General features: G+C 54.2%; 54 protein-coding genes and 7 tRNA genes (2 of these 61 only partly in view). 41 read left to right on the top strand and 20 right to left on the bottom strand.

The window, feature by feature from the left end:
- Positions 1–358: the end of an SDR family oxidoreductase gene (locus tag E2F51_RS13690; RefSeq protein WP_013201310.1), read on the top strand. It extends 536 nt beyond the left edge of the window; 358 of the gene's 894 nt are visible here — the last part of the coding sequence; its start codon lies off the left edge, out of view; its stop codon occupies positions 356–358.
- Between the two features lie 104 nt (positions 359–462).
- On the opposite strand, the gene phrB is transcribed toward E2F51_RS13690, so the two are convergent.
- From phrB to E2F51_RS13675, 3 genes are all read right to left on the bottom strand, one after another.
- Positions 463–1,890, bottom strand: coding sequence for a deoxyribodipyrimidine photo-lyase (gene phrB / locus E2F51_RS13685; RefSeq protein ID WP_053146089.1), 1,428 nt, complete (start codon positions 1,888–1,890; stop codon positions 463–465).
- Positions 1,891–1,908: 18 nt separating this feature from the next.
- Positions 1,909–2,865, bottom strand: coding sequence for a 2-thiouracil desulfurase family protein (locus E2F51_RS13680; protein ID WP_013201308.1), 957 nt, complete (start codon positions 2,863–2,865; stop codon positions 1,909–1,911).
- 111 nt (positions 2,866–2,976) lie between these two features.
- Entirely contained in the window at positions 2,977–3,183 is a 207-nt protein-coding gene (locus E2F51_RS13675; protein ID WP_013201307.1) for a YbfA family protein, read from the bottom strand.
- Between the two features lie 316 nt (positions 3,184–3,499).
- Between E2F51_RS13675 and kdpE the strand changes: the two genes are divergently transcribed.
- The gene (gene kdpE, locus E2F51_RS13670; RefSeq protein ID WP_105759483.1) at positions 3,500–4,183 is read left to right on the top strand and encodes a two-component system response regulator KdpE; all 684 of its coding nucleotides are present in this window, start codon (positions 3,500–3,502) and stop codon (positions 4,181–4,183) included.
- 68 nt (positions 4,184–4,251) lie between these two features.
- Here kdpE and pgm read toward each other — a convergent pair whose 3' ends face one another.
- A complete protein-coding gene (gene pgm, locus E2F51_RS13665) occupies positions 4,252–5,892 on the bottom strand; it encodes a phosphoglucomutase (alpha-D-glucose-1,6-bisphosphate-dependent) (RefSeq protein ID WP_053146095.1) in 1,641 nt (546 codons plus the stop codon).
- A 30-nt stretch (positions 5,893–5,922) separates the two neighbouring features.
- Complete coding sequence (gene seqA / locus E2F51_RS13660) at positions 5,923–6,477, bottom strand: replication initiation negative regulator SeqA (RefSeq protein WP_013201304.1); 555 nt, start codon at positions 6,475–6,477, stop codon at positions 5,923–5,925.
- Between the two features lie 250 nt (positions 6,478–6,727).
- Between seqA and ybfF the strand changes: the two genes are divergently transcribed.
- From ybfF to fur, 4 genes are all read left to right on the top strand, one after another.
- Positions 6,728–7,492, top strand: coding sequence for an esterase (gene ybfF / locus E2F51_RS13655; RefSeq protein WP_134823711.1), 765 nt, complete (start codon positions 6,728–6,730; stop codon positions 7,490–7,492).
- Between the two features lie 147 nt (positions 7,493–7,639).
- Complete coding sequence (gene ybfE / locus E2F51_RS13650) at positions 7,640–7,921, top strand: LexA regulated protein (protein ID WP_013201302.1); 282 nt, start codon at positions 7,640–7,642, stop codon at positions 7,919–7,921.
- Between the two features lie 150 nt (positions 7,922–8,071).
- Positions 8,072–8,602, top strand: a complete 531-nt coding sequence (fldA, locus tag E2F51_RS13645; RefSeq protein WP_013201301.1) for a flavodoxin FldA — start codon at positions 8,072–8,074, stop codon at positions 8,600–8,602.
- A gap of 361 nt (positions 8,603–8,963) precedes the next feature.
- A complete protein-coding gene (gene fur, locus E2F51_RS13640; RefSeq protein WP_013201300.1) occupies positions 8,964–9,407 on the top strand; it encodes a ferric iron uptake transcriptional regulator in 444 nt (147 codons plus the stop codon).
- Positions 9,408–9,467: 60 nt separating this feature from the next.
- Here the strand turns inward: fur and E2F51_RS13635 are convergent, their stop codons facing one another.
- The 4 genes from E2F51_RS13635 to nagE form a co-directional block, all read right to left on the bottom strand.
- Complete coding sequence (locus tag E2F51_RS13635) at positions 9,468–12,122, bottom strand: beta-N-acetylhexosaminidase (protein ID WP_134823710.1); 2,655 nt, start codon at positions 12,120–12,122, stop codon at positions 9,468–9,470.
- A 57-nt stretch (positions 12,123–12,179) separates the two neighbouring features.
- Entirely contained in the window at positions 12,180–13,583 is a 1,404-nt protein-coding gene (locus E2F51_RS13630; RefSeq protein WP_134823709.1) for an OprD family outer membrane porin, read from the bottom strand.
- Between the two features lie 413 nt (positions 13,584–13,996).
- Positions 13,997–15,664, bottom strand: a complete 1,668-nt coding sequence (gene glnS, locus E2F51_RS13625; protein ID WP_134823708.1) for a glutamine--tRNA ligase — start codon at positions 15,662–15,664, stop codon at positions 13,997–13,999.
- Between the two features lie 154 nt (positions 15,665–15,818).
- On the bottom strand, positions 15,819–17,771 hold the full coding sequence (gene nagE, locus E2F51_RS13620; RefSeq protein WP_041691945.1) for a PTS N-acetyl glucosamine transporter subunit IIABC: 1,953 nt from the start codon (positions 17,769–17,771) through the stop codon (positions 15,819–15,821).
- Positions 17,772–18,107: 336 nt separating this feature from the next.
- On the opposite strand from nagE, the gene nagB reads away from it, so the two are divergent.
- The 12 genes from nagB (at position 18,108) to E2F51_RS13560 (ending at position 24,962) form a co-directional block, all read left to right on the top strand.
- Positions 18,108–18,908, top strand: coding sequence for a glucosamine-6-phosphate deaminase (gene nagB / locus E2F51_RS13615; protein WP_013201295.1), 801 nt, complete (start codon positions 18,108–18,110; stop codon positions 18,906–18,908).
- Positions 18,909–18,937: 29 nt separating this feature from the next.
- Positions 18,938–20,086, top strand: coding sequence for an N-acetylglucosamine-6-phosphate deacetylase (gene nagA, locus E2F51_RS13610; RefSeq protein WP_013201294.1), 1,149 nt, complete (start codon positions 18,938–18,940; stop codon positions 20,084–20,086).
- 7 nt (positions 20,087–20,093) lie between these two features.
- Positions 20,094–21,314: an N-acetylglucosamine repressor gene (locus E2F51_RS13605; protein ID WP_013201293.1), complete on the top strand. Its 1,221-nt coding sequence runs from the start codon at positions 20,094–20,096 to the stop codon at positions 21,312–21,314.
- The gene (locus E2F51_RS13600; RefSeq protein ID WP_013201292.1) at positions 21,314–22,099 is read left to right on the top strand and encodes an HAD-IIA family hydrolase; all 786 of its coding nucleotides are present in this window, start codon (positions 21,314–21,316) and stop codon (positions 22,097–22,099) included. The genes E2F51_RS13605 and E2F51_RS13600 overlap by 1 nt, the downstream gene beginning before the upstream one ends.
- A 282-nt stretch (positions 22,100–22,381) precedes the next feature.
- Positions 22,382–24,049 carry an asparagine synthase B gene (gene asnB / locus E2F51_RS13595; protein ID WP_134823707.1) on the top strand — a complete coding sequence of 556 codons (1,668 nt, stop codon included), beginning with the start codon at positions 22,382–22,384 and terminating at the stop codon, positions 24,047–24,049.
- A gap of 219 nt (positions 24,050–24,268) precedes the next feature.
- Positions 24,269–24,345: transfer RNA gene (locus tag E2F51_RS13590), tRNA-Met, on the top strand.
- 8 nt (positions 24,346–24,353) lie between these two features.
- A tRNA-Leu gene (locus E2F51_RS13585) sits at positions 24,354–24,438 on the top strand.
- A gap of 23 nt (positions 24,439–24,461) precedes the next feature.
- Positions 24,462–24,536, top strand: a tRNA-Gln gene (locus E2F51_RS13580).
- A gap of 37 nt (positions 24,537–24,573) precedes the next feature.
- A tRNA-Gln gene (locus tag E2F51_RS13575) sits at positions 24,574–24,648 on the top strand.
- 41 nt (positions 24,649–24,689) lie between these two features.
- Positions 24,690–24,766, top strand: a tRNA-Met gene (locus E2F51_RS13570).
- Positions 24,767–24,773: 7 nt separating this feature from the next.
- Positions 24,774–24,848 (top strand) — tRNA-Gln (locus E2F51_RS13565).
- A gap of 39 nt (positions 24,849–24,887) precedes the next feature.
- Positions 24,888–24,962, top strand: a tRNA-Gln gene (locus E2F51_RS13560).
- 122 nt (positions 24,963–25,084) lie between these two features.
- Here E2F51_RS13560 and ubiF read toward each other — a convergent pair.
- Entirely contained in the window at positions 25,085–26,263 is a 1,179-nt protein-coding gene (gene ubiF / locus E2F51_RS13555; RefSeq protein WP_134823706.1) for a 3-demethoxyubiquinol 3-hydroxylase, read from the bottom strand.
- Positions 26,264–26,375: 112 nt separating this feature from the next.
- On the opposite strand from ubiF, the gene miaB reads away from it, so the two are divergent.
- The 9 genes from miaB (at position 26,376) to E2F51_RS13510 (ending at position 35,724) form a co-directional block, all read left to right on the top strand.
- On the top strand, positions 26,376–27,800 hold the full coding sequence (gene miaB, locus E2F51_RS13550) for a tRNA (N6-isopentenyl adenosine(37)-C2)-methylthiotransferase MiaB (RefSeq protein WP_013201289.1): 1,425 nt from the start codon (positions 26,376–26,378) through the stop codon (positions 27,798–27,800).
- A gap of 210 nt (positions 27,801–28,010) precedes the next feature.
- A complete protein-coding gene (locus tag E2F51_RS13545; RefSeq protein WP_134823705.1) occupies positions 28,011–29,072 on the top strand; it encodes a PhoH family protein in 1,062 nt (353 codons plus the stop codon).
- The gene (gene ybeY, locus E2F51_RS13540; protein WP_013201287.1) at positions 29,069–29,542 is read left to right on the top strand and encodes an rRNA maturation RNase YbeY; all 474 of its coding nucleotides are present in this window, start codon (positions 29,069–29,071) and stop codon (positions 29,540–29,542) included. The genes E2F51_RS13545 and ybeY overlap by 4 nt, the downstream gene beginning before the upstream one ends.
- A gap of 90 nt (positions 29,543–29,632) precedes the next feature.
- Complete coding sequence (corC, locus tag E2F51_RS13535; RefSeq protein WP_013201286.1) at positions 29,633–30,511, top strand: CNNM family magnesium/cobalt transport protein CorC; 879 nt, start codon at positions 29,633–29,635, stop codon at positions 30,509–30,511.
- Positions 30,512–30,518: 7 nt separating this feature from the next.
- Positions 30,519–32,051, top strand: coding sequence for an apolipoprotein N-acyltransferase (gene lnt / locus E2F51_RS13530; RefSeq protein WP_134823704.1), 1,533 nt, complete (start codon positions 30,519–30,521; stop codon positions 32,049–32,051).
- 427 nt (positions 32,052–32,478) lie between these two features.
- Positions 32,479–33,381: an amino acid ABC transporter substrate-binding protein gene (locus E2F51_RS13525; protein ID WP_013201284.1), complete on the top strand. Its 903-nt coding sequence runs from the start codon at positions 32,479–32,481 to the stop codon at positions 33,379–33,381.
- 199 nt (positions 33,382–33,580) lie between these two features.
- Positions 33,581–34,321 carry an amino acid ABC transporter permease gene (locus tag E2F51_RS13520; RefSeq protein ID WP_134823703.1) on the top strand — a complete coding sequence of 247 codons (741 nt, stop codon included), beginning with the start codon at positions 33,581–33,583 and terminating at the stop codon, positions 34,319–34,321.
- Positions 34,321–34,998, top strand: a complete 678-nt coding sequence (gene gltK / locus E2F51_RS13515; RefSeq protein ID WP_013201282.1) for a glutamate/aspartate ABC transporter permease GltK — start codon at positions 34,321–34,323, stop codon at positions 34,996–34,998. Before E2F51_RS13520 ends, gltK begins: the two co-directional genes overlap by 1 nt.
- Entirely contained in the window at positions 34,999–35,724 is a 726-nt protein-coding gene (locus E2F51_RS13510) for an amino acid ABC transporter ATP-binding protein (protein ID WP_134823702.1), read from the top strand.
- Positions 35,725–35,759: 35 nt separating this feature from the next.
- Here E2F51_RS13510 and E2F51_RS13505 read toward each other — a convergent pair whose 3' ends face one another.
- A complete protein-coding gene (locus tag E2F51_RS13505; RefSeq protein WP_013201280.1) occupies positions 35,760–36,242 on the bottom strand; it encodes a zinc ribbon-containing protein in 483 nt (160 codons plus the stop codon).
- A gap of 212 nt (positions 36,243–36,454) precedes the next feature.
- Between E2F51_RS13505 and leuS the strand changes: the two genes are divergently transcribed.
- The 13 genes from leuS (at position 36,455) to lipA (ending at position 50,085) form a co-directional block, all read left to right on the top strand.
- Entirely contained in the window at positions 36,455–39,037 is a 2,583-nt protein-coding gene (gene leuS / locus E2F51_RS13500) for a leucine--tRNA ligase (protein WP_105759490.1), read from the top strand.
- Positions 39,038–39,051: 14 nt separating this feature from the next.
- Positions 39,052–39,672, top strand: a complete 621-nt coding sequence (gene lptE, locus E2F51_RS13495) for an LPS assembly lipoprotein LptE (RefSeq protein WP_134823701.1) — start codon at positions 39,052–39,054, stop codon at positions 39,670–39,672.
- Positions 39,669–40,700: a DNA polymerase III subunit delta gene (gene holA, locus E2F51_RS13490; protein ID WP_013201277.1), complete on the top strand. Its 1,032-nt coding sequence runs from the start codon at positions 39,669–39,671 to the stop codon at positions 40,698–40,700. Before lptE ends, holA begins: the two co-directional genes overlap by 4 nt.
- Positions 40,693–41,349 (top strand): nicotinate-nucleotide adenylyltransferase, encoded by a 657-nt coding sequence (gene nadD / locus E2F51_RS13485; protein WP_134823700.1) that lies wholly within the window; start codon positions 40,693–40,695, stop codon positions 41,347–41,349. Before holA ends, nadD begins: the two co-directional genes overlap by 8 nt.
- Before the next feature lie 116 nt (positions 41,350–41,465).
- Positions 41,466–41,783, top strand: a complete 318-nt coding sequence (rsfS, locus tag E2F51_RS13480; protein ID WP_041691943.1) for a ribosome silencing factor — start codon at positions 41,466–41,468, stop codon at positions 41,781–41,783.
- A gap of 3 nt (positions 41,784–41,786) precedes the next feature.
- Entirely contained in the window at positions 41,787–42,257 is a 471-nt protein-coding gene (gene rlmH, locus E2F51_RS13475) for a 23S rRNA (pseudouridine(1915)-N(3))-methyltransferase RlmH (RefSeq protein ID WP_013201274.1), read from the top strand.
- A gap of 34 nt (positions 42,258–42,291) precedes the next feature.
- Positions 42,292–44,196 (top strand): peptidoglycan DD-transpeptidase MrdA, encoded by a 1,905-nt coding sequence (gene mrdA, locus E2F51_RS13470; RefSeq protein WP_013201273.1) that lies wholly within the window; start codon positions 42,292–42,294, stop codon positions 44,194–44,196.
- Positions 44,197–44,198: 2 nt separating this feature from the next.
- Complete coding sequence (mrdB, locus tag E2F51_RS13465) at positions 44,199–45,311, top strand: peptidoglycan glycosyltransferase MrdB (RefSeq protein WP_013201272.1); 1,113 nt, start codon at positions 44,199–44,201, stop codon at positions 45,309–45,311.
- An 11-nt stretch (positions 45,312–45,322) separates the two neighbouring features.
- Positions 45,323–46,456 carry an endolytic peptidoglycan transglycosylase RlpA gene (rlpA, locus tag E2F51_RS13460; RefSeq protein WP_013201271.1) on the top strand — a complete coding sequence of 378 codons (1,134 nt, stop codon included), beginning with the start codon at positions 45,323–45,325 and terminating at the stop codon, positions 46,454–46,456.
- Positions 46,457–46,605: 149 nt separating this feature from the next.
- Positions 46,606–47,817: a D-alanyl-D-alanine carboxypeptidase DacA gene (dacA, locus tag E2F51_RS13455; protein WP_013201270.1), complete on the top strand. Its 1,212-nt coding sequence runs from the start codon at positions 46,606–46,608 to the stop codon at positions 47,815–47,817.
- Positions 47,818–47,950: 133 nt separating this feature from the next.
- Positions 47,951–48,214 carry a DUF493 family protein YbeD gene (gene ybeD, locus E2F51_RS13450; protein WP_013201269.1) on the top strand — a complete coding sequence of 88 codons (264 nt, stop codon included), beginning with the start codon at positions 47,951–47,953 and terminating at the stop codon, positions 48,212–48,214.
- Positions 48,215–48,239: 25 nt separating this feature from the next.
- The gene (gene lipB / locus E2F51_RS13445; protein WP_371732131.1) at positions 48,240–48,953 is read left to right on the top strand and encodes a lipoyl(octanoyl) transferase LipB; all 714 of its coding nucleotides are present in this window, start codon (positions 48,240–48,242) and stop codon (positions 48,951–48,953) included.
- A gap of 166 nt (positions 48,954–49,119) precedes the next feature.
- The gene (gene lipA, locus E2F51_RS13440; protein WP_134823698.1) at positions 49,120–50,085 is read left to right on the top strand and encodes a lipoyl synthase; all 966 of its coding nucleotides are present in this window, start codon (positions 49,120–49,122) and stop codon (positions 50,083–50,085) included.
- Positions 50,086–50,193: 108 nt separating this feature from the next.
- Here the strand turns inward: lipA and tatE are convergent, their stop codons facing one another.
- From tatE to E2F51_RS13410, 6 genes are all read right to left on the bottom strand, one after another.
- Positions 50,194–50,400 (bottom strand): twin-arginine translocase subunit TatE, encoded by a 207-nt coding sequence (gene tatE, locus E2F51_RS13435; protein WP_013201266.1) that lies wholly within the window; start codon positions 50,398–50,400, stop codon positions 50,194–50,196.
- A gap of 130 nt (positions 50,401–50,530) precedes the next feature.
- Positions 50,531–51,301 carry an amino acid ABC transporter ATP-binding protein gene (locus E2F51_RS13430; protein WP_013201265.1) on the bottom strand — a complete coding sequence of 257 codons (771 nt, stop codon included), beginning with the start codon at positions 51,299–51,301 and terminating at the stop codon, positions 50,531–50,533.
- Positions 51,298–52,272, bottom strand: a complete 975-nt coding sequence (locus tag E2F51_RS13425) for an amino acid ABC transporter permease (RefSeq protein WP_013201264.1) — start codon at positions 52,270–52,272, stop codon at positions 51,298–51,300. The genes E2F51_RS13430 and E2F51_RS13425 overlap by 4 nt, the downstream gene beginning before the upstream one ends.
- Complete coding sequence (locus E2F51_RS13420) at positions 52,269–53,156, bottom strand: ABC transporter substrate-binding protein (RefSeq protein WP_134823697.1); 888 nt, start codon at positions 53,154–53,156, stop codon at positions 52,269–52,271. The genes E2F51_RS13425 and E2F51_RS13420 overlap by 4 nt, the downstream gene beginning before the upstream one ends.
- Positions 53,157–53,175: 19 nt before the next feature.
- Positions 53,176–53,970, bottom strand: a complete 795-nt coding sequence (locus E2F51_RS13415) for a deaminated glutathione amidase (RefSeq protein ID WP_134823696.1) — start codon at positions 53,968–53,970, stop codon at positions 53,176–53,178.
- Positions 53,967–54,932, bottom strand: a complete 966-nt coding sequence (locus E2F51_RS13410; RefSeq protein ID WP_134823695.1) for a nitrate ABC transporter substrate-binding protein — start codon at positions 54,930–54,932, stop codon at positions 53,967–53,969. The genes E2F51_RS13415 and E2F51_RS13410 overlap by 4 nt, the downstream gene beginning before the upstream one ends.
- 134 nt (positions 54,933–55,066) lie before the next feature.
- On the opposite strand from E2F51_RS13410, the gene E2F51_RS13405 reads away from it, so the two are divergent.
- Positions 55,067–56,416: a PLP-dependent aminotransferase family protein gene (locus E2F51_RS13405; RefSeq protein ID WP_134823694.1), complete on the top strand. Its 1,350-nt coding sequence runs from the start codon at positions 55,067–55,069 to the stop codon at positions 56,414–56,416.
- Here the strand turns inward: E2F51_RS13405 and E2F51_RS13400 are convergent.
- The 3 genes from E2F51_RS13400 to pagP form a co-directional block, all read right to left on the bottom strand.
- Positions 56,406–56,834, bottom strand: a complete 429-nt coding sequence (locus tag E2F51_RS13400) for a GNAT family N-acetyltransferase (RefSeq protein ID WP_013201259.1) — start codon at positions 56,832–56,834, stop codon at positions 56,406–56,408. The two genes, E2F51_RS13405 and E2F51_RS13400, sit on opposite strands and share 11 nt — an antisense overlap.
- 423 nt (positions 56,835–57,257) lie before the next feature.
- Complete coding sequence (gene cspE, locus E2F51_RS13395; RefSeq protein ID WP_004156612.1) at positions 57,258–57,467, bottom strand: transcription antiterminator/RNA stability regulator CspE; 210 nt, start codon at positions 57,465–57,467, stop codon at positions 57,258–57,260.
- A gap of 151 nt (positions 57,468–57,618) precedes the next feature.
- Positions 57,619–57,671, bottom strand: partial view of a lipid IV(A) palmitoyltransferase PagP gene (gene pagP, locus E2F51_RS13390; RefSeq protein WP_256372208.1) — the 3' portion only. It continues 520 nt past the right edge of the window; the window shows 53 of its 573 coding nt (coding positions 521–573); its start codon lies beyond the right edge, outside the window; the stop codon is at positions 57,619–57,621.

Below are 57,671 nucleotides of genomic sequence, written 5' to 3'. Positions count from 1 at the left end.
GCGTGGCGCGTCGATTATTAATACCAGTTCGGTTCAGGCCTTTAAACCCAGCGAAATCCTGCTGGATTATGCCCAGACCAAAGCCAGCATTGTCGCCTTTACCAAATCACTGGCTAAGCAGCTGGGGAAAGAAGGCATTCGCGTCAATGCCGTCGCACCGGGACCTTACTGGACGCCACTTCAGTCAAGTGGCGGACAGCCGCAGGAAAAAGTGCAGCAGTTTGGCCAGGATTCGCCACTGGGTCGCCCGGGACAGCCAGCTGAAATTGCTCCGCTGTATGTCACCCTCGCCTCGACCGAAAGCAGCTATACCTCTGGTCAGGTCTGGTGCTCGGATGGTGGTACCGGCACGCTGTAACCCCCGTTCCTGCTATGTAAAAATAAAAAGAGATCGCCTGGCGATCTCTTTTTTTACTGGCAATTACGTAAAGCGCCCAGTGATAAATACTGGCGCCTTAACGGTTAACTCTGTTTACGCGCCGCCTCAAACGCCTCAAGCGTGCGCTTCCGCGCTTCCTTATGATCGACAACCGGCTGAGGGTAATCCAGCGCAACGCCCATATTGTCGGCCCAGATATGCGGTTGATGAATATGCTTAACCGGCACGTCCTTTAACTCCGGCAGCCACTTGCGGATAAACTCACCGTCTTTATCAAAGCGCTCGCCCTGAGTGGTGGGATTGAATATGCGGAAATAGGGTGCGGCATCGTTGCCACTGGACGCCGCCCACTGCCAGCCGCCATTGTTGGCCGCCAGATCGCCATCAATCAGCTGTGACATAAAGTAGCGTTCCCCTTCCCGCCAGTCGATCAGCAGGTCTTTGACCAGAAAGCTGGCGACGATCATCCGCAGACGGTTGTGCATCCAGCCCAACTGATTCATCTGTCGCATCGCCGCATCAACAATCGGGTAGCCGGTTTTACCCTGCTGCCACGCTTCCAGCTGCTTATCGGCCGGCTGCCACTTCACGTTGTCGGTCCAAGCGATAAACGGTTTATACCGACAGAGCTTCGGCCAGGCCACCAGCAGATGACGGTAAAACTCACGCCAGATCAGCTCATTCAGCCAGACAAAAACGTTTCCGTCGTCCAGACCGCGGGGATGCTCGGCCAGCAGCCGGTGCAGACACTGACGTGGCGAAAGCACGCCGGTGGCCAGATAGACAGAAAGCCGGCTGGTGCCATCAACCGCCGGAATATTGCGGGTGTCGGGGTAATCAGTGACCGGCTGCTGGCAGAAATGCCGTAACTGATGCAAGGCGGCTTTCTCTCCGGCGGCAAACAGCTCGCTGTCGAACGCTTCAGTCGGATAATCGAAGGGCTTTATCTCCGGCGTTTTGCTTAACGGCGCGCCCTGACGCGGTTTGGGTGCCGGCACGCACTCGGGCAATCCTTCGTGCAGGCGTTTAACAAACGCCCGGCTGAACGGCGTAAAGACTTTGTACATCTCACGGTTACCGGTCAGTACGCTACCCGGTGGCAGCAACAGGCTGTCGTCGAATCCCTGAGAAATGATATCGAGATCAAACAGCCTGCGCTCCGCCGCCGCATCGCGCTGGCGTTCGTTAACTTCATACTGATAGTTGTAGAACAGCCGGTCGACATGATGCTGCTGGCAGAAATCACTTAACGCCTCGACGGAAGCGGCAAAATCATCACACTGCAATGTGTGCAGTGCGATGCCCTTCTCAGCCAGCGATTGTTGAACATCCAGCAGGTTCTGGTAGATAAAGGCCGCCTGTTTCGGCGCCATCGAATGACTTTTCCACTGCGCTGGCGTGGCTATAAACAGTGCCAGCACGGTGGCATCGGCATCGCGGCAGGCAGCATGCAATGCGTAATTATCATGGACGCGCAGATCGTTGCGCAGCCAGATCAAATGGGTTGCCATAACACTCCCTGAGAAAAACTAATGTCCATAGCGCAGGCGTAGCGCTTCCGGGTAGGGTTCAAAATAGCGCTGCTGCGCCAGATACGCATCGGGGTACTCCGCCATGTAATGCTTTAACAGGGTGATCGGTGCCAGCAACGGCTGCATCCCCTGACGATAGTGTTCAATCAGCGAGGTCAGCTCCTGGCGCTGTTTTGAGGTCAGCTGAGGACGGAAATAACCCTGAACGTGCATCAGCACGTTGGTGTGATTTCCCCGGGTGGCCTGATTCTTCAGCAAGTCCATCAGACGCTGGCGATACTCAAAGGCATACTCTTCCAGTGACGACCAGTCGGCCATCGCCGCAACAAAACGCCCCATTTCGCGGTATTCCGGCTGGGAATGCGCCAGCAAAGAGAGCTTATAACGGCTGTGAAAGGCCATTAATTTGCCGCGCGTCAGCCCGCTGCGCCACAGCTCATTAAATTCATGCAGCGTATACACGCGTTCAACAAAGTTTTCCCGCAGTACGGGATCGTGCAGGCGACCATCTTCTTCAACCGGCAGCCACGGCATTTGCGCCATCAGCTCGCGAGTAAAGACCCCTACCCCTTCTTTGCGGTTATTGTTGTTATCGGCCTGATAGACCCGCACGCGTTCCATGCCGCAGCTGGGCGATTTAGCACAGACAATGTAGCCACACAGATGATGCAGGGCTGAAACGCGTTTTTCTGCGTAAGACTGCATGGCCTCGGTGACCGGATCGCCTTTGCCATTACTGAAGCAGAGCGCGGGCAGATCGTCACCATTTTCGGTTAAACGCAGCGCAGGTCGTGGCGTCGGCAATCCGATCGCCATTTCCGGGCAGGCCGGTTCATAACGGATAAACGGGGCGAGATCTTCGGTGGCGAAAGCGCAGCGCTTATGACCGCCATCAAAACGGACGTTGTCACCGAGCAAACAGGCGCTGATGCCGACGGGAATTTTTTCGCTCATAGTTGTACAACCTCCAGAATCTTGTAGAGGTTTAAGTGTAGCTGAAAGCCGCGCAATGATCGCGTGAAGGTTGAATAACGGGCAAAAAAAATCCCGCCGGAGCGGGAGAGATCAGTAGAAGTCGCAACCTGCGGCTTCAGACTGGGCCAGCCAGACCGGCTGGCTGCTGGTCTTGGACCAGACGCGGTGCAGATAACTGTAAAACCTGGCACGATCCTGGCGGAAAAGCATAACCGGTAAAGCCAAAGTGCCTGCGACGATCACCGCAATGCGACGCAGGACAATCCGGTGTAAAGAGTAGTGCTGATAAAGACCCATATGTCCTCCCGTTAGCCCAATGAAACGAATGTAATCTGCGCAAAATAATAGCGCCTTCTGTGTAATTTTACTACTCATCCGACCACTAAAAGCGAAAAAAACCGCTGATATTTTCATCGAACCGTAATCAAGTTACATAAATGTTAACTTTACCGTTATTAATTAACAATCGAATGACATCCACTGCCGGATTATCCCTTACCGTCTTCGGTCGCCTGTTGCACGGCCGAGAAGGTTTGCAGCAAAGCGGAAGGATATTTGATAAATTGGGCCGCCCTAATGCGGCGCCGCTGCCCGATAACAGGAAGGAAACCCGGTGACAACCGTTCTGATCGTTGAAGATGAAAAAGAGATCCGCCGTTTTCTGCGTATTGCGCTGGAGGGTGAATCCCTGCGGGTGTACGACGCCGACACCCTGCAACGCGGGCTGATTGAAGCGGCAACCCGTAAACCCGATTTAGTGATCCTCGATCTGGGTTTGCCTGACGGCGATGGCAATCAGTTTATCCGCGAAGTGCGCCAGTGGAGTGCGGTGCCGGTCATCGTGCTCTCTGCACGCAGTGACGAACAGGATAAGATTGCGGCGCTGGATGCCGGCGCCGATGACTTTCTCACCAAGCCTTTTGGTATTGGGGAGTTACTGGCAAGAGTGCGTGTTGCGCTTCGGCACCGGGATAAATCCGGCAACGGGACGCAAGCCAGTGAAATTACCTTTAGCGACGTCTGCGTGGATATTGCCGGGCGACGCGTCACCAAAGGCGGTGCGGATCTGCATCTGACGCCCATTGAGTTTCGTCTGCTGGTCAGCCTGTTGAATCACGCCGGAAAAGTCATGACGCAACGTCAACTGCTTAACCAGGTTTGGGGACCCAATGCCGTCGAGCACAGCCATTATCTGCGCATCTATATGGGACATCTGCGGCAGAAGCTGGAAAACGATCCGGCGCAACCTCGCCATTTGATCACCGAAACCGGTGTCGGCTACCGCTTTATGCCGTGAATGGCTGCGGCGCAGGCAATAAAAAAGGCGCTATATCAGCGCCTTTTGGTTTTTCTGAAGCTTCGCGATTAGGCGTTTTTCAGCACTTCGCTAACAATCTCAACCGCTTCTTTCTCGATCTGCTCACGGTGCTCAGCACCGAGGAAGCTCTCGCAGTAGATTTTGTATGCATCTTCAGTGCCCGAAGGACGCGCAGCAAACCAGCCGTTCTCGGTCATCACTTTCAGACCACCGATAGAAGCACCGTTACCCGGCGCTGCCGTCAGGCGTGCAGTGATCGGATCGCCCGCCAGCGTATCGGCACTGACCATTTCTGGTGACAGTTTAGACAGCGCCGCTTTTTGCGCAGAAGTCGCAGAAGCCTGCAGACGGTTGTAGCTCGGGGCGCCGAAGCGCGCGGCCAGTTCGTCATAATGCTGCTGTGGATTCTTGCCGGTTACCGCAGTGATTTCTGCCGCCAGCAGGCACATGATGATGCCGTCTTTGTCGGTAGACCACGGCGTGCCGTCAAAGCGCAGGAAGGAAGCACCCGCACTCTCTTCGCCGCCGAAACCAAAGCTGCCATCGTACAGGCCGTCAACAAACCATTTAAAGCCAACCGGCACTTCCACCAGCTTGCGACCAATGTCGTTAACCACGCGGTCGATCATCGCGCTGGAAACCAGCGTTTTGCCGACGGCGACATCTTTGCCCCACTGCGGACGGTTCTGGAACAGGTAGTTGATTGCAACGGCCAGGTAGTGGTTCGGGTTCATCAGGCCAGCAGGCGTGACGATACCGTGGCGGTCATAATCCGGATCGTTGGCAAAGGCCAGATCGAATTTATCACGCAGCGCCAGCAGACCCGCCATCGCGCTCTCAGACGAGCAATCCATACGGATCACGCCATCTTTGTCGAGGTGCATAAAGCGGAAGGTCTGATCGACCGAATCGTTCACGATGGTCAGATCAAGGTTGTAAAACTCGGCAATACGCTGCCAGTAAGCAATCCCTGAACCGCCTAACGGATCGACACCAATTTTCAGGCCCGCTTTCTGAATAGCAGGAATGTTAACGATCTGCGCCAGGCCTTCAATGTAAGGCTGGATCAGGTCTTTTTCCTGCAGATGGCCGCTTTCCCAGGCTTTGTCCAGCGCGATGCGCTTAACGCCTTTCAGGCCATCTTTAATCAGAGCATTGGCACGGTCTTCAACCACTTTGGTGACGTTAGTGTCAGCCGGGCCACCGTTTGGCGGGTTGTATTTAATGCCGCCATCTTCCGGTGGGTTGTGCGAAGGCGTGATCACAATGCCATCGGCCTGAGGGCCACCGGCTTTGTTGTGCTCCAGAATAGCATTGGAGATCGCAGGCGTTGGCGTATAGCCATTGTCCAGCTGCACAATCACATCGACACCGTTCGCGGCCAGCACTTCCAGTACGGAAATGATCGCAGGTTCGGAGAGCGCATGGGTATCTTTGCCGACGAAGCAAGGACCGGTAATGCCGTTCTTTTTGCGTTCTTCTGCAATCGCCTGAGCAATAGCCAGAATGTGCGTCTCGTTAAAGCTCTGACGCCCTGCACTGCCGCGATGGCCAGAAGTCCCGAATTTAACCGCATGTTCCGGGTTGCTCAGATCGGGCTGCAGGACATAATACTGTGACGTTAATTGTGCAACGTTAATCAAATCACTCTGCTGGGCGGGTTGCCCTGCACGGGGGTGATTGGCCATTGGCGATTCTCCCTGACGCTTCTTTATCAGTTAGAGGGTGCCGCAAACCTTGTCAGCGAGTTCCGCAGGGAACTGCATTGACTGCATGATGTGTTCCACCATGCTGCGTTTGCGACCTGTGTTGGTGTTGGTGATCACCCAATACGGCGTGCCGGGAATATGTTGCGGCTTGGTATGGGTGCCATTCTGTACCAGGGTCTGCTGATTGCCTGCAAAGTAAACGCGCGTGCGGCCAAGCAGTGACTCGGTCGCGGCGGCAAAAGCTTTGGGATCCTGATTATATAAAGTCGACAAGATGAGCATAAAACGGTTAACCGCTTTCTTCTGCTCAGCATATTCGTCAGACAGCAGCAGCTCACGCACCGCGCGAACGCGGTCCTGAGGGCGGGATTCCACCTTCACTGGCGCCGCGTCTTTCGCGACGCTCACGGCAGTAGATGCCGTTACCGCTGCGGTAGCAGGCGCTTTTTGCCCGGCCGTAAATTTAAGCATACGACGCAAAATGTCAGAGGCGCTTTCACCAATATGCTGAGTGTGACTGGCGATATAACGGTAGAGCTCTTCGTCGACTTCAATAGTTTTCATCTTGATCCAGTACAATTTATTGCTGATAAGAGCCGGTCTGTACGCTGCCTGAACAAGCCGCACAGGATCGTTCCAGCTCTAACACGAGGATTATAAAGTTAAATCCTGCCGGGGTGTAGCGCCAGCCCCTGATACCAGTAAAAGTCAGAATATGCCGCAAAAAGATTGGCGGGCGCTTTCTGGCCGTCACGGCAGGAAAAAGTGAATCTATGATACCCTAACCCCTCGTTTCAACAGTAAGAACTTTGTTATGAAATTGAATACCCGCTTGCTATCTGAACAATCCGCCCGCCCTGAGGTTCCCGTGGTGTTAATCCACGGCCTTTTTGGCAGCCTTGATAATTTGTCCGTGTTGGCGCGAGGGTTAAAGGACGATCGCCAGCTGGTGCAGATCGACCTGAGAAACCACGGTTTATCGCCTCGCGATGACCAGATGGATTATCAGGCGATGGCCCGCGATGTACTGGAAACGCTGGATGCCGAAGGGATTGACCGGGTCGCGGTCATCGGACATTCGATGGGCGGAAAAGTGGCGATGGCGTTAACCGCGCTGGCGCCAGAACGAATCGAGCAGCTGGTGGTTATCGATATGGCACCGGTTGCTTATCCGACCCGCCATCACGATACGATTTTTGCGGCGCTGAAGGCGGTCACCGCAGCGGGCATTACGCAACGCAGCGATGCCGCAGCGCTGATGCGTGAAACGATAGAAGAAGAAGGCGTGATTCAGTTTCTGCTGAAATCCTTCCAGCAAGGGGAATGGCGGTTTAACGTGCCGGTGCTGTGGCAGTGCTACGATCGGATTATTGGCTGGCAGCCGGTTACGGCCTGGGAGCATCCCGCGCTGTTTATTCGCGGCGAACGTTCGCCCTACCTGGCCGATGAATATCGTGATGCCCTGCTGGCGCAGTTCCCCAAAGCCCGTGCGCATGTGGTCAACGGTGCCGGTCACTGGGTCCATGCCGAGAAACCTGATGCTGTTTTGCGCGCAATACGCCGTTTTTTTGCGCTGTAAAAACAATTATATCCTGAGATGGCTAAATCATTGTCGTCATGACTTTCGCTGGGGTATGATGGCGCGCTAAAAATTTGTCGCTGCACGAATTTCAGCCGACATCAGGCCTGAACCATCAGAACTCCAGCCTTTCAGTATCACGATTCTATGGCAAAAGAAAACACGGACCGCACCACGATCGATCTGTTCGCAGATGACCGTCGCCCGGGACGACCAAAAACCAATCCGCTGACGCGTGATGAGCAGCTGCGTATCAACAAACGCAACCAGCTTAAGCGCGATAAAGTGCGCGGGCTGAAGCGCGTTGAACTGAAAATGAACAGTGACGCGGTTGATGCTCTGAACCAGCTTGCCGAGCAGCGTAATATGAGCCGCAGCGAGCTGATTGAAGAAATGGTCATGGCGCAGTTGGCCGATCAGGACCGCTGAACAGGCGCTTTCAGCACCCCCCGGTGAAGCACAAAGCGACAAAAGCAGGCGGATTACTCATTTATCCCCCTGTAGCTGTCTGCTATCATTGCCGGTATCTGTAATAAGCAGCCTTTACCCTATCAATACGTTTCAAGAGGTTAGTAAGTCATGGCAATCGTAGGCATTTTCTTTGGCAGCGATACGGGCAATACAGAAAACATTGCAAAAGTGATCCAGAAGCAGCTCGGTAAAGAGGTGGCTGAAGTTCATGATATCGCTAAAAGCAGCAAAGAAGACCTTGAAGCCTTTGATATTCTGCTGCTCGGTATCCCAACCTGGTACTACGGCGAAGCGCAGTGCGACTGGGATGATTTCTTCCCGACGTTGGAAGAAATTGATTTCAACGGCAAGCTCGTTGCGCTGTTCGGCTGTGGCGATCAGGAAGATTACGCTGAGTACTTCTGTGACGCGATGGGCACCATCCGCGACATTATCGAGCCTAAAGGCGCGGTGATCGTCGGTCACTGGCCAACTGAAGGCTACCATTTTGAAGCCTCGAAAGGGCTGGCGGATGATAAGCACTTCCTCGGTCTGGCTATTGACGAAGATCGTCAGCCAGAACTCACCAGTGAGCGCACCGAGCAGTGGGTCAAACAGATTTATGACGAGCTCCAGCTGAAAGAAATCCTGGAAGCGTAATCAGACCGGCCTGATTGGGAGGTATCTCACATCAGGCCAGTGGTTTTTCCTATAGAAGTAATAGACACATTTTTGTAACTTTCATCTGCAAATCTGTAAAATATCGCCATCGGTCACCCGCTTTCTCAGCGCCTTTCGCTCTAATAGCGACTATGATGAGGCAGAGCGAAATGTCAGCCCAACCGCTTGCTCTCACGGACGTAACGACTCTTCTCCTTACCTCCCTTGATTGAGATGCATCGCCAGTGGTGTTCATTTCGAAATATCAGTTCTATAATGAGACGTTTGGCTTTTCGCGACGACCGATGTTCAGGGCTTTTCAGCCACAAAGTGACTAGCAAAGTAACAGGACAATATCCGCATGACTGACAATAACACCGCATTAAAGAAGGCCGGCCTGAAAGTCACGCTTCCACGACTTAAAATTCTGGAAGTACTTCAGGAACCTGAGGGCCATCACGTCAGTGCGGAAGACTTGTACAAGCGTCTGATTGACATGGGCGAAGAGATTGGTCTGGCGACGGTTTACCGCGTTCTTAACCAATTTGATGATGCCGGGATCGTTACCCGTCATAATTTCGAAGGTGGTAAATCCGTTTTCGAACTGACTCAGCAGCATCACCACGATCATCTGATTTGCCTGGATTGTGGCAAGGTGATCGAGTTCCGTGATGAAAACATCGAAGCTCGCCAGCGTGATATCGCCACGCGCCACGGCATCAAACTCAGTAACCACAGCCTGTACCTTTACGGTCACTGCTCAACCGGTGACTGCCGTGAAGATGAGACGCTGCACGACAAGTAATCTACACTAACAGCAAAAAACCGGTGATCCTTCACCGGTTTTTTTTTGCCTGTCGCCCCGTTACAGCGCTTCCGTCCGGCTGACGCGCAGACCATCAGGACTGCGCGTACGCAGCAATACCTTACCGGCCACCGCCGGCGGTTGATCCGCCTGCCACTGCTGCCAGGTTGTCCCCTCGTCCAGGCTGTACTCAACGGTTAAGCCCGGTAGCTCGGTATTGACCACCAGCTTACCGTCCTGCACCACCCCACCGGGCACCGGCAAGCGATAGGCAATGCCAGCTTGATCCAGTTTTGCCAATTCACGTTGCCCCAGAAGGTTGGCAAAGCGCTGCCAGTCCTTCAGCTGAGCCTGCTGGTCTACCAGGCGGGTTTTGCCGCCGGTATACTCTTTGCCGGCTTTATAATCCTGCTCCCAGGCTGCGCGGTGCCAGGCGCGTTCCGCCACGGACAAAATGCGCGGGAAAAGCTTGTACTCCACCTGTGCGTCGGTACGGGTGGTTTCACTCCACAGTTGAGCGGAGATGCCGTGAGCGCCAGGCCAGGGCTTGTCAGATTTAGCCGTGAAAGGTTTGCCGTCGCGATCGACGGAAGTCTCGGCGTTTTGTGGCAAGTTATCCGGCGCGAAGTGGAAGATTTTCCGTTCATCGGTAAAGCGCGTTCCCCAGTAGTATCCCCGCTCCAGCGGATTCACCTCGGCAGGAAAATCGAGATACAGGTAATCCGGATTGGAGACGATCACCTCATAACCTTTGCCTGCCCAGTCATTGGCAGAATCAAAACCGCCCCAAAACAGCGTGTCCCAGAAGTTGACCGCAACCCTGTCCGTAGCGAAGGCTTTGGCATTTTTAGCGTCTTTAATACCATCCTGCCAGGCCTGCATTTTGCCGATACCGTGTGCCTTAACCTGCTTGCTGACGTTAAGGGCAAAGTCGCTCGGCAGATGATCCAGGTCTTCGATCTTTCCTTCTTCAATCATCGTCTGGCAGACCTGGGATTTTGCCCACGGCTTATCTTGCTGGCTTAAGTCCAGTAAACCGGTGCCTGCAACGGGAGTGTTCTTATCCGAATAGCCGGATCCTAAGCGAATGTTTTTGGCTTCATCTCCGCCGAAATGCCAGGTCTTCAGCGGCTGTCCGGCAGCTTTATGCATCGCCTGGATTTCACCTATCACCTTGTCGGTAAAGCGTAACGAGGAGCTCAGGCACGGATTGAGATAGCTGGTGCGATCGTAAAGCTGCACGGAGGTGGTGTTGGAATTGTCGCTGGGATCAAGCAGGCGGAATTCATTGGCTTCTTTTTCCTTACCGGCATTGAACAAGCGATCGTAACGCGCTTCCATCGAGATTACCGCTGCCCGGGCGTGGGCCGGCATATCGATTTCCGGGATGATCTGAATACCGCGCGCATCAGCATACTTCAGAATATCGATATACTGCTGGCGGCTGAAATGACCGCTGCCACTGTTATCACTGTTTGGTCCCGATCCTAACTGTGGCAGCAAACAGCGCTTCTCTTCGGGATCGTGACAACGCTTACTGCCAATCTCCGTTAACTCCGGCAGGCCTGGAATTTCAATACGCCAGCCTTCATCGTCGGTCAGATGGAAATGGAAAACGTTGAGTTTCCACGCCGCCATCTGGTCCAGCAAGCGCAGTACCACCTCTTTGCTGTGGAAGTTGCGCGCCACATCAAGGAACACCGCACGGTATTGGAAACGCGGCGCATCGCTGGCCTTTAACGTCGCCACTTTCAGGCTGCCATCGGCCGGGATCAGCGACAGGATCGACTGTAAACCGTAGAACACGCCGCTCTGGTCATAACCCACCACTTCAGCCTTGTCCTTGCCAATATTCAGCGTGTATCCCCCCGGAACGGCCAGCTTTTTATCGAACGCTTTTTGGCTCACCCGAGTGGTAATCGGGTATCCATTGGGCTGCGCTTTGATTCCCATCAACGCAAAACGCTGCTGTATCGCTTCGGCTTTCTCTGCCGACAGGCTTGCCAGTTCCAGCTTCACCCCAGCAGAGAGATCCGCGTCATCAGAGAACACCGAAACCTTCAACGGAGTGGGAAGGATTTGTCCGCGTAAAGTCGACGCGGTCATCGGGGCGACATCGCTGTTTTTAGTAAAGCGGCCCTGGGCATCCATCAACAGGTTCTTATCATCTGCGATGCGCTTCCACTGAGCGCCAAAAGGCTCCACAAAATCGGTCAGTATCTCGGTATCCGTGCTGACGAGGATTTTCGGCGTGGCATCGCCAGAGGTCGCATACCAACGCGGCATCACATCGGTAATAAACAGCTGCCAGTATTCATTCACGATCGGGATCTCGATGGTTTCGCCCGCCGCAATGCCTTTGAATTTGTCTGTCGGCTCCAGGCGGGTTAAATCCCCGACAATATGCACCATGCGAAACTGATCGCTTTCGACCTTCAGCGTTTCATGCACGTTAGACATATAAATTGCCCAGTCTTTGCTGTCGATGGCGGGGCCCGGATTGGTGAAGCTAATGGTTGCGCGGTTACAGGAGGCCCAGTCAGCGCCCAGTCCGGCGCAATCCACGCCATGCTGGGCGGCAAGATTGTCCGTCACTTTGTACTTCACGCCAAACTGGCTGATTTGATCGACTAACTGCTGGTTGGCGGCTGCTCCACCACTGGCTAACGCAGATATCAGCGCAACCGATATCAGACTGGCTCTGAACTTTTTCATCCTTTATTCCTTGTCCGTAGGTAAGTCGTTTTTCTTCATTTCGTTGCAAGACACACGTCATAAAATTGTGAAGGGTGCAGTGACGATAAACTTCAGATCCTTCTCATCCTGGAAGATATTGCCGTAGCCGCCGCCCCAGCTGGGAAGGGTGGAATGGTTATTGAATCGGGTGAAGTGCAGCTTGAATAAGGTGTCTTTCGCCCTGCCCTCCTGCACTTTGTAAAGCAGGTCCAGATTCCAGGCAGATTCTTTCAGACGGGTATTTTGGTTATAGATCGGTTTGCTGTTGGGTTTGGCATCCCAGCCGTAAGCATAGGAGGTGCCGACCGATAGGCCCGGCAGGCCCCAGCCTTTCAGCTCATACAACACGCCGGCAAACAGGGCTTTCTCGCCGTTGGCGTTAAAGTCGGAACGGGAATCCCACCAGACATCCAGCCGACCGTTTGAGGTGGCATAACCCGGCGTCATGCGTTGCAGGAAGAAGCCCTGATTTCCCTCGGCCTTGACCCAGGTGCCTTCAAGACGCAGATCGAAAGGCCCCGCGCGATAACCGAAGGTCAGCGCCTGCAGCCAGGCCAGGCCGTCATAGACATCATTACTGTTGGCTGCGCCACCGCGCTCTTTGTCCCGGGCACCATAGAATTGCCAGCTGGTGGTAAGCGGATTTTCAGCCAGCGCAAAGGTGTAAGAGAGTTTGGTGAAGTACTGGTCCATATAACCGGCCGCCTGACCGAAAGCGCCTTCCAACAGCAGGTCATTTTTGAAGTCGTATTTTGCCCCTATCGAATGCAGATACGGGATGCCCGTTTTGCCATCAGCCTTGCGGAAGTGATAGGTGTTGCGATACCAGGGTGCCTTATACTCATCGCTCCACATATAGGAAAGTGATAGCGCCCCTGCATCAGCAAAATCAACCTGGCTGCCAAGCTCGGCTCCGCGATAGGTGCCCGGTAAAAAACTCCAGTTTGGCGCCAGCAGCGTCTGTCCCTGCGGCTGCAAATAACCGGCCCGCAGCCAGTAATCGTTAAGCTTTAGTTTTAATGCCGCCTTATAAAGGCTGGCGCCATTTTTATCCCCGCTCCATTTTTCATCCCAGCGCGTATTGGCATCGCTGAAGCCAATTTCATTTGGCGCTGCCGGGCCTTTATCTGACATTTCCAGCGCGCCAAATACCGCTAAATCCAGTCCAATAATATCGGCAACATAACCCGATGAAAAATCCAGATTACTGTTAAAAGTAGAATGGTGGAGATTTTGCTGATACTGGCCAAACTTATCGCTGTCAGGATTCAGATCCTTTCTTTCCCGGTGGCGTTGCCAGTAATAAACGCCGCCCGTTAATGAGGCATCATCAATAAACCCGGCGGCAGTAGCTTCAGGAATAAAGAGCGGAACCGATAACAGCGTACAGCAGGCGACTGCGCCCGCAATCACATGACGTGATGAGGTAAAAACAGACATAGATAACCCCTCTTCCATAAGAGTAAGGCCCATTCTGAGCCATGATATCAATTGGTTATAAGCATCCTCTAACCGACGAAACTCAAAGTCGATGATATTTTTCGCGACGCGAATTATCAATAACTATTTAAAAGTGAAAGAAGAAAGTATGAGCGGCGGCACAAAACGGCCGTTATTAATGAAAGAATATAAATAGCCCGCTAATTTAATTCGCGCTTACTCAATTAATATTAATCTTAAATATCATCTCGCGGATATATTCTAATTACAGAAAGACAACATCTCCTTAGCGTATTAAGGACTGGCTGGCGGTCTTGTTTAATAAAATTCTTAGATATTGAATGGCGCCCGGTGTCGTTCATAAAAAAAAACGCAGCCCGAAGGCTGCGTTTCAGTCTGGCAATCAGAGAGCGTTACTCGCCCGCTTTTGCCCAGGTATCGCGCAGGCCAACGGTGCGGTTGAACACCAGATTGTTGGCACTGGAATAACGGCTGTCAGCACAGAAGTAGCCTTCACGTTCGAACTGATACGGGCTGTTGGCTTCTGCCTTCTGCAATCCAGGTTCGACAAATCCCTGACGGATCAGCAAAGACTCTGGGTTGATCGTGGTCATAAAGTCTTCTGCCGCGCCCGGATTTGGCACGCTGAACAGACGGTCATACAGACGGAATTCCGCAGGCAGTGCATGTTCTGCAGATACCCAATGGATCACGCCTTTCACTTTACGGCCATCAGCCGGATCTTTGCTTAAGGTCTCGGTATCGCAGGTACAGAACAGGCAGGTAATATTGCCCTCTTCATCCTTCGCGATGCGTTCAGCTTTGATCACGTAGGCGTTGCGCAGGCGAACTTCTTTGCCCAGCACCAGACGCTTATACTGTTTGTTCGCTTCTTCACGGAAGTCAGCACGATCGATATAGATCTCGCGGCTGAACGGAACGTCACGCGTACCCATCTCCAGTTTATTCGGATGATTAGGCATGGTGATGATCTCTTCGTGATTCGCCGGCAGGTTTTCAATCACCAGCTTAACCGGATCCAGCACCGCCATCGCACGCGGCGCGTTCTCGTTGAGATCGTCGCGGATACAGGATTCCAGCGAAGCCATTTCCACGATGTTGTCCTGTTTGGTCACGCCGATACGGCGGCAGAACTCGCGGATTGAACCGGCGGTATATCCACGGCGGCGCAGACCGGAAACGGTCAGCATGCGCGGGTCATCCCAGCCTTCTACAATCTTGTCAGTCACCAGACGATTCAGATTACGCTTGGACATAATGGCGTATTCCAGATTCAGGCGAGAGAACTCGTACTGGCGTGGATGCATTGGGATAGTGATGTTATCCAGCACCCAGTCATACAGGCGGCGGTTATCCTGGAACTCCAGCGTGCAGAGTGAATGTGTGATCCCTTCCAGCGCATCGGAAATGCAGTGGGTGAAGTCATACATGGGATAGATGCACCACTTGTTACCGGTCTGATGATGCTCGGCAAACTTAATGCGGTACAGCACCGGATCGCGCATCACGATAAAGCTGGAAGCCATATCGATTTTTGCACGCAGGCAGGCAGTCCCTTCGGCAAACTCACCGTTGCGCATTTTTGCAAACAGCGCCAGGTTCTCTTCAACCGTGCGATCGCGGTACGGGCTATTTTTGCCAGGCGCAGTCAGGGTTCCGCGATATTCACGAATTTGTTCCGGGCTCAGTTCGTCAACATAGGCCAGGCCTTTGTTGATCAACTCAACAGCGTAGTTATGCAGTTGGTCGAAATAGTCAGAGGAGTAGCGAACGTTGCCCGTCCACTCGAAGCCCAACCACTGCACGTCTTGTTTGATCGACTCAACAAACTCCAGGTCTTCTTTGACCGGGTTGGTGTCATCAAAACGCAGGTTGCACTGGCCTTGATAATCTTGCGCAATACCAAAGTTAAGACAGATAGACTTGGCATGGCCAATGTGCAGATAACCATTCGGTTCCGGCGGGAAGCGGGTATGCACGCTGGCATGCTTACCGGTCGCCAGATCTTCGTCGATGATCTGACGAATAAAGTTAGTTGGGCGGGCTTCAGCCTCACTCATCTTAATTTCCTCAGTAATGCTTAGCATAAGAAGTGCGTGAAATAACGGAGTATGATCAACAAAGCCGGGAAGGGAAACAACCGTTTGTTGCGGGATAACGATAAAAAAAGGGCGGGAATTGCTTCCCGCCCGTTCATTGTAACGCAATCAGCGTTTAGCCGTTAATGTCGAACAGGCGACTTTCACCTGCCACGACGGTTTGACCGGCTACCAGCGTGATGCCGCTGTAGTCATCGATATTGCTGACCACCACCGGGCTGATCATCGAGCGGGCATTGGCATTAAGGAAGGCCAGATCCATCTCGAGTACCGGCTGACCTGCAGTCACCTGAGCACCTTCTTCCACCAGACGGGTAAAGCCTTTGCCTTCCAGTCCCACGGTATCCAGCCCCATATGCACCACAATCTCAGCGCCGTTCTCTGTTTCCAGACAGAAGGCATGGTTGGTGTTGAAGATTTTCACCACGGTACCGGCAGCAGGAGACAACACCGTGCTGCTGGTTGGCCTGATCGCCAGGCCATCACCGACCGCTTTGCTGGCGAAGGCTTCATCCGGAACCTGTTCCAACGCCACAACCTCACCGCTTACCGGCGCAACCAGCGTAGCAATGATGCCTTTAGGGGCGTTAGGTACTGCCTGAGGCGCCACTTTCACCGCCTGAGGTGCAGGTGCAGTGGTGGAAGACCAGGCCGCAATCGGGCCTTTAGCAATCAGTTTCTTCATCACTTCCGCGATGGATTCAGCTTTCGCACCAACAATAACCTGAACGGTTTGTTTGTTCAGCTTAACAATACCGGAAGCCCCCAGGCGCTTACAGGCGGCATCGTTGACCAGGCCAGCATCTTTCACCGACAGACGCAGACGGGTAATACAGGCATCAATGATTTGCAGGTTATCGGAACCGCCAATCGCGGCAATATACTGCTGGGAAAGCTGGTTCAGCCCTTCTTCGGTATTGCTGTTGGCTTCACTGTCGACCACGTCCGCGCTGGCATCTTCACGACCCGGGGTTTTCAGGTTGAACATGCGGATCACCGCGGTGAACAGCACAAAGTAGATACCAAATGCCACCACGCCCATCACCAACAGCATCCAGACGTTTTTGCTGGCCGCCGGCAGGTTGTACATTAACGCGTAGTCAATCGCACCCGCTGAGAAGGAGAAGCCGGCATGGATACCCAGTGCGGTCGCAATATACAGGCTGATACCGGTTAACAGCGCATGGATCAGATACAGCATCGGCGCCAGGAACATGAACAGGAATTCCAGCGGCTCGGTCACACCGGTCAGGAAGGCGGTAATCGCCACCGACAGCAGCATGCCACCCACCATTGGACGACGCTCTTTCGGTGCAGCCAGGTACATCGCTAACGCGGCGCCAGGCAGACCAAACATCATGATTGGGAAGAAGCCAGACATAAACATGCCAGCGGTGCCATCACCGGCGTAGAAGCGGTTGATATCACCGTGGAATACCGCGCCTGCTGCATTATGGAACTCACCAATCTGGAACCAGGCGATGGTATTCAGCACCTGATGCAGGCCGGTTGGGATCAGCAGACGGTTAACGAAGCCGAATACGCCAGCACCAAACGCCCCTTCAGACACAATCCATTCACCACCGGCGTGGATTGCGGCCTGAACCGGTGGCCAGATGTAGCCAAACACTGCGGCCAGAATCAGACAGAAGAAGCCGGTCGCGATCGGGACAAAGCGTCGGCCACCGAAGAAACTCAGGAAGTCAGGCAGTTTGATATCGGACCAACGGTTGTAGGTTGCACCGGCAACCAGCCCGGTAATGATACCGGCCAACACGCCCATATTGATCGCTGGGTTGATGGTGACCATTGATTTGGTCAGGATAAAGTAACCTACCGCACCCGCCAGAGCCGCAGCACCGGCATTGTCTTTCGACCAGGTTGACGCAACACCGATGGCGAAGATCAGTGCGAGGTTGTCAAATATCGCGCCGCCACCTTGAGCGATGAACGGCATATTGAGTAAATCTGGCTGACCGAAGCGTAGCATCAACGCTGCGACCGGCAATACAGCGATTGGCAGCTGTAACGACCGCCCTAACCTTTGAAAGAACCCGAGTATATTCACATTTCCCCCTTTGAGATCCGCTAAGCGCAAATAGCCGTTTTCTGTTTTTATCACGGCTAGTTGGTTTCTGTAAGACAGTTTAACCACGGTACGGAGTGTAAAAAGAAATTAATTCGCTTCGCAAATTAATTCGCTCTGTTTGTGACTTTTATCACCTAATCACAGACAAAAATAGCTGTCAGGCTGGCTATCACCTCAAACTTATTTTATGATCCGAATTATCAAGACGGATTTATTCCTCGCCGATACCGGACAGGGCGCGTTACGCTTAAGCATCACTGATCCCCCGGACACCGTCTGACTCCCTTAAAACTGCTTGTTACTATGAGGTGAAACATGAGACTGATTCCTTTAGCTACCCCGACCCAGGTTGGAAAATGGGCCGCGCGCCATATCGTCAATCGCATTAACGCTTTCAACCCGACCGCGGACCGTCCTTTCGTCCTCGGTCTGCCAACCGGTGGGACCCCACTGGAAGCGTACAAGCATTTAATCGATATGCATAAAGCAGGCCAGGTTAGCTTTAAAAATGTGGTGACCTTTAACATGGACGAATATGTCGGCCTGCCAAAAGAGCACCCGGAAAGCTATCACAGCTTCATGTACCGCAACTTTTTCGATCACGTTGATATTAAACCGGAAAACATCAACCTTCTGAATGGCAATGCACCAGATATTGACGCAGAATGTCGCCAGTATGAAGAGAAGATCCGTTCATACGGTAAAATTAATTTGTTTATGGGCGGTGTCGGCAACGACGGTCACATTGCTTTTAACGAACCTGCTTCATCTCTGGCTTCACGTACCCGCATCAAAACCCTGACGCATGACACGCGCGTGGCCAACTCACGCTTCTTCGATGGCGATGTCGATCAGGTGCCGAAATATGCGCTGACTGTCGGCGTGGGTACGCTGTTAGATGCCGAAGAAGTGATGATTCTGGTGATTGGCCATGTTAAAGCGCAGGCGCTGCAGGCCGCGGTTGAAGGCAATGTGAACCATATGTGGACCATCAGCTGCCTGCAGCTTCACGCCAAATCTGTGGTGGTCTGTGATGAGCCAGCGACCATGGAACTGAAAGTCAAAACTGTTAAATATTTCCGCGAGATGGAAGCAGAAAACGTCAAAAATCTGTAAACCACGTTGGAATTAGCCGGGAGAAAATTATGTACGCATTAACCCATGGCCGTATCTATACCGGCCACGAAATACTGGATAATCATGCTGTTATCATTGCAGATGGCGTGATTGAGCGCGTTTGCGCCCTGAGTGATATTCCTGCTGGCGTTACAACGCGTGACGTGGGTGGTGCGATAATTGCTCCCGGCTTTATCGATCTGCAGCTTAACGGCTGTGGTGGCGTTCAGTTTAATGATGATATCAACGCGCTGAGCGTCGAAACGCTGACCACCATGCAGCAGGCCAATGAACGCTCTGGCTGCACCAGCTATCTGCCGACCCTGATTACCAGCACCGACGAGATGATGAAGCGCGCGGTGGAAGTGATGCGTGCTTATCTGGCGCAAAATGCCAATAAAGCGCTGGGTTTACATCTTGAAGGCCCATGGTTAAGCCCAAGAAAACCGGGCACCCATGACCCTAAATTGATCCGCACGCCCGAGCCGGCGCTGGTGGAGTTTCTCTGCGCTAATGCGGATGTGATCGGTAAAATCACCCTGGCGCCTGAGCAGGTTGACAGTGCGGTGATCCGTCAGCTCAGCGAAGCCGGTATCGTTATCTCCGCCGGCCACTCGCATGCGACCCATGATGAAGCGCGCATCGGCATCAGCGCCGGCGTCAGCTTCGCGACCCATTTATATAACGCCATGCCAACCATTACCGGCCGTGAGCCGGGCCTGATTGGGGCGCTGTTTGATTCGCCAAATGTCTACTGCGGTATCATTGCTGACGGTTTACATGTTCACTACGCTAACATCCGTAATGCCAAACGCATCAAAGGCGACAAACTGATCCTGGTGACCGATGCCACCGCACCGGCGGGTGCATCCATTGACCAGTTCATTTTTGCAGGAAAAACAATATACTATCGCGATGGACTCTGCGTTGACGAGAACGGTACGCTCAGTGGTTCGGCGCTGACTATGATTGAAGCTGTCGCGAACAGCGTTGAACATGTTGGTATCTCACTGGACGAAACGCTGCGAATGGCAACGTTGTACCCTGCACGGGCTATGGGTGTTGAGAAAAAGTTAGGATCGATCGAAGCCGGAAAAGTGGCTAACCTGACTGTTTTCACCCGTGACTACAAAATAATCCAGACTATCGTTAATGGTGACGAAGTCTTAAGCGAGTAGATACTGTATGACCACTGGCGGCCAGGCTCAAATAGGAAATGTCGATCTTGTTAAGCAACTCAACAGCGCGGCCGTTTACCGGCTTATCGACCAGCAAGGGCCGATTTCGCGCATCCAGATTGCTGAGCATAGCCAGTTAGCCCCTGCCAGCGTCACCAAAATCACCCGCCAGCTGATTGAACGTGGGCTGATCAAAGAAGTCGATCAGCAGGCCTCTACCGGAGGCCGCCGCGCAATTTCCATCATTACTGAAACCCGCGGCTTCCACACCATCGGTGTGCGTCTTGGCCGCAGCGATGCCACCCTGACCTTATTCGACCTTAGCGGAAAATCGCTGGCGCAGGAAGACTACGCGCTGCCGGAACGCACCCAGGAAACGCTGGAAAACGCCCTCTTCAATGCTATCGCCAGCTTCAGCGAGCAGCACCAGCGCAAGGTGCGTGAGCTGATCGCCATCTCGGTCATTCTTCCCGGCCTGGTTGACCCGAATAACGGCGTGATTAAATACATGCCGCATATCCATGTTCATCACTGGCCGTTAGTGGCGAATCTGCAAAAGCGCTTTAACGTCACCAGCTTTGTCGGTCACGATATCCGCAGTCTCGCCCTCGCCGAGCACTACTTTGGTGCATCACGCGATTGTGCCGACTCCATTTTGGTGCGCGTTCACCGGGGAACCGGCGCCGGCATCATCGCCAATGGCCATATTTTCCTCGGCAGCAACGGCAACGTTGGCGAGTTGGGGCATATTCAGGTCGATGCGCTGGGTGAACGCTGCCACTGCGGTAACTTTGGCTGTCTGGAAACCATCGCCGCCAATGGCGCAATTGAAAACCGGGTGCGCCATCTGCTCACACAGGGCTATCCCAGCTCGCTGACGCTGGATGATTGCCAGATGCCGAAGATTTGCAAAGCCGCCAACCGGGGCGATGCGTTGGCAGTGGAAGTTATCGATTACGTTGGGCGACACCTCGGCAAGGCGATTGCGATTGCCATCAACCTGTTTAATCCGCAGAAAGTGGTGATTGCCGGTGAAATTACCGAAGCCGATAAAGTGCTGTTGGCGGCCATAGAGGGCTGTATCAATACTCAGGTTCTGAAAGCTTTCCGCAAGAATCTGCCGGTGGTACGCTCAGAGATTGATCATCGTTCTGCCATTGGCGCGTTTGCGCTGGCGAAACGGGCCATGCTTAACGGCATCTTATTACAACATTTACTGGAAGGTTAATGAGCGCTTTGACCCTGTCGGACAGTGAAACTGCCACAATAAAAAATGTCATCTGCGATATCGATGGCGTACTGATGCATGACAACACCGCCGTGCCTGGCGCCAATGAATTCCTGCAGCGGATCATGGAAAAAGGCATGCCGCTGGTGGTGCTGACCAACTACCCTTCCCAGACTTCAATGGATCTCGCGAACCGTTTTGCGTCTGCCGGGATCGATCTGCCGGATAGCGTCTTTTATACCTCCGCAATGGCAACCGCCGATTTCCTGCGCCGCCAGGAAGGGAAGAAAGCCTATGTCATTGGTGAAGGCGCGCTGATCCATGAGCTGTATAAAGCCGGTTTTACCATTACTGACGTCAACCCGGATTTTGTTATCGTGGGCGAAACGCGCTCCTTTAACTGGGATATGATGCATAAGGCCGCCTTCCATGTTGCTAATGGCGCGCGCTTTATTGCCACCAATCCCGACACCCATGCACGCGGCTTTGTCCCTGCCTGTGGCGCGCTTTGCGCCGGGATTGAGAAGATCTCCGGCCGCCAGCCATTCTACGTCGGCAAGCCCAGCCCGTGGATTATCCGCGCGGCCTTAAACAAGATGCAGGCCCATTCGGAAGAAACGGTGATCGTCGGAGACAACCTGCGCACGGATATTCTGGCCGGCTTCCAGGCGGGTCTGGAAACCATCCTGGTGCTGTCAGGGGTTTCCACCCTCAGTGACGTGGATGCCATGCCGTTCCGACCGAGCTGGATTTATCCCTCGGTTGCCGATATCGACATTATCTGAACATCAGCCCGGCCAGCGCGTCGGGCTTTTTATTGCCCCGCCCCTGCTCAAAATTCAGCCACCCCCGGCAAATAATTATCGATTCAACAATAAATAAAGCGATTCCTTGTGGATCCATCAACATTTATCGCAGGTCAACAGACTATTTTTCAGAGAAAAGCTAAAACGCTTGCTCACATCGATGATATAGAGCATTTTCTTATACATCGGCGATAACTGTCGCTCTGGTTTATTCACGAATCATCATCATCACCGTTCTGGGATGTCGTTAGGGAGTTAGCTATGTGTTCTATTTTTGGTGTATTGGATCTCAAAAGCGATCCTGTTGAACTGCGTAAGAAAGCCCTCGAGCTTTCCCGTCTGATGCGTCACCGTGGCCCGGACTGGTCCGGCGTCTATGCCAACGATAACGCGATTCTGGCGCACGAGCGTCTGTCGATTGTTGACGTCAACAACGGTGCTCAGCCACTTTATAACGCAGCCCATACCCATGTTCTGGCAGTGAACGGTGAGATCTATAACCATCAGGCGCTGCGTGCAGAGCTGAGCGATCGCTACGAATTCCAGACAGAATCAGACTGTGAAGTGATTCTGGCGCTGTATCAGGAAAAGGGCGTTGATTTCCTCGACGATCTGCAAGGCATGTTCGCGTTCATCCTGTATGACAGCGTGAAAAACACCTACCTGATTGGTCGTGACCATATTGGTATTATCCCGCTGTATATGGGTAACGATGAGCACGGCAACCTGTTCGTTGCTTCAGAAATGAAAGCGCTGGTGCCGGTGTGCAAATCAATCAAAGAGTTCCCTCCAGGAAGCTACATGTCCAGCACCGACGGGGAAATCCGCCGTTACTGGCAGCGTGACTGGTTCAGCTATGAAGCCGTTGAACACAACAAAACCGACGCCGTTGAGCTGAAAGATGCGCTGGAAGAAGCGGTTAAAAGCCACCTGATGTCAGACGTGCCTTACGGCGTGCTGCTGTCTGGCGGTCTGGACTCGTCCATCATTTCTGCTGTGACCAAAAAATACGCCGCCAAGCGTGTTGAGGATCAGGATAAGAGCGAAGCCTGGTGGCCGCAGCTGCACTCCTTTGCCGTCGGTCTGGAAGGTTCGCCGGATTTGAAAGCGGCTAAATCTGTTGCTGAACATCTGGGTACCGTGCACCACGAGATCCATTTCACCGTGCAGGAAGGTCTGGATGCGATCCGCGATGTGATCTATCACATCGAAACCTATGACGTGACCACCATCCGTGCTTCCACGCCGATGTACCTGATGTCACGTAAGATCAAAGCGATGGGCATCAAGATGGTGTTGTCTGGCGAAGGGGCTGATGAGGTGTTTGGCGGCTACCTGTACTTCCATAAGGCGCCGAACGCCAAAGAATTCCATGAAGAAAACGTCCGTAAACTGCTGGCGCTGCATATGTTTGACTGTGCGCGTGCTAACAAAGCAATGTCGGCCTGGGGCGTGGAAGCGCGCGTTCCTTTCCTGGATAAAAAATTCCTCGACGTGGCGATGCGCATCAACCCTGAGGACAAGCTGTGCGGCACCAACGGCAAGATGGAAAAACACATCCTGCGGGAATGCTTCTCTTCTTATCTGCCGGAAAGCGTTGCCTGGCGCCAGAAAGAGCAGTTCTCTGACGGCGTTGGCTACAGCTGGATTGATACGCTGAAAGAAGTCGCGGCGAAGCAGGTCACGGATCAGCAGTTGCAAACGGCTCACTTCCGTTTCCCTTACAACACGCCGACCTCAAAAGAAGGCTATTTGTACCGTGAAATCTTTGAAGAGCAGTTCCCTCTGGCAAGCGCTGCAGAATGCGTACCTGGCGGCCCGTCAGTGGCCTGTTCGTCAGCAAAAGCCATTGAGTGGGACGAAGCGTTCAAAACCATGGACGATCCGTCTGGGCGCGCGGTAGGCGTTCACCAGTCAGCTTACAAATAAGCGACTGCTTTGCGTGAGAAAACGGGCCGCCAGCGGCCCGTTATTTTTGAGAAATTCGCTGATTACCTTCATATTTTGCTGATTTATTCGCCAGGCTGGTTATAAGCCAGACAAACGACAGGTTTCTGGGAAAAAACGCTAAAAAAATTGTTGACGCTAACAGGTCAACTCCGCATAATGCGCCCCGCAACGCCGATGAAGGTAACGCGAAAAAAAGATGGCTACGTAGCTCAGCTGGTTAGAGCACAGCACTCATAATGCTGGGGTCACAGGTTCGATTCCCGTCGTAGCCACCATCTTTTTTGCGGGAGTGGCGAAATTGGTAGACGCACCAGATTTAGGTTCTGGCGCCGCAAGGTGTGCGAGTTCAAGTCTCGCCTCCCGCACCATTTCCAAAACGGTTTTGCACGGATGGGGTATCGCCAAGCGGTAAGGCACCGGTTTTTGATATCGGCATTCCCTGGTTCGAATCCAGGTACCCCAGCCAGTTTTTTCTGATGGTTTTTGTGCTTTGAAACGGACATTGGGATATCGCCAAGCGGTAAGGCACCGGTTTTTGATACCGGCATTCCCTGGTTCGAATCCAGGTATCCCAGCCAGACTGAACGAACAAGATGTACAGTTAGACGCAGTAAAATTAGGCTACTTAGCTCAGCTGGTTAGAGCACAGCACTCATAATGCTGGGGTCACAGGTTCGATTCCCGTAGTAGCCACCAATTTTATTGGGGTGTCGCCAAGCGGTAAGGCACTGGTTTCTGATACCAGCATTCCGGGGTTCGAATCCCTGCACCCCAGCCATAAAAAAGACGATTTGCAGCGCAGATCGCAACACCTAATTGGGGTGTCGCCAAGCGGTAAGGCACTGGTTTCTGATACCAGCATTCCGGGGTTCGAATCCCTGCACCCCAGCCAGTAAGTGAAGAAGCCCGCTAACGCGGGCTTTTTTACGTCTGACGTGTGTATCTTCTTAAAGACGTTTACCGGCACGGTGTGGTGACAACCTGCCACCACACCCGATGAATCCCGCCCGACAGTTACAATCCCAGCGCGTACTTCAATGCCTGACGTTTCAACACGCCCGAACGTTCTGCCACCATCAGCCCCAGGTTACGCACAATCCGTAAAGGTGCAACCGGCGTGCTGAATGCGAAATAGAACAGGTCCATGCCACTTTGCATCAGCAGATTATCTTTCTGACGCTTACGTTGATAACGTTTGAGCACCCCTTCCGATGCCCAGTCTTCCGCGCGGTCGCGTGATGCCACCAGCGTATCAATCAGCGCATCCACGTCGCGATAGCCCAGATTAACGCCCTGCCCGGCCAGCGGGTTGATGGTATGCGCGGCATCACCGACCAGCGCCAGTCCCGGCAGCACATAGCGCGTGGCGTGGCGGCGAACCAGGGGGAAAGAACCTGCCGAAACCGGCGTGACCTTTCCCAGTCGCGCCGGGAAATGGGTGGCGATCTGCTGGCCAAGCTGTGCCATATTCATCGCCTGAAGCTGGCGTATTTTGGCCGGACTGTCATACCAGACCAGCGATGCCCAGCGATCGAACAACGGAAGAAATGCCCGTGGGCCATCCGGCGTGAACTGCTGCCAGGTGCAGTCGCCCGCATCCTGTTCACAGCGCACGCTGATCAACATACAGGACTGTGCGTAATTCCAGCCACGGATCCCCATTCCCGCCAGTTGGCGAACCTGCGAGTTGGCCCCGTCCGCGCCCACCACCAACTTCGTCAACAGCCTGTCGCCATTCTCTAAGGTTAACTGCCATCCGCCGTTACCAGGCTGCATCGCCTGCAATCTGGCCGGAGAAATCAACTCCACGCCCTGCTGCTGCAAACGTTGCCACAACGCCCGCTGCAATACGCTGTTCTCAACCATATAGCCCAGCTCGGGCAACCCCAGTGACTGCGCATCAAAGCTTACCTGCGCCGTATGCCACTCCCAGGTTTCGAGTTTGCGATAAGGGGTGCAGCGCATTCTTTGTATCAACGGCCAGACGTCCAGCTGTTTCAGCAACGCGACAGACGCGGCACCAATCGCCGAGATCCGCACATCCGGATTGCTGCTGGCATCAAACTCTGCGGGTTCCTGTTGCTCCAGCACCGCGACCTTAAATCCCTGCGCGGCCAGCCCACTGGCTAAAGCTGCACCCACCATTCCGCCACCGACCACGGTGACATCCCATTTTTGCGTTATTTCGCTCATATAATTCCTGTCCTTGAGGCCATCCGTACGCCCTTCACCTGGCCTTGCCTGGGCTAATTCTGTTACCCTTAGTGTACCGGATTTTTCCAGGCCTATTAGCGGTTACGAGCAGATGACAAAAAAACTTCTTATTAAAACCTGGGGCTGCCAGATGAATGAATATGATTCATCAAAAATGGCGGACCTGTTAAACAGCACGCATGGCTACACCCTGACAGAGGTTGCTGAAGAGGCCGATGTCCTGCTGCTCAATACCTGTTCTATTCGTGAAAAGGCGCAGGAAAAAGTGTTCCATCAGCTTGGGCGCTGGAAACTGCTGAAAGAGAAAAATCCTGACCTGGTGATCGGTGTCGGTGGCTGCGTGGCGTCACAGGAAGGCGATCTGATTCGCCAGCGTGCGCCCTGTGTCGACATCGTGTTTGGCCCGCAGACGCTGCACCGCCTGCCTGAAATGATCAACACCGTTAAAGGCACCAAAAGCCCGGTCGTTGATATCAGCTTCCCGGAAATTGAGAAGTTTGACCGTCTGCCAGAGCCGCGCGCCGATGGCCCGTCGGCTTTTGTTTCGATCATGGAAGGCTGCAACAAATACTGTACCTTCTGCGTGGTGCCGTACACGCGTGGCGAAGAGGTCAGCCGTCCAAGCGACGACATTCTGTTTGAAATCGCTCAGCTGGCGTCTCAGGGCGTCCGTGAGGTCAACCTGCTTGGCCAGAACGTGAATGCCTATCGTGGCGAAACGTTCGACGGCGACATCTGCTCGTTCGCCGATCTGCTGCGTCTGGTTGCCGCGATTGATGGCATTGACCGCATTCGTTTCACCACCAGCCACCCGATTGAATTCACCGACGACATTATTGATGTCTATCGTGATACGCCAGAGCTGGTGAGCTTCCTGCATCTGCCGGTGCAAAGTGGTTCGGACCGCATTCTGACGTTGATGAAGCGCTCCCATACTGCGCTGGAGTACAAGTCCACCATCCGTAAGCTGCTGGCAGCACGCCCGGCGATGCAGATGAGTTCGGACTTTATTATCGGCTTCCCTGGTGAAACCCAGCAGGACTTCGAGCAAACCATGAAGCTGATTGGCGAAATCAACTTCGATACCAGCTTCAGCTTTATCTACTCTGCCCGTCCAGGCACCCCGGCTGCCGATTTGCCGGACGACGTCAGTGATGAAGAGAAAAAAGAGCGCCTGTGGCTGCTGCAGCAGCGCATTAACCAGCAGGTGATGAACTGGAGCCGCAGTAAGCTGGGCACCGTTCAGCGTATCCTGGTGGAAAGACTGTCGCGCAGAAACGTGATGGAGCTGGCCGGACGCACCGAATGTAACCGAGTGGTGAACTTCGAAGGGACGCCAGAGATGATTGGTAAGTTCGTCGATGTTGAAATCGTCGAGGTTCATACCAACTCAATGCGCGGCGTGGTGGTGCTGAAAGAAGAACAGATGACCCTGCGTTCGGTTGAGACCCCGTCAGCCGTGATTGCCCGCACACGCAAAGAAAATGAGCTTGGCGTCGGGACTTTCCAGCCTTGAACCCGCGAATAATTGCGGCGGGCCTCGCAGGTTCGCCGCAACAAATCATCGGCTTACCCTTGCTTTCCGCAAGCGGAGCCCAAATATCTCCTTCAGTGCTTGCGCCTTTCGGTTGCGCCATAAATACTTTCGTTATGGCCCGGCACCCGAAGGCGTTGATAGCCTCTGATTATTCTCCTCAACTGGCCCTGAGCGACCCAAAGGATTAGTTTGAATATTGAAACACGCGAAATTACGTTAGAGCCAACAGACAACACCCGCCTGCTGAGCCTGTGTGGTCCCTTTGATGACAACATCAAACAGCTTGAGCGCCGTCTGGGGATTGAGATCAACCGTCGTGACAACGCCTTTAAGCTGGTGGGTAAAGCGCTGATTGTTGACGCTGCGGCGCGGATCCTGCGCGACCTGTATGTGGACACCGCGCCGGTGCGTGGCCATATCCCGGATATCGACCCTGAGCAAATTCACCTGGCGATTAAAGAGAGCCGCGTGCTGGAGCAAAGTGCCGAGAGCATTCCGGAGTTCAGCAAGTCGGTCAATATCAAGACCAAGCGTGGCGTGATCAAGCCCCGCACGCAAAACCAGGCGCAATATGTCGCCAACGTGCTCGACCACGATATCACCTTCGGCATCGGCCCGGCGGGAACGGGGAAAACCTATCTGGCCGTGGCGGCAGCGGTCGATGCGCTGGAGCGCCAGGAAGTGCGCCGCATCATGCTGACGCGTCCAGCAGTGGAAGCGGGTGAAAAGCTGGGCTTCCTGCCCGGTGATTTAAGCCAGAAGGTCGATCCCTATCTGCGCCCACTATATGATGCACTGTTTGAAATGCTGGGCTTCGAGCGCGTCGAGAAACTGATCGAACGTAATGTGATTGAGGTCGCCCCGCTGGCATACATGCGTGGTCGTACCCTGAACGATGCTTTTATCATTCTCGATGAGAGCCAGAACACCACCATCGAACAGATGAAGATGTTCCTGACCCGTATTGGCTTCAACTCCAAAGCGGTGATTACCGGCGACGTCACGCAAATTGACCTGCCGCGTAACCTTAAGTCTGGCCTGCGTCATGCGATTGAAGTGCTTTCCGGTGTAGAAGAGATCAGCTTTAACTTCTTCCACAGTGAAGATGTGGTCCGTCACCCGGTGGTGGCGAGAGTGGTTGTTGCTTATGAAGCCTGGGAAGCCGCCGATCAAAAACGGCGTGATGCGCAGGCAGAAGAGCGCAAACGTGACGCGCTGGCCCTGCAACAGGCTGCGCAGGAGCAGAAATGAGCACCGTAATTCTCGATTTACAACTTGCCTGCGAAAAACCCGCCGGCTTACCGGCAGAATCTGATTTTCGTCGCTGGCTGGAAGCGGTTTTGCCGCAGTTCCAGGAAGAGAGCGAAGTCACGGTGCGCGTGGTGGATGAAGCTGAAAGCCATGAGCTGAATCACACCTATCGCGGCAAAGATAAACCGACCAATGTGCTCTCTTTTCCGTTCGAAGCCCCGCCGGGGATTGAGCTTCCGCTGCTGGGCGACCTGATTATTTGTCGCCAGGTGGTGGAGAAAGAAGCGGCCGAGCAGGAGAAGCCGGTACTGGCACACTGGGCTCATATGGTGGTGCATGGCAGTCTGCATTTACTGGGCTATGACCATATTGAAGACGACGAAGCTGACGAGATGGAATCGATCGAGACCGAGATAATGCTTGCTCTTGGTTATGACGATCCGTACATTTCGGAGAAAGAGTTACCCTAAGCAGGCCGCTGGCCTGATATGTCCCTGGCCTGTGCAACCGGCAGGCAGGGATACCCCAACACATGACAAGAGTGACCAAACCAAAACGCCATGAGCGATGACCATTCACAGAACAACGACAGTCCCAGTACCAAAAAGGGATTTTTCACCCTTATCCTCAATCAGCTGTTCCACGGTGAGCCAAAAAACCGCGACGAACTGCTGGAGCTGATCCGCGATTCCGAACAAAACGATCTGATCGATCCGGACACGCGCGACATGCTTGAAGGCGTGATGGATATTGCCGAGCAGCGCGTGCGCGACATCATGATCCCCCGCTCGCAGATGGTAACCCTGAAGCGCAACCAGTCACTGGAAGAGTGCCTGGACGTGATCATTGAATCCGCCCATTCCCGTTACCCGGTGATCAGCGAAGACAAAGATCATGTTGAAGGCATTCTGATGGCTAAAGATTTGCTGCCGTTTATGAGCAGCGGATCGTCCCCGTTCAGCGTCGAAAAAGTGCTGCGTCAGGCGGTCGTGGTGCCTGAGAGCAAGCGCGTTGACCGCATGCTGAAAGAGTTCCGTTCCCAACGCTACCATATGGCGATTGTGATCGATGAATTCGGCGGCGTCTCAGGACTGGTCACCATTGAGGATATTCTGGAGCTGATCGTTGGCGAAATCGAAGATGAGTATGACGATGAAGAAGATCGTGATATCCGCCAGCTGAGTCGTCATACCTACACCATTCGTGCGCTCACGCCGATTGAAGACTTCAATGACGTGTTTGAAACCAGCTTCAGCGATGAAGAGGTCGACACTATCGGCGGTCTGGTGATGCAGGCCTTTGGTCATTTGCCTGCCCGCGGGGAGAGCATTGAGATCGATGGCTATCAGTTCAAGGTCGCTATGGCCGACAGCCGCCGCATCATTCAGGTCCACGTCAGAATTCCGGAAAACGCGCCGCAACCGATACTGGAAGAATAATTTTCTTATGGCTATTGCCTCACTGTACCAGCGCCAGCGGGTTCGCCTGCTTTTAGCGCTGATAACGGGTGCCCTTGGCACCCTGTCGTTCTCACCTTATGATTTTTGGCCTGCTGCACTGCTGTCATTGGCCGGTATGCTGGCGCTGACCCTCAACCGCTCTACCCGTCAGGCGACGGCGATTGGTTTTGTCTGGGGCATGGGGCTGTTTGGTAGCGGCATAAACTGGGTCTATGTCAGTATCGCCACCTTTGGTGGCATGCCGGGGCCGGTCAACGTGTTCCTGGTGGTGCTGCTGGCGGCGTATCTGTCGCTGTTCACCCTGCTGTTTGCCGCCCTGCTTAACCGCTTATTCCCAAAAACCTCGCTGGTTCGGCTGGTGGTTGCTGCGCCGGTTTTATGGCAGATCACCGAGTTCCTGCGCGGGTGGATCCTGACCGGTTTCCCATGGCTACAGTTTGGTTACAGCCAGATTGATGGACCGCTGAAAGGTCTGGGACCGCTATTTGGTGTTGAAGGCATTACCTTCGCGTTGATGGTTATCTCCGGGCTGGCGGTGTTTGCGGCGGTAAAACGTCACTGGGTCGCCGGTGTTATCGCGCTGGCGTTGCTGGTGCTTCCATGGCCGCTGCGTCAGATTAGCTGGTATCAGCCCATGCCCGAGCGTGAAGTGAATATTGCGCTGGTTCAGGGCAACATTCCGCAGTCGATGAAGTGGGATCCGAATCAGCTGATCAACTCGCTGAAAACCTATACCTCACTCAGTCGGCCTTACGTAGGCAAAGCGCCGATTATTATCTGGCCTGAATCCGCTATTCCCGATCTGGAGTCTAACCAGCAGCCGTTCCTCAAATCTCTGGATGAAGAACTGCGGGCACACGGCAGTAGCCTGATCACCGGGATTGTGGATTCGCGGCTGGAACAGAATCGTTACCACGATTACAACTCGATTATTGTGCTCGGCGGCGATGAGCCTTACGACTACTTCAGCCCGAATCGTTACCAGAAAAACCATCTGGTGCCATTTGGCGAGTTTGTTCCGATGGAAGCGCTGCTGCGTCCTCTGGCACCATTATTCGATTTGCCGATGTCCTCCTTCAGCCGTGGCGCCTATATTCAGCCTCAGTTAAAGGTGGCCGGCTACAATCTGACCGCGGCTATCTGTTATGAGATCGTGTTGGGTCAGCAGGTCAGGGATAATTTCCGACCGGATACTGACTTCCTGCTGACCATCTCTAACGATGCGTGGTTCGGCCACTCTATCGGCCCATGGCAGCATTTCCAGATGGCGCGGATGCGTGCCCTGGAATTGGGCAGGCCACTGCTGCGTGACACCAACAACGGCGTCACGGCCGTGATCAATGCTGATGGCGATGCCGAAGAGATGATCCCGCAATTCCAGGCGACGGTGCTTTCCACCAAGATCACCCCGGCTCAGGGCCTGACGCCCTATGCGCGTTTTGGTAACTGGCCAGTGTGGATCATCACCCTGCTGTTCGCAGTGGGCGCGGTGATTACCGGCTTCAGACGTCGCGGTTAAGCGTCAAAGCACGACACTAAAACGCTGAACTTTTGGGTTCGGCGTTTTTTTTTGCCCTTCCCCGGCTCCTGCATCTAAAAGCAGATCCTGCTGCTAACTGTTTCACAAAAAACATTTTGGCACGACGATTGCAAAACATTACCAGCGAACTCGCTGATTAGTCTGCATAAAGCTTTGCATAAGCGTTATCGCACCATTGTGGCTCAATCATTGCCCCAGGGCGGAGCATTGTTTTTAACAATGCCTTTATTTGGTGCGGCACGCTTCGCAAAAAAGAAACTTTCTTGTTTCATCGTTTTAACATTCGGCTATGTTATGACTATTCAGGGGGCGGTTACGTCCTGGGATAAAAAGAAAAGCAGCAGTTAATAAACATAACATCACAATCGGCGCAATTTTATGACGCCATTAAACGAAGGAGTTGGAGATGAAATTACGGAAATTAGGCTTGTGCCTGGCACTGGCTGGCCTTGCATCCGGTATCGCCCATGCAGAAGATGCATCACAATCTCCCACGTTAGACAAAATCGCTAAAAATGGCGTCATTGTCGTGGGACACCGTGAGTCTTCTGTTCCTTTCTCTTACTACGATAATCAGCAAAAAGTGGTGGGCTACTCGCAGGATTATTCCAACGCCATCGTGGCCGCGATCAAAGCCAAACTGAACAAACCCGATCTGCAGGTGAAAATGCTGCCGGTCACCTCACAGAACCGTATTCCACTGTTGCAAAACGGCACCTACGATTTTGAGTGTGGTTCAACCACCAACAACCTTGAGCGCCAGAAACAGGCCGCTTTCTCGGACACTATCTTTGTTATCGGCACCCGTTTGCTGGTGAAGAAAGGCAGCCCGATTAAAGACTTCCCGGATCTGAAAGGCAAAACGGTTGTCGTCACTTCCGGTACCACTTCCGAAATTCTGCTGAACAAGCTGAATGACGAGAAGAAAATGGACATGCGCATCATCAGCGCCAAAGATCATGGCGACTCCTTCCGTACGCTGGAAAGTGGTCGTGCTGTTGCCTTTATGATGGATGATGCCCTGCTGGCTGGCGAACGTGCTAAAGCTAAAAAACCTGATAACTGGGTGATCGTGGGTACGCCGCAGTCGAAAGAAGCTTACGGCTGTATGCTGCGTAAAGACGACGCCGGCTTCAAACAGCTGATGGATGACACCATTGCGAAAGCGCAGACCTCCGGTGAAGCGTCGAAGTGGTTTGATAAGTGGTTCAGCAACCCGATCCCACCAAAAAACCTCAATATGAACTTCGCCCTGTCTGACGACATGAAAGCGACATTCAAAACGCCAAATGACAAGGCACTGAACTAATAATGAAAATAAGGGTGACCGCTGGTTGCCCTATGATTGTTGAAAACAGGCTCGGACAGACAACAGCCTGAATCATCCGGAACACACATCCGGATAGTCAGGCAAAGGTACGAAGTGGTCGTTCCCCATAACGTGCAAATGAGCCTCTCATCAATCTTCAGGGTAGCTTCGCTACCCTTTTTTTCTTCCGGAGTTATTTATGTCAATCGATTGGAACTGGGGTATTTTCCTGCAACAGGCCCCCTTCGGTAATACCACCTATCTGGGGTGGCTGTGGTCCGGCTTTCAGGTCACCATTGCTGTGTCCGTCTGCGCGTGGATTATCGCCCTTTTGGTCGGTTCGCTGTTTGGTATTCTGCGCACCGTGCCCAACCGTCTGCTCTCCTCTCTCGGCACCTGTTACGTTGAGCTATTCCGTAATATCCCGCTGATAGTGCAATTCTTTATCTGGTATCTGGTGATCCCTGAACTGCTGCCTGAAAGCATTAGCACCTGGTTCAAATCCGAGCTGGATCCCAATATTCAGTTCTTTACTTGCTCGGTGCTGTGCCTCGGCCTGTTTACCGCCGCCCGCGTGTGCGAACAGGTTCGCGCGGCGATCCAGTCGCTGCCATCAGGCCAGAAGAATGCCGGTCTGGCGATGGGCCTGACGCTGCCACAAACCTACCGCTATGTGCTGTTACCCAACGCCTATCGCGTAATTGTGCCGCCAATGACCTCAGAGATGCTGAACCTGGTAAAGAACTCCGCCATCGCCTCGACCATTGGTCTGGTCGATATGGCCGCACAAGCAGGCAAGCTGCTGGATTACTCGGCTCATGCCTATGAATCCTTTACCGCGATTACGCTGGCCTACGTTGGCATCAATATTGTGATTATGCTGCTGATGAGCCTGGTCGAACGTAAGGTTCGCCTGCCTGGCGGCATGGGAGGCAAATAATGTACGAATTTGACTGGAGCACCATTGTTCCCAACCTGCCGTATCTGATGAACGGCATGGTGATCACCCTCAAAATTACCGTGACCGCCATCATTTTTGGCATCGTCTGGGGAACGCTGCTGGCGGTGATGCGTCTGTCGAGCTTCAAGCCTGTCAGCTGGTTTGCCCGCCTTTACGTCAACCTGTTCCGCTCGGTGCCGTTGGTGATGGTGCTGTTGTGGTTCTATCTGGTGGTGCCCAGCTTCCTGCAGAACGTGCTTGGCCTGTCGCCGAAAACCGATATCCGCCTGATCTCGGCGATGGTTGCCTTCTCACTGTTCGAAGCCGCTTACTACTCTGAAATCATTCGTGCCGGTATTGTCAGTATCGCCCGAGGCCAGGGAAGCGCCGCGCTGGCGCTGGGGATGACGCGCTGGCAGTCGATGCAGCTGATTATCCTGCCTCAGGCGTTTCGCGCTATGGTGCCGCTGCTGCTGACTCAGGGCATCGTGCTGTTCCAGGATACCTCTCTGGTTTACGTGCTCAGCCTTGCCGACTTCTTCAGGACGGCCGACACCATCGGCATCAACAACGGCACCGAAATTGAAATGGTGCTGTTTGCCGGTGCGGTCTACTTCGTTATCAGCCTTAGCGCTTCGCTGTTGGTCAGCTATTTAAAGAAAAAAAGGACGGTTTAAATGATTACCCTGAAAAATGTTTCTAAGTGGTATGGTCACTTTCAGGTACTGACCGACTGCTCAACCGAAGTGAAAAAAGGCGAAGTGGTGGTGGTGTGCGGCCCGTCGGGTTCCGGTAACTCCACGCTGATCAAAACGGTCAATGGCTTAGAGCCGATTCAGGAAGGTAAGATTGAAGTCAACGGCACCGCCGTCAACGACAAAAAGACCAATCTGGCGCAGCTACGTTCCAAAGTCGGCATGGTCTTCCAGCATTTTGAGCTGTTCCCGCATCTGACCATCGTTGAGAACCTGACGCTGGCGCAGGTAAAAGTGCTGAAGCGTAACAAAGAGGAAGCCCGTCAGAAGGGGCTGAAACTGTTGGAGCGCGTGGGCCTGTCAGCCCATGCTAACAAGCACCCAGGGCAGCTTTCCGGTGGTCAGCAGCAGCGTGTGGCTATCGCCCGAGCGCTGTGCATGGATCCGATCGCCATGCTGTTCGATGAGCCCACCTCCGCACTGGATCCCGAGATGATCAACGAAGTGCTGGATGTCATGGTGGAACTGGCGAATGAAGGGATGACCATGATGGTGGTGACCCACGAAATGGGCTTCGCCCGTAAGGTGGCAAACCGGGTGATCTTTATGGATGAGGGGAAAATCGTGGAGGATTCGCCGAAAGACGACTTCTTTAACAATCCGCAGTCCGATCGTGCGAAAGATTTCCTCGCCAAAATCCTGCATTAATCAGCATAGCGGGGCGGAATCTTCCGCCCCGATTTCTACGGTTCAAAAGGTTGTCGCTGGAACTGATCGTTACCGCATTCAGGACAGCGTGTCAGCGTTTCAGGGGTGTAAATCGCCCGGGTAAACTGACATTTCTCACAAACTAAATTCCCCAGTCCCACCACCTCACCGCTTTGATAAACGCCATGATGATTCAGGTCCTGAAAAACTTCGCGCCACTCTAACTGACTTTTATCGGTGATATCGGCCAGCTCTTTCCACACGCTTTCGCGAATAATGCGCATAAACACGCTATCACCTGCATCATCCTGATTCTCGGTATAGCTGCGGGCAAACTCTTCTAAATCCCTGCGCACCGCTCGGGTGACATCCTCGATCTGGCTGCGGGTCAATTCACCGCGATTGTTCATTCGTTGTCGGGCACTCTCCACCAGAGCATCAATATCATGCTCTCCCCGGTTGATCCTTTCGGTCAGAGAAGAGACCAGTTCCCGATAGTACTGAGCAACCTTGTTCATTTTTTCTCCTAAACGTTCCAATACGTTATGCAGTAATTCTAGCGTCGATCAAAAAAATGCACCCAACCCGCTGTCAAAAATGCCTGCTCTCTTCCAGCTTGTAGAGAAATGCCGTTTGTCAGGGCGGTTACTGTTGTTGCTGCGGGGGCGGATCAGCTATGCTATGCGGATCTGAACGAACTCATAAAGTTTACAAAGGACCACTGGCTGCCATGCAAGAGCAATACCGCCCGGAAGAGATAGAATCCCACGTCCAACAGCACTGGGATGAGAAGCAAACGTTCAAAGTGACCGAAGAGGAAGGTAAAGAGAAGTACTACTGCCTCTCCATGCTGCCCTATCCTTCTGGCCGCCTACATATGGGCCACGTTCGTAACTACACCATCGGTGATGTGATCTCCCGCTACCAGCGTATGCTGGGCAAAAACGTCCTGCAGCCGATCGGCTGGGATGCCTTTGGCCTGCCTGCAGAAGGCGCAGCGGTAAAAAACAACACCGCGCCGGCGCCATGGACCTACGACAACATTGCCTACATGAAGAACCAGCTGAAATTGCTGGGCTTCGGCTATGACTGGAACCGTGAACTGGCCACCTGTCAGCCTGAGTACTATCGCTGGGAACAGTGGTTCTTCACCAAGCTGTACGAAAAAGGCCTGGTCTATAAGAAAACCTCGGCAGTTAACTGGTGCCCGACCGACCAGACCGTGCTGGCTAACGAACAGGTTATTGACGGTTGCTGCTGGCGCTGCGATACCAAAGTTGAACGCAAAGAGATCCCACAGTGGTTTGTTAAAATCACCGATTACGCTGATGAACTGTTAAATGACCTGGACACGCTGGAAAGCTGGCCTGAGCAGGTTAAAACCATGCAGCGTAACTGGATCGGCCGTTCTGAAGGGGTGGAAATCACCTTTGACGTGGCAGAAAGCACCGAAAAACTGAGCGTTTATACCACCCGTCCAGACACCTTTATGGGTGTGACCTATCTGGCCGTGGCTGCGGGCCATCCGCTGGCTGCGCAGGCTGCCGCGTCGAATCCTGCGCTGGCCGACTTTATTGCCGAATGCCGTAATACCAAGGTTGCCGAAGCTGAAATGGCGACCATGGAGAAAAAAGGTATGGCCACCGGCAAGTTTGCCGTGCACCCACTGTCTGGCGAGAAAGTGCCGGTGTGGGTCGCCAACTTTGTGCTGATGGAATACGGCACCGGTGCGGTGATGGCCGTTCCTGGCCACGATCAGCGTGACTGGGAGTTCGCCACCAAGTACAACCTCACTATCAAGCCAGTGATCCTTAATGCTGACGGAAGCGAGCCGGATCTGACCGACGCGGCCATGACCGATAAAGGCACGCTGTTTAACTCAGGCGAGTTTGACGGTCTGTCGTATGAAGCAGGCTTTAACGCCATTGCTGAGAAGCTGGCGGCCAAAGGCGTTGGCGAGCGTAAAGTTAACTACCGTCTGCGCGACTGGGGTGTTTCACGCCAGCGTTACTGGGGCGCACCAATTCCAATGGTGACCCTGGAAGACGGCACCGTGATGCCGACGCCAGAAGATCAGCTGCCGGTTATCCTGCCGGAAGACGTGGTAATGGACGGGATCACCAGCCCAATCAAGGCCGATCCTGAGTGGGCAAAAACCACCGTCAACGGTCAGCCTGCGCTGCGCGAAACCGACACCTTTGACACCTTTATGGAGTCTTCCTGGTATTACGCGCGCTATACCTGCCCGGACTATGACAAAGGCATGCTGGACCCGGCTGCAGCTAACTATTGGCTGCCGGTCGATCAGTATGTCGGCGGTATCGAACACGCCATCATGCACCTGCTCTACTTCCGCTTCTTCCATAAGTTGCTGCGTGATGCTGGCCTGGTGACCTCCAATGAGCCGGCCAAACGCCTGCTTTGCCAGGGCATGGTTCTGGCTGATGCCTTCTACTATCTTGGCGCCAGCGGTGAGCGTAACTGGGTTTCCCCGGTTGATGTCACACTTGAGCGTGATGAGAAAGGCCGCGTGACCAAAGCCACCGATGCAACCGGCCGCGAGCTGGTTTACGCCGGTATGAGCAAAATGTCGAAGTCGAAAAACAACGGCATTGACCCACAGGTGATGGTTGAGCGCTACGGTGCCGATACCGTGCGTCTGTTTATGATGTTCGCTTCGCCGGCAGAAATGACTCTCGAATGGCAGGAATCCGGTGTGGAAGGTGCTAACCGCTTCCTGAAACGCGTCTGGCGACTGGCCTTCGAACACAGCGAAAAAGGACCGACCGTTGCACTGGATATCGCCAGCCTCAACGACGATCAGAAATCGCTGCGCCGCGAGCTGCATAAAACCATCGCCAAAGTGTCCGATGACATCGGCCGTCGTCAGACCTTCAACACCGCCATTGCGGCGATTATGGAGCTGATGAACAAGCTGGCCCGTGCCCCACAGGAAAGCGAGCAGGACCGTGCACTGATGCAGGAAGCGCTGCAATCCGTGGTGCGTCTGCTGTATCCGTTTACCCCGCATGCCTGCTTCTCATTGTGGCAGGCGCTGGGTGGCGAAGGCGACGTCGACAACGCGCCATGGCCGCAGGCAGATGAAGAGGCGATGGTGGAAGATTCTCTGCTGGTGGTCGTGCAGGTTAATGGTAAAGTGCGTGGCAAAATTACCGTTCCGGCTGATGCCACTGCGGAACAGGTTAAGGCTCGTGCGTTGCAGGAGCATCTGGTTGCCAAGTACGTCGATGGCACCACCATTCGTAAAGAGATTTACGTACCGGGCAAATTGCTTAACCTGGTCGTGGGTTGATGTCAGGAGGAATTGTGCGACATCCGATTTTATCTGTGATGCTGGGTCTTGCGGTGTTAATCACCGCAGGTTGTGGCTTTCATCTTCGCGGGACCACTTCGGTCCCGAAAGAAATGAAAACGATGATCCTGGACACCTCCGATCCTTACGGTCCGCTGACGCGTACCGTGAGTGAAGAGCTGCGCCTGAATAACGTGACGGTGCTGGATGACAGCAACACCACGGAGATGAGTAAAGAGACGCTGCATAAAACCGTTCCTTCCCTGCGTCTGTTAGGTGAGGTTCAGGGTCGTGACACGGCCTCCATCTTCCAGGACGGTAAAACGGCCGAGTACTCGATGTACATGACCGTTAATGCGCAGGTGCTGGTGCCGAATAAAGGCATCTATCCGATCAGCGCGACCGTGTATCGTTCATTCTTTGATAACCCGCTGGCGGCGCTGGCGAAGGACTCCGAGCAGAACATTATCTTAAATGAAATGCGCACTCAGGCGGCTCAACAGCTGGTGCGTAAACTACTGACGGTACATGCTGCAGAGGACGATCCTTCCATCAATACGCTGGACAGTACGCCTGAAGCCATCGATCAGACCAATCCTGCATCCGGCCTGACAGACAGCTCTCTGGCAAGATGATCAGGATTTACCCTGAGCAACTCAGCGCGCAGCTCCACGAGGGGCTGCGCGCTTGTTACATTCTGGCCGGTAACGAACCGCTTCTGTTGCAGGAATCTCAGGATGCGGTGCGGGCTGCTGCGCAAAAGCAGGAATTCACCGAGCACTTCAGCGTGGTCATTGATGCCCATACTGACTGGGATGCAATCTTCTCTACCTGCCAGGCCCTCAGCCTGTTTGCCAGCCGGCAAACGCTGCTGCTAACGCTACCTGAAAATGGTCCCAACGCGGCGATGGCGGAACAGCTTGTTACCCTCTCCTCACTGCTCCATGCCGATATTCTGCTGATATTGCGGGCGTCGAAACTGACTAAAGCGCAGGAAAACAGTGCCTGGTTTAAAGCGCTGAGCGCCAATGCGGTGATCGTGCCCTGCCAGACACCTGAGCAGGCGCAGTTGCCTCGCTGGGTGATTGCCCGTGCGAAAAGCCTCAAGCTGAGCGTGGACGATGCGGCTGTTCAGCTGCTTTGCTACTGTTATGAAGGGAATCTGCTGGCGCTGGCCCAGGCGCTGGAACGGCTGTCGCTGCTCTGGCCAGACGGCAAGCTGACCCTGCCAAGAGTTGAGCAGGCCGTTAACGATGCCGCGCACTTTACGCCGTTCCACTGGGTGGATGCCCTGTTGGCCGGCAAAAGTAAGCGTGCTCAGCATATTTTGCGTCAGATGCAGGCGGAAGAGAGCGAGCCGGTGATCTTATTACGCACCGTGCAAAGAGAGCTGATGATGCTGCTGACCTTACAACGCCAGATGGTGAAAACACCGATCAGAACGCTGTTTGATCAGCACCGCGTCTGGCAAAACCGCCGTCCACTGTTCAGTGAAGCGCTGCAACGTCTTTCTGCACGGCAGCTGAGTCAGGCAATCCATCTGCTGACGCGCATTGAGCTGACGTTGAAGCAGGATTATGGTCAGTCGGTCTGGTCCGATCTTGAAACGCTGTCGTTGCTGATTTGCCAGCGCGGTTTCCCTGAGCATTTCTGCGATGTCTGAATCCCTCACGCTGGAAGCGCTGTTCGGCGGCACCTTTGATCCGATCCATTTTGGCCATCTGAAGCCGGTCGAGGTTTTGGCTGCGCAGGTCGGGCTGAAAAAGGTGACGTTATTGCCGAATAACGTGCCGCCTCATCGCCCACAGCCAGAAGCCAGCCCGTCACAGCGGGTGGAAATGGTGAGGCTGGCGATTGCCAACCTGCCGTTGTTCGACCTGGATCTGCGTGAAATGCAGCGCGACACACCCTCTTTCACCCTTGAGACGCTTACGGAGCTCCGTGCAGAACGGGGCGACAACCAGCCGCTGGCGTTTATCATTGGCCAGGATTCTTTGCTAACCTTATACAAGTGGCATCGCTGGGAAGAACTGCTCAGCCTGTGCCATTTACTGGTCTGTAAACGTCCGGGTTATGACAGCACGATGGAAACCCCGGCGCTACAGCACTGGCTGGAACAGCATCAAACCGGGCAGGCAGACGCGTTGCATCAGCATCCCTGCGGCAGGATTTTTCTGGCAGACACGCCGCTGGTGTCCATCTCTGCGACTGAAATACGCGATCGATTGCACAGCGGGCAATCGTGTGACGATCTGATCCCTCCGGCAGTTTCGGCCTACATCCTTGGTGCAGGTTTATATCGCAAGCCCTGAGCACGTGGTATACTTCGCCGCTAAATTTTCTGGAGCAATCCGGAAACATCTTTTTTCGGTTAGCCACGCCGCAGGCGCAGGGCAACCGCTCCGACTCAAAACCCAAGGGGAACCTTTTGCAAGGTAAAGCACTCCAAGACTTCGTCATTGATAAATTAGACGATTTAAAAGGCCAGGACATTGTTGCTGTAGATGTCCAGGGCAAATCAAGTATCACCGATTGCATGATTATCTGCACCGGCACCTCAACCCGTCATGTGGCGTCGATTGCTGACCACGTGGTTCAGGAATCTCGTGCTGCTGGCGTGGAAACCTTTGCTGTTGCAGGTAAAGCTGCCGCTGACTGGGTTGTTGTCGATCTGGGTGAAGTGATTGTTCACGTCATGCAGGAAGAGAGCCGCCAGCTTTACGAACTCGAAAAGCTCTGGAACTAAGCTGTGAAGCTGCAGTTGGTTGCCGTCGGCACTAAAATGCCGGATTGGGTGCAAACCGGGTTTCTGGAGTATTTGCGTCGTTTTCCTAAAGATATGCCGCTGGAACTGACTGAAGTTCAGGCTGGCAAGCGCGGTAAAAATGCCGACATCAAACGCATTCTTGAAAAAGAGGGCGAAATGATGCTGGCTGCGACTGGCAAAGGGAACCGCATTGTTACCCTGGATATTCCAGGGCAGCCGTGGGAAACGCCCCATTTAGCCACTCAGCTTGAACGTTGGAAGCTGGATGGCCGTGATGTCAGCCTGCTGATTGGTGGACCGGAAGGTCTGTCGCCAGCCTGCAAAGCTGCCGCTGAGCAAAGCTGGTCTCTTTCCGCGCTGACCCTGCCCCATCCGCTGGTACGGGTGCTGGTTGCGGAGAGTTTGTATCGTGCATGGAGCATCACAGCAAATCACCCTTACCATCGGGAATAGGCCATAGGATCAACCGGATACACTGAAACAGCGGATGAAATTACAACGTAACTCTTTTCGTGACTACACTGCCGAACAGTCTCTCTTTGTTCGTCGGGCGCTGATCGCCTTTATCGGCATTATCGTGCTTTCCGGTATCCTGGTGGTCAATCTGTACCACCTGCAAATTATCCGCTACACCGATTACAGTACCCGCTCAAACGAAAACCGCATCAAACTGGTGCCCGTCGCGCCCAGCCGCGGCATTATTTTTGATCGTAACGGCCTGCCCCTTGCGCTCAACCGCACGATTTATCAGATTGAGCTGGTGCCCGAAAAGGTCGATGACCTTGAAAAAACCCTGCTTGCTCTGCGCCCCATTGTCGACTTAAGTGACGAAGACCTTGTCGCCTTTGAAAAAGAGCGTAAGCGCTCACGCCGCTTTACCTCTATCGCGGTTAAAACCGGCCTGAACGATGTGCAGGTCGCCCGCTTCGCCGTCAATCAATATGCTTTCCCCGGCGTGGAAGTGAAAGGCTATCAACGCCGCTACTACCCGTACAACTCTGCGCTGACTCACGTGTTGGGCTATGTGTCCAAAATTAACGATCGTGATGTCGAACGGCTGGATAATGAAGGTAAGTGGCCCAACTATGCCGCCACACATGATATCGGCAAGCTGGGCATCGAACGTTATTACGAAGAGATGCTGCACGGCAAAACCGGCTATGAAGAAGTCGAAGTCAACAACCGTGGCCGGGTAATCCGTCAGCTTCACGAACAGTCCCCTCAGGCCGGCCAGGATATCTACCTGACCATCGACCTGAAGCTGCAGCAATATATTGAGACGCTGCTGGCGGGCAGCCGTGCCGCAGTGGTGGTGACCGATCCGCGCAACGGTGACATTCTGGCGATGGTGTCGATGCCCAGCTACGATCCCAATCTGTTTGTAGATGGCATCAGCAGTACCGATTACAACATGCTGTTGAATGATCCCAACCGGCCGCTGATTAACCGTGCGACGCAGGGCGCCTATCCGCCGGCATCAACGGTGAAACCCTATATTGCCGTCTCAGCGCTGACCGCGGGCGTGATCAACAAAAACACCAGCCTGTTTGACCCGGGTTGGTGGCAGCTGCCGGGCTCCGAAAAGCGCTTCCGTGACTGGAAGCATTGGGGCCACGGCCGCCTTAACGTCACCAAATCGCTGGAAGAGTCTGCGGATACCTTTTTCTATCAGGTGGCTTACGACATGGGCATCGATCGCCTCGGCGAATGGATGAACAAGTTTGGCTACGGGCACCTGACCGGCATTGACCTGGTGGAAGAAACGCCGGGTAATATGCCTACCCGCGAATGGAAACAGAAACGCTTTAAAAAGCCGTGGTATCAGGGTGACACCATTCCGGTGGGGATTGGTCAGGGTTACTGGACCGCCACGCCGGTGCAAATGAACAAAGCGATGATGACCCTGATTAACGACGGCATCGTGAAAACACCGCACCTGATGCAGTCCAACGTGGTGAATAATGTGCGGGTGCCTTATCGTCAGCCCGACTCACCCCCGATTGCGGATATTCACTCAGGCTACTGGGAAATCGCCAAAGACGGTATGTACGGTGTTGCAAACCGACCTAACGGCACCGCCAGAAAAAGCTTCTCTGACGCACCTTACAAGATTGCCGCCAAATCCGGTACGGCTCAGGTCTATGGCCTGAAAGCCAACGAAACTTACAATGCGCATAAAATCGCTGAACACCTGCGAGACCACAAGCTGATGACCGCCTTTGCTCCGTATGACAAGCCGCGTGTGGCCGTCACCATGATTCTGGAGAATGGCGGCGCAGGCCCGGCCGTAGGGACTATCATGCGCCAGATTTTGGACCATATTATGCTTGGTGATAACAATACCAACCTGCCGGACGCTGCCCCCGTGCCGCCCGGTTATGAGGGTGAATAGACATGAACGATCGTCACCATAAACGCACCATCTGGACCCGAATTCATGTCGATCCGACATTCTTTATTCTGATTTTTGCCCTGCTGGTTTACAGCGCCTTAGTGATCTGGAGCGCCAGTGGCCAGGATCCAGGCATGATGGAGCGTAAAATCGGCCAGATCGCCATGGGTGTGGTGATCATGCTGGTGATGGCGCAAATCCCGCCGCGGGTTTATGAAGGTTGGGCGCCCTATCTGTATATCATCACGGTGATCCTGCTGGTCGCCGTGGATGCGTTTGGCCATATCAGTAAAGGTGCGCAGCGTTGGCTGGATCTGGGCTTTGTGCGCTTCCAGCCCTCAGAGATTGCCAAAATCGCCGTGCCGCTAATGGTGGCGCGCTTCATTAACCGCGATGTCTGTCCGCCGACGCTGAAAAACACCGCCATCGCGCTGGTGCTGATCTTTATGCCCACGCTGCTGGTCGCCGCGCAGCCGGACCTGGGAACCTCAATTCTGATTGCCGCCTCCGGCCTGTTTGTTCTGTTCCTTTCCGGGATGAGCTGGAAACTGATTGCGGTGGCGGTACTGATGGTGGCGGCCTTCGTGCCGGTGCTGTGGTTCTTCCTGATGCATGATTATCAGCGCGACCGCGTTATGATGCTTCTGGATCCGGAGAGCGACCCGCTTGGCGCGGGTTACCACATCATTCAATCCAAGATTGCCATTGGGTCAGGCGGGCTACGCGGCAAAGGCTGGTTGCATGGCACCCAGTCACAGCTGGAATTTTTACCCGAACGCCACACCGACTTTATTTTTGCGGTTCTGGCCGAAGAATTAGGCCTGGTCGGCGTCCTGGTGCTGCTGGTACTCTACATTCTGGTGATTATGCGTGGCCTGATGATGGCGGCGCGGGCGCAAACCACCTTTGGTCGGGTAATGGCCGGTGGCTTAATGCTGATCTTCTTTGTGTATGTTTTCGTTAATATTGGTATGGTTAGCGGCATTCTCCCGGTGGTTGGGGTTCCATTGCCGTTGGTCAGCTATGGCGGTTCGGCGCTGATCGTGCTGATGGCCGGGTTTGGCATTATTATGTCGATTCACACCCACCGAAAACTGTTGTCTAAGAGCGTTTAAGAGGCGTAAACATGCGTAAGGATTGGCTTTGGATTGGTCTGGCTTCAGTATTGCTGGCAGCCTGTGCTACCGATGAACAGCAGCAGGCACCCGCACCACAGCAACCGGCCTACAATGGTCCGGTGGTGGAAATTGGCGGTGCCGAACCCCGTTATGAACCGCAGAACCCCGGCACCAGCCAGGACTACACGGTGAATGGCAAGACTTACAAAATCGTCAAAGATCCGTCTAATTTCAGCGAAACCGGCCTGGCCGCCTGGTATGGCGATGAGGCCGGCAGCAACCGCACCGCAACCGGCGAGCAGTTCGATCCTGATGCGCTTACTGCGGCTCACCCGACGTTACCGCTGCCAAGTTACGTGCGCGTCACTAACCTGGCCAATGGTCGCCAGCTGGTGGTGCGCGTGAACGATCGCGGTCCTTACACCCCAGGCCGGGTTATCGATCTGTCCCGAGCCGCGGGCGATCGCCTGAATATCTCGAATAACACCAAAGTGAAAATCGATTACATCAAGGTCGCGCCGGATGGCACGCTCTCGGGTCCTGGCACCATTGGCACCACCGTCGCCAAACAGAGCTATGCCCTGCCCGCCCGTCCTGATATCGCGGGTGGGATGACCACCCTGGGCGGCGGTATGACCACGATGGGTGGCGATGCCGCCGCCAGTGCCGCGTCACAACCGGAGGCCAGTCAGCAGCAGGCGCCGGAGTCGCGTCCAATTGATAACGCCAACGTCAACAGTGATGACAGCCTGGGCGCACCGGTACGCAGCAATGGATTTTTAGGTGCCGCGCAGCCGTTACGTTCTGGCGTGCTGGAAGGCAGTGAGCCGGTCGCCGCGCCGGTTGCTGCGCCAGCCGCTGCCGCCGTCGTCGCAGCACCCGCAGCGGTCGCTGCCAGCCGCCCTGCCGCTTCCGGCACCACCTATGTGGTGCAGGTCGGCGCCGTTGGCGATGCAGCCAAAGCCAAAACCTGGATGAATTCCCTGAGCAAACAGTTTGGTGTGCCGGGCGCGGTTGACAGCCACGGCAATGTTTATCGGGTTCAGCTGGGCCGCTTCACCTCTCGCCAGCAGGCCAGCGCCTTGCAGCAGCGGTTATCGAGCGAAGCGAAGCTCACCTCATTTATTACCGTCGCACCCTAACGAAATGTCATACTGACCGGCATTCAGTGCGGGCTAACAGGCTGAAAGTGCTGTTAACCTGCATGGTAAAGACGAGTGCCGGGCAGGACTGCTTTTGCTATAGTGAGTCACTTTTTTTAACTTAGCCGATGGATGTTGTAGTCCTAAACATGAACAATCTGACCTCCTACAAACTGATCAAACGCCTGACGGCGGGATCGCTGATTGCCCTCAGCCTGACTTCCTTCGCCCACGCCGACGACGTGAACATTAAAACAATGATCCCAGGCGTGCCGGATATCGATGCGGAAGCCTATGTGCTGATCGACTACAACTCAGGCAAAGTGCTGGCAGAGAAAAATGCCGACGCTCGCCGTGACCCAGCCAGCCTGACCAAAATGATGACCAGCTACGTGATTGGTCAGGCGGTCAAAGCCGGTAAAATCAAGCAGGATGACATGGTTACCGTGGGCAAAGATGCCTGGGCAACCGGTAATCCGGTGTTCAAAGGCTCTTCCCTGATGTTCCTGAAGCCAGGCGATCGCGTTGCGGTGTCCGAGCTGACGCGCGGCATCGTGCTGCAATCCGGTAATGATGCCTGTGTGGCAATGGCCGACTATGTTGCCGGCAGCCAGGATACGTTTGTTGGTCTGATGAACAACTACGTTAAAGCACTGGGCCTGCAGAACACCCACTTCCAGACCGTTCATGGCCTGGATGCGGATGGCCAGTACAGTTCAGCGCGTGATATGGCGCTGATTGGCCGTGCACTGATCCGTGACGTGCCGGACGAGTACGCGGTGTATAAAGAGAAAGAATTCACCTTCAACAATATCCGCCAGATGAACCGTAACGGTCTGCTGTGGGATACCAGCCTGCAGGTTGACGGCATCAAAACCGGTCACACTGAAGCCGCGGGCTATAACCTGGTTGCCTCCGCGACCGAAGGCCAGATGCGTCTGATCTCCGCCGTGATGGGTGGTCACACCTATAAAGGCCGCGAAACCGAAAGCAAAAAACTGCTGACCTGGGGCTTCCGTTTCTTTGAAACCGTGGCACCGCTGAAAGCAGGTAAAGAGTTTGCTTCCGAGCCAGTGTGGTTCGGCACCAGCGACCGCGTGCAGCTGGGTGTGGAAAAAGATGTCTTCCTGACTATCCCTCGTGGCCGCATGAAAGATCTGAAAGCCAGCTACACGCTGAGCAACACCGAACTGCATGCGCCGCTGGCGAAAAACCAGGTTGTCGGCACCATCAACTTCCAGCTGGATGGCAAAACCATTGAACAGCATCCGCTGGTGGTGTTGAACGATATGCAGGAAGGTGGTTTCATCGGTCGCATCGTCGATTACATTAAGCTGATGTTCCATCACTGGTTTGGCTAAGCCCGTCATGCCGGCACGCATTTGGGCAGCAATGCCCCCTTGATTTCGGCGTGAATGCACCCCATATTTGAGTTATCTGTAGACTCCCGTTACGCACAGCGGGAGTCTTTGTTTTGGCGTTACCGGAGCCCCTATGAAAACCAATCTTAAAGAACTGCTCGAATTCCCAACTCCTTTTACTTACAAAGTAATGGGACTGGCGCAGCCGGAACTGGTTGATCAAGTAGTTGAAGTTGTTCAGCGCCATGCGCCGGGTGACTACTCTCCGGACGTGAAGCCAAGCAGCAAAGGCAACTACCACTCCGTCTCGATCACCATTACCGCCACCCACATTGAGCAAGTGGAAACGCTGTATGACGAGCTGGGCAAAATCGAAATTGTCCGCATGGTGCTGTAAAAACTCTCGCTGACAGCGGGCATGGATGTGCTCTCTGTCAGCGTTATACTGCCCTTCTGTTCTCAACAGGACTGACGTTTTGCCTCACGATACCCTACTCATCCGCCAGCTGGGCTTACAGCCCTGGGCACCCATCTCTCAAGCCATGCATGATTTTACTGACCAGCGCGGTGAGCACTCTGCCGACGAAATCTGGCTGGTCGATCACCTTCCGGTCTTCACGCAGGGTCAGGCAGGCAAAGCCGAACATCTGCTGGGTCCGGGCGATATTCCGGTGATGCAAAGCGATCGCGGTGGCCAGGTGACGTATCACGGACCCGGACAGCAAATCATGTACGTGATGATCAATCTGAAGCGCCGGAAAATTGGCGTCAGGCAGCTGGTGACCGCCCTCGAAGATACGGTGATTGCCACCCTCGCCCATTTTGGCGTGGAAGCGGCGGCCAGAGCCGATGCACCCGGTGTGTATGTGCAGGGTAAAAAGATCTGTTCGCTGGGCTTACGCATTCGTAACGGCTGCTCGTTCCATGGCCTGGCGCTGAATGTCGATATGGATTTGACGCCGTTTCTGCGCATCAATCCCTGCGGCTATGCGGGGCTGGAGATGACGCAGCTTAGCGCGTTGAAAGCTGGCGTGACGCTGGCCGATGTGCAGCCGCTGTTAATCACGCATTTTGCCCGACTGTTGAACATCACTGACGTTCGCTGGCAGGCCGCCGATAACCTTATTGAAAAGTAACCGTCCGTGCGGATTTACAATTACGTCACATTTAATCGGTCTGGCTGGCTGAAACTGCCGCGCCGAGATGATATAATTTTTGCGCTTTATCAAAAAAAGTTGAACACAAGATCACTTATTTGAGTTTTATGCGGATCGCGCATGCCAACCTGGAACTTGCAAGATTATGAGTAAACCCATTCAGATGGAACGTGGTGTTAAATACCGCGACGCAGACAAAATGGCGCTTATCCCGGTTAAAACCGTGATCACCGAGCGCACGGAGATTTTACGCAAGCCGGAGTGGATGAAAATCAAGCTCCCCGCGGACTCCAGCCGCATCCAGGGCATCAAAGCTGCGATGCGTAAAAATGGCCTGCACTCCGTCTGTGAAGAGGCTTCCTGCCCTAACCTTGCAGAATGTTTCAACCACGGCACAGCCACCTTTATGATCCTCGGCGCGATCTGTACCCGCCGCTGCCCATTCTGCGACGTGGCCCACGGACGTCCGGTTGCCCCGGATCAGAATGAGCCGCTGAAGCTGGCGCAGACCATTGCCGATATGGGATTGCGCTACGTGGTGATCACCTCCGTTGACCGTGATGACCTGCGTGACGGCGGCGCTCAGCACTTTGCCGACTGCATTACCGCCATCCGAGCCAAGAACCCGACTATCAAGATTGAAACGCTGGTACCGGACTTCCGTGGCCGTATGGATCGCGCGCTGGAAATCCTCACCGCCACGCCGCCAGACGTGTTTAACCACAACATGGAAAACGTGCCGCGTGTTTACCGTCAGGTGCGCCCTGGCGCTAACTACGACTGGTCACTGAAGCTGTTGGAACGCTTTAAAGAAGCGCACCCAGACGTGCCGACTAAATCCGGTCTGATGGTTGGCCTCGGTGAAACGAACGCTGAAATCGTGGAAGTGATGCGCGATCTGCGTCGCCACGGCGTGACCATGCTGACCTTAGGTCAGTACCTGCAGCCAAGCCGTCACCATCTGCCGGTTCAGCGTTATGTCAGCCCTGCGGAGTTTGATGAGATGAAAGATGCGGCGCTGGAGATGGGCTTTACCCACGCTGCCTGCGGACCGTTCGTCCGTTCTTCTTATCATGCGGATATGCAGGCGAAAGGTCTGGAAGTGAAATAAATTGACGGGGTAAGGTGACTTGCCCTGCGTTACAATAATTTACATTATTGCAACACAAACAAAAAACGGATGACCCTGTCATCCGTTTTTTTATGCCTGAGCGGGCGATTAATCTTTGTGAACAACCTGCTCTGCTGGCTTTTCGTCAACAACCGGCGCTTTTTTAGCGGAAGTGTCGTCGTCGCTCATCGCCTTTTTAAAGCCTTTGATCGCTGACCCCAGATCGCCACCGAGAGAACGTAACTTATTGGTTCCGAACAGCAAGACGATCAGAGCACCGATAATCAGCAGTTTTGCAATACTGATACCTTCCATACACACCTTCTTTTTTAACCTGACCAATAACAAGGCCAATAACGATAAAGTGTATTAACGCGCAGATCGCCGGTCAATACAACCGCAATCTGTAACAGAGTTCTCTGTACAGAATACTCTCGCGATAATATCAGATAAACCGGCTGAGGAAAGCCTGGAATCGGGGATGCTCAGGATTCACCAATACCTTCTCAGGCGGCCCCTGTTCAACCACCACGCCCCCATCCATAAACACCACCCGATCGGCAGCCTCGCGGGCAAAACCGATCTCATGGGTCACCACCACCATGGTTAACCCCCGATCGGCCAGGGTGCGCATGGTGGCCAGCACCTCGCCAACCAGTTCCGGATCCAATGCCGACGTTGGCTCATCAAACAGCATCAGCTTAGGACGAATGGCCAGCGCGCGGGCAATCGCCACGCGCTGCTGTTGCCCGCCGGAAAGATGACGCGGCCAGGCATCGGCTTTATCGCTCAAACCCACCGTTGCCAGCAGTTCCCGAGCGTGACGCGTCGCGGCTTCACGTGACTCTTTGTGCACGCCAATCGGCGCTTCAATAATGTTCTGCAGCACGGTCATATGCGGATAGAGATTAAACTGCTGAAACACCATGCCGATCTCCTGGCGCTGGCGGTCAATTTTACGGGCCGACAGGCGCTGTAAAATCCCCTGTTTCAGCTCATAGCCAATCTGCTGCCCGCCCACCATAATCGAGCCGGCATTCATATCTTCAAGATGATTGATGCAGCGCAGGAAGGTCGATTTACCGGAGCCGGAAGGCCCGAGGATCACCACCACTTCGCCCGGCATCACATCCAGATCGATGCCTTTCAGCACTTCATTATCACCGTAACTTTTCTGTACGTTACGTGCCCGAACCAGCGGCTGCATTTCACTCATACATCCTCCTTACGGACTAATGGGCGGTTAACCATCGGCGTTGTTTTACTGTCCGCTGGCGGCTGGCGACGTTTAGTCGCTGAGACCGAGCGACGCACGCCGCGCGAATAATATCGCTCAATGAAAGACTGCCCGACATTGAGAATCGAGGTGATAAACAGATACCAGATCACCGCCACCATCAGCATCGGGATCACTTCAAAGGTCCGGTTATACACCGACTGCACCGAATACAGCAGATCGCCCATCGCAATCACGCTGACCAGCGAGGTGGCTTTGATCATGCTGATCAGCTGATTGCCGGTCGGAGGAATGATCGAGCGCATCGCCTGAGGAATGATAATCCGGCGCAGCGCACGCGCGCGGCTCATGCCAAATGCCTGGGTGGTTTCAACCTGACCGTTGTCCACCGACTGCAGCCCGGCACGAATAATTTCGGCCATATAGGCCGCTTCATTCAGTGCCAGCCCGGCAATCGCCGCGGTTAACGGGGTGATCAAATCGTTGGTGTTCCAGCTGGCGAAGATCGGGCCATCGAACGGAATACCCAGGGTGATCTTCGGGAACAAGGTCGACATGTTGTACCAAAAAATCAGCTGCACCAGCAGCGGCGTGCCGCGGAAGAACCAGATATACAGCCCGGAAAGGCCGCGCATCAGCCGGTTATCCGACAGCCGGGCGACCGCTAACAGCAGGCCCAACAGGGTGCCGAGAACCATCGACACCACCGTCAGTCCCAGCGTCACCTTTAATCCGCTCAGCACCGAGCCTTCGGTAAACCACTGCAACACCACGTGCCACTCGAAATTGGGGTTAGTGGCCACCAGCCAGCTAAAGTTGGCGGCAATCACCAGCACCACAATCCATGAGGCCAGGCGTCCGTAACGCGGTGCGCTGCGGGCAAAGGCCACGTCGCGCTGTTCCACGTCTGCCGTTTCCCTGGCTCGTGAATCCGTGGTGCTTTTTGTCATTTCGCCGCCCCTTTCGCCAGGTTAACCCCCGGTGCGCTGATCATGTTGCCATCCAGCTTCCACTTTTTCATGATCGCCGCGTAGGTGCCGTTGGCGAACAGCGCTTTATAACCGTCGAGGACCACTTTCCCCAGTTCAGAATCCTTAGGAACCACGGTGCCCTGGAAGATATCGCCAAAACCATTTTTCTTGCCCTGGCCGGTTAACTCCAGCTGGCCGTGCGCCTGGTCAACGAAGTACACCAGCGGGGCCTGAGACGAGAAGAAGGCATCGGAACGTTTAGAGCGCACCGCCAGAATCGACGAAGGCTGGTCGGTAAATGACTGGACGGTCACCGCCGGTTTACCCGCATCGGTACAGACCTGAGATTGTTTGCGGATCACCTGCTCAGCAGAGCCGGCAGCCATCACCGCAATCCGCTTACCGCAGGTATCGTCGAGGCCGTTGATTTGCGCTGGGTTGCCTTTCTGCACGGCAAACACCACAAACTCCTGCACGAAGTCGATAAAATCATTTTTAGCCTGGCGGTCCGGATAGTCGCCAATCGGGCCAATAGCTAACTGATAGCGACCTGACTTAATGCCAGCCAACACGCCCGACAGACCACTGACCGTGGCATGTTCGATCTTGATGCCCAGCAGTTGTGCCAGGGCTTCGGTTAAATCGGCAGACGCGCCGGTCATGGTGGTCGGGCCTTCAACGATCTCATAAGGCGGGAAGGAGCCGTTATTTACCGAGATCATTTTGCCAGCGGTTTTAATATCCGCCGGTAAACGGTCGTGTAACGCCTGATCGACTTTCTGCGCCGGAATGGCGTCTGCGGCCTGGGCACAACCTGCACTTAATCCCAGAGCCAGTGCAATGGCGGTCGCTATCTTTTTCATTATAAATTTCCCCGGTGTCTTATTGTTTATTCAATTCAGGACGCGCGAAACGGCGGTTTTGCAACACCGGCAGCACGTGGCGCGCATGCGCAATACGGGCCGGATCTAAATCGGCAAAGACCAGCGCCGGGGCTTCAGCGGCTTTGGCAATCGCCACGCCGAGCGGATCCACCACCAGGCTGTTACCGATATTGCGCGGGCCACATTCACCGACCGCCACCATATAACAGGTATTTTCCAGCGCGCGGGCGGTGACCAGCACTTCCCAATGCATCTCTTTTAACGGGCCTTTAACCCAGGCGGCCGGCAGCACCAGCACATCCGCACCGTCCAGCACCAGGCGACGCGCCTGCTCCGGGAAACGCACGTCGTAACAGGTCATCAGGCCAACTTTCATGCCGGCAACTTCAACCAGCGGCGGAACCTCATTGCCTGCCGTGACGTTACGGGATTCCTGCATCGCGAAGGCATCATAAAGATGCAGCTTGTCGTAGCGGGCGATGATTTCGCCGTTACGGATGGCGATCAGCACGTTCAGCGCACGACCATCGGGCGTGGGCACGTGGACGGTCATCATCGTGGTCAGCGTGTTGCCGCGGCTGGCGGCATAGACTTCCGTCAGGAACGGGCCATCGAGCGGCTGTGCGGCCTTCAGCACCAAATCAGGATCGGCAATATCACGCGCCAGCACGCCTTCCGGCAACACCAGCAAATCGGCACCACCGGCCAGCGCCTGGGCCATTAAACCGGTGCAGGTCACGGCATTTTCCTGCCACTCGCGGCTGACTGCGAACTGTCCTAATGCAACTTTCATCGTATTGATCCTTTGGTCACGGCCGGGAACAGATCCTCAGGCGTAAGGCATTGAGAAGTAATTCCCTGCTCAAAAAGCTCTGTGCCGAAATCGGCAATCATCTTCTTGTTAGCGTCAAAACCATTTGCGTTCCAGTCGGCAGGTAAATCCTGCGCGGTGCGTCGCAAATCGTCCAACAACCAGGGGGTGGTATCGGCATACTTTTCGCGCTTGTCGTTCCACATTTTGGCCGATTGATCGATCAGCTCGCTGAGCTGCTGAGGAATGTCCGGATGGGCTTCGGCAAAGGAAGATTTAAAGGCCAGCAGGTGATGGCCAGGGATATAGCCAACCCGGTTGAAGTAATCCAGTTCTGCCTGACGGAAATCAGTCTGCAACTGGCGCAGGCCGGAGCCTTTCAGGAAGAAGCCCTGTGGCATAAACGGCGTAAAGACGGCATCCAGTTCACCGGCACGCAGCAGGTCGATCAGCGGGTGCTCGCCGGGTGCGGCTTCAATGCGGCCCGGACGGCCAAAACCGTTCAGACGGTCAACGACGGGATGGTCAGCCGTCAGGCGACCGGCAAACCAGTAAGCATCATCAATATCGACGCCGGCTTCACGCAGGACCGCGCGGGTCCAGGTATTGCCGGAATCCTGCCAGCCGGTCACGCCAATTTTGGCCCCCTTTAACTGCTCAAGAGAGACGATTGGGTTGTCTTCGGTGGTGATGATGCAACGCTGGCGGAAGCCACGCATCAGGATGTGGGGCAAGGCGAGTAAGGCGCTGTCACCTTTTGCCCTGCCCTGAGCATAGCGGCTGAAGGAAATTTCTGCCGCGTCATACTCGCTGCTGGTCGCCAGGTCGCCGACCAGCGTACCCACGCGATGCACTTCCAGCGCAAACCCCTGCGGTTTGATATCGCCCAGCGCCAGCGGCGTGAAGTAATCCCAATCTCTAACTGCCAGTCTGATCGTGACCATCGTTATCTCTCTCTGCCCTGAAGAGCGCCGGAACGGGGCGCATAATTTGTGTGCAATTACTGCTTGAATTCGATACTAGATCGATAATAATAGCTGTACAATAATTTCTTTGTTACTGAACAAACGGATTTCTTATGACCTCAACGCTGGACCTGCGCTGGTTTGCTGAACGCCTTACCGATGCTTCTGTTAAAGGGATTGCCGGGGTGACGGCGGGCCTGATTCGCGAAGGGCAAATCCCGATAGGCACGCATTTGCCTTCGGTTCGCGATCTCGCAGAAGCGTTAGGCGTCAGTCCGGCGACGGTTTCCGCCGCCTGGGGACAGTTAAAGCGGCAGAAGGTGATTGCCGGGAAAGGCCGCAGCGGGGTGTGGGTCTGTGGCGATAACGTCACGCCGAGGCCGGTGCGTTTTGAGAAGATCGGCAATTATGGCGACAATATCCGCGCCGATCTGGCCATGGCGTCCCCCGATCCGGCGTTAATGCCCGATCTGCAGGAGGCGATGCGCCAGGGCGTTCTTTGCCCACAGCTCAACAGCTACCAGCGCGATCCGATCTCGCAGCCGTTGCTGGAGGCGATCAAACCGGACTGGCCTTACCGGGCCGACGCCTGGCTGGCGACCGAGGGCGGCTTTGCGGCGATGAATACCCTCGTGCAGACGCTGTTTTCGCCAGGAGAAAAGGTGATCATTGAGGATCCCACCGCCACCAGGCTGCTGGATATTCTGGACAATATTGGCGCCGAAGTGATGCCGCTGGCCTGTGATGAGCACGGCCCGCTGCCTGGGGCGCTGGCGATGTTACTGAACAAAGGCGCAACCGCCTTTATCTATCAGCCGAGGACGCACTCCGCCACCGGCCATACGGTCAGTGAAGCACGCAGCGAAGCGCTGGCGAAAGTGTTAATGGGTACGCGAACGTTGATTGTGGAAGATGATGGCATCGGCGAATTGTCGGTGCATCCGGTCTGGAGCCTGGGCCGTTATTTTCCGGAACGTACCCTGCACGTTCGTTCTTACTCCAAGGCTTACGGACCCGATCTGCGGCTGGCGGTCCTTTCTGGCCCGTCTGAGCACCTTAAGCGTATTCAGTCATGGCGCAATTTTGGCGCCGGCTGGACCAGCCGCATAACTCAGCAGGCAGTGGCATGGATGATTAACGATCCCGCGACCCAGCAGCAGATACAGCAGGCGAAAGCGATTTACGCTAAGCGTCGCCGCGAGCTGCTCAGCGCGCTGGCAAAGCGAGGCCTGGAACTGCCGGACCGTGATGGTCTGAGTATTTTTATGCCGGTGCAATCGGAGCAGTTTGCGATGATCACGCTGGCGGCACGCGGTATTGCCGTCCTGCCAGGGGAACGCTGCCGCATTGGAGGGATTCAGTTTATCCGCGTCAGCATCTCAATGATCCAAAGTGACCGCATTGAGAGTATTGCCGACGCTCTGCTGCTGGCCAGTGGGCTGGACAGTAACGCTATTCGTTGAGGTCTTTGATCAGATAACGGGGAGATTCGCTGTAACCTTCCCGGGCATAAAACGCATTGGCTTTGATGCGGTGCGCATTGCAATGGACTTCCATCCGGTCGCAACCCCGCTGCTTTGCCACCTGTTCCGCATGCTGCAGCAACTTTTGTCCTGCGCCTTTGCTGCGCTCACCTTCTGCCACGCAGAAGTAGCTAACGCGGGCAAAATCACCGGCCAGCGCCAGCTGGGGAATAAAGTGTAAAGACAGGAAACCCAGCACCGTGTTGCCATAAACGGCAACCAACAGCTCCTCGGTCTGGTCATCAATCAGCTGTGCAAGACGCCGTTCAATAAACCCTTCGGTATTCTCGTAGCCCAGTTCGGCTAACAGGGCACTCAGGGCAAAACTGTCATTGGCTTCCGCCAGACGGATTTTCATCACGCTTCCTCCAGTTATGAGCCTATGCAGGGCCCTCTCGCCTATGTTTATAGCTTGCCCGGCAGGATAAGCAAGTGTCAGAAACCGGGCGGTTGTTACAGACCCGCAGCCGCATTTCAGGCCAGCAGGCAAATCGGCGGGATCCCGTTGGCCAAAACGGGTTTATTAATGTTTCCTTAATAATGTTTCGCCACACTCTTTGATAAAACCAGCCAAAGAGTTGACCCAATGAATATCTTACCAAAATCCCTGCCTGAAGCTGTTGCTGTTACCGTGAGCCTGTTGGCGGCTGCCCTCTGGCTTAGCCAGTATTTCGCCCGCTAACCGGAGAAGCATTCGTCCCTTTTCACCTGCGGAAAGGGGTAAAAATAACGCAAAAAAAAACCCGCCAATCGGCGGGTTTTTAGAATTCTGTCTGGTAACTTAAATAGCGGCAACGTTAGCAGCAGATGGGCCTTTGGCACCGTTGGTGATTTCGAACTCTACGCGCTGACCTTCAGCCAGAGTTTTGAAACCATTGCTCTGGATGGCAGAGAAATGTACGAACACATCTTTGCTACCATCTTCAGGAGTAATGAAACCGAATCCTTTGGACTCATTAAACCACTTAACGCTACCTTTAATCTTAGACATCTATATTACCTTTACATGAAAAATGGACACTAAACTGTGTCGGTGGTTAGTACAGCAATTGCCGAGGCTTTTGTCCAGTCACCCACCACGAAAAAGTGATAAATATCGCCTTTTTTGAAGATACGTCATACTTTCGCCACGCTTCCCGCAGCTAAAACTGCCAGCGGAACCAGGCAAAGTAAACGTTTCCGTTATTGTAAGTGC

Origin of the sequence: Erwinia sp. QL-Z3, assembly GCF_004551645.1 — a bacterium.
GTDB lineage: Bacteria > Pseudomonadota > Gammaproteobacteria > Enterobacterales > Enterobacteriaceae > Erwinia > Erwinia billingiae.
This window is presented reverse-complemented; position numbering and strand designations above follow the sequence as displayed.

Excerpts from the sequence above, each read along its gene's own strand:
- phrB (WP_053146089.1), bottom strand. The coding sequence starts at position 1,890 with ATGGCAACCCATTTGATCTGGCTGCGCAACGATCTGCGCGTCCATGAT.
- E2F51_RS13680 (WP_013201308.1), bottom strand. The coding sequence starts at position 2,865 with ATGAGCGAAAAAATTCCCGTCGGCATCAGCGCCTGTTTGCTCGGTGAC.
- E2F51_RS13675 (WP_013201307.1), bottom strand. The coding sequence starts at position 3,183 with ATGGGTCTTTATCAGCACTACTCTTTACACCGGATTGTCCTGCGTCGC.
- pgm (WP_053146095.1), bottom strand. The coding sequence starts at position 5,892 with ATGGCCAATCACCCCCGTGCAGGGCAACCCGCCCAGCAGAGTGATTTG.
- seqA (WP_013201304.1), bottom strand. The coding sequence starts at position 6,477 with ATGAAAACTATTGAAGTCGACGAAGAGCTCTACCGTTATATCGCCAGT.
- ybfF (WP_134823711.1), top strand. The coding sequence starts at position 6,728 with ATGAAATTGAATACCCGCTTGCTATCTGAACAATCCGCCCGCCCTGAG.
- ybfE (WP_013201302.1), top strand. The coding sequence starts at position 7,640 with ATGGCAAAAGAAAACACGGACCGCACCACGATCGATCTGTTCGCAGAT.
- fldA (WP_013201301.1), top strand. The coding sequence starts at position 8,072 with ATGGCAATCGTAGGCATTTTCTTTGGCAGCGATACGGGCAATACAGAA.
- fur (WP_013201300.1), top strand. The coding sequence starts at position 8,964 with ATGACTGACAATAACACCGCATTAAAGAAGGCCGGCCTGAAAGTCACG.
- E2F51_RS13635 (WP_134823710.1), bottom strand. The coding sequence starts at position 12,122 with ATGAAAAAGTTCAGAGCCAGTCTGATATCGGTTGCGCTGATATCTGCG.
- E2F51_RS13630 (WP_134823709.1), bottom strand. The coding sequence starts at position 13,583 with ATGTCTGTTTTTACCTCATCACGTCATGTGATTGCGGGCGCAGTCGCC.
- glnS (WP_134823708.1), bottom strand. The coding sequence starts at position 15,664 with ATGAGTGAGGCTGAAGCCCGCCCAACTAACTTTATTCGTCAGATCATC.
- nagB (WP_013201295.1), top strand. The coding sequence starts at position 18,108 with ATGAGACTGATTCCTTTAGCTACCCCGACCCAGGTTGGAAAATGGGCC.
- nagA (WP_013201294.1), top strand. The coding sequence starts at position 18,938 with ATGTACGCATTAACCCATGGCCGTATCTATACCGGCCACGAAATACTG.
- E2F51_RS13605 (WP_013201293.1), top strand. The coding sequence starts at position 20,094 with ATGACCACTGGCGGCCAGGCTCAAATAGGAAATGTCGATCTTGTTAAG.
- E2F51_RS13600 (WP_013201292.1), top strand. The coding sequence starts at position 21,314 with ATGAGCGCTTTGACCCTGTCGGACAGTGAAACTGCCACAATAAAAAAT.
- asnB (WP_134823707.1), top strand. The coding sequence starts at position 22,382 with ATGTGTTCTATTTTTGGTGTATTGGATCTCAAAAGCGATCCTGTTGAA.
- ubiF (WP_134823706.1), bottom strand. The coding sequence starts at position 26,263 with ATGAGCGAAATAACGCAAAAATGGGATGTCACCGTGGTCGGTGGCGGA.
- miaB (WP_013201289.1), top strand. The coding sequence starts at position 26,376 with ATGACAAAAAAACTTCTTATTAAAACCTGGGGCTGCCAGATGAATGAA.
- ybeY (WP_013201287.1), top strand. The coding sequence starts at position 29,069 with ATGAGCACCGTAATTCTCGATTTACAACTTGCCTGCGAAAAACCCGCC.
- corC (WP_013201286.1), top strand. The coding sequence starts at position 29,633 with ATGAGCGATGACCATTCACAGAACAACGACAGTCCCAGTACCAAAAAG.
- lnt (WP_134823704.1), top strand. The coding sequence starts at position 30,519 with ATGGCTATTGCCTCACTGTACCAGCGCCAGCGGGTTCGCCTGCTTTTA.
- E2F51_RS13525 (WP_013201284.1), top strand. The coding sequence starts at position 32,479 with ATGAAATTACGGAAATTAGGCTTGTGCCTGGCACTGGCTGGCCTTGCA.
- E2F51_RS13520 (WP_134823703.1), top strand. The coding sequence starts at position 33,581 with ATGTCAATCGATTGGAACTGGGGTATTTTCCTGCAACAGGCCCCCTTC.
- gltK (WP_013201282.1), top strand. The coding sequence starts at position 34,321 with ATGTACGAATTTGACTGGAGCACCATTGTTCCCAACCTGCCGTATCTG.
- E2F51_RS13510 (WP_134823702.1), top strand. The coding sequence starts at position 34,999 with ATGATTACCCTGAAAAATGTTTCTAAGTGGTATGGTCACTTTCAGGTA.
- E2F51_RS13505 (WP_013201280.1), bottom strand. The coding sequence starts at position 36,242 with ATGAACAAGGTTGCTCAGTACTATCGGGAACTGGTCTCTTCTCTGACC.
- leuS (WP_105759490.1), top strand. The coding sequence starts at position 36,455 with ATGCAAGAGCAATACCGCCCGGAAGAGATAGAATCCCACGTCCAACAG.
- holA (WP_013201277.1), top strand. The coding sequence starts at position 39,669 with ATGATCAGGATTTACCCTGAGCAACTCAGCGCGCAGCTCCACGAGGGG.
- nadD (WP_134823700.1), top strand. The coding sequence starts at position 40,693 with ATGTCTGAATCCCTCACGCTGGAAGCGCTGTTCGGCGGCACCTTTGAT.
- mrdA (WP_013201273.1), top strand. The coding sequence starts at position 42,292 with ATGAAATTACAACGTAACTCTTTTCGTGACTACACTGCCGAACAGTCT.
- mrdB (WP_013201272.1), top strand. The coding sequence starts at position 44,199 with ATGAACGATCGTCACCATAAACGCACCATCTGGACCCGAATTCATGTC.
- rlpA (WP_013201271.1), top strand. The coding sequence starts at position 45,323 with ATGCGTAAGGATTGGCTTTGGATTGGTCTGGCTTCAGTATTGCTGGCA.
- dacA (WP_013201270.1), top strand. The coding sequence starts at position 46,606 with ATGAACAATCTGACCTCCTACAAACTGATCAAACGCCTGACGGCGGGA.
- ybeD (WP_013201269.1), top strand. The coding sequence starts at position 47,951 with ATGAAAACCAATCTTAAAGAACTGCTCGAATTCCCAACTCCTTTTACT.
- lipB (WP_371732131.1), top strand. The coding sequence starts at position 48,240 with ATGTGCTCTCTGTCAGCGTTATACTGCCCTTCTGTTCTCAACAGGACT.
- lipA (WP_134823698.1), top strand. The coding sequence starts at position 49,120 with ATGAGTAAACCCATTCAGATGGAACGTGGTGTTAAATACCGCGACGCA.
- tatE (WP_013201266.1), bottom strand. The coding sequence starts at position 50,400 with ATGGAAGGTATCAGTATTGCAAAACTGCTGATTATCGGTGCTCTGATC.
- E2F51_RS13430 (WP_013201265.1), bottom strand. The coding sequence starts at position 51,301 with ATGAGTGAAATGCAGCCGCTGGTTCGGGCACGTAACGTACAGAAAAGT.
- E2F51_RS13425 (WP_013201264.1), bottom strand. The coding sequence starts at position 52,272 with ATGACAAAAAGCACCACGGATTCACGAGCCAGGGAAACGGCAGACGTG.
- E2F51_RS13420 (WP_134823697.1), bottom strand. The coding sequence starts at position 53,156 with ATGAAAAAGATAGCGACCGCCATTGCACTGGCTCTGGGATTAAGTGCA.
- E2F51_RS13415 (WP_134823696.1), bottom strand. The coding sequence starts at position 53,970 with ATGAAAGTTGCATTAGGACAGTTCGCAGTCAGCCGCGAGTGGCAGGAA.
- E2F51_RS13410 (WP_134823695.1), bottom strand. The coding sequence starts at position 54,932 with ATGGTCACGATCAGACTGGCAGTTAGAGATTGGGATTACTTCACGCCG.
- E2F51_RS13405 (WP_134823694.1), top strand. The coding sequence starts at position 55,067 with ATGACCTCAACGCTGGACCTGCGCTGGTTTGCTGAACGCCTTACCGAT.
- E2F51_RS13400 (WP_013201259.1), bottom strand. The coding sequence starts at position 56,834 with ATGAAAATCCGTCTGGCGGAAGCCAATGACAGTTTTGCCCTGAGTGCC.
- cspE (WP_004156612.1), bottom strand. The coding sequence starts at position 57,467 with ATGTCTAAGATTAAAGGTAGCGTTAAGTGGTTTAATGAGTCCAAAGGA.